The organism is Nocardia pneumoniae NBRC 100136 (assembly GCF_000308755.1).
Taxonomy (GTDB): Bacteria; Actinomycetota; Actinomycetes; order Mycobacteriales; family Mycobacteriaceae; genus Nocardia; species Nocardia pneumoniae.
Genome location: NZ_BAGF01000032.1, coordinates 1 through 57,671, shown reverse-complemented (window position 1 = coordinate 57,671; position 57,671 = coordinate 1). Strand labels below are relative to the sequence as shown.

51 protein-coding genes (1 of these 51 running past the window's edge) are annotated in these 57,671 nt (G+C 69.3%); 21 read left to right on the top strand and 30 right to left on the bottom strand.

Going from position 1 to position 57,671, the window contains the following annotated elements; translation table 11 throughout:
- The 6 genes from hisD to ON34_RS09655 form a co-directional block, all read right to left on the bottom strand.
- Positions 1-206, bottom strand: partial view of a histidinol dehydrogenase gene (hisD, locus tag ON34_RS09680; RefSeq protein WP_040777157.1) — the start only. It extends 1,132 nt beyond the left edge of the window; the window shows 206 of its 1,338 coding nt (coding positions 1-206); the start codon lies at positions 204-206; the stop codon falls past the left edge of the window.
- A 158-nt stretch (positions 207-364) separates the two neighbouring features.
- Positions 365-1,969 carry a serine/threonine-protein kinase gene (locus tag ON34_RS09675; protein WP_051022324.1) on the bottom strand — a complete coding sequence of 535 codons (1,605 nt, stop codon included), beginning with the start codon at positions 1,967-1,969 and terminating at the stop codon, positions 365-367.
- A gap of 100 nt (positions 1,970-2,069) precedes the next feature.
- Positions 2,070-3,821 carry a penicillin-binding transpeptidase domain-containing protein gene (locus tag ON34_RS09670; protein WP_040777270.1) on the bottom strand — a complete coding sequence of 584 codons (1,752 nt, stop codon included), beginning with the start codon at positions 3,819-3,821 and terminating at the stop codon, positions 2,070-2,072.
- 80 nt (positions 3,822-3,901) lie between these two features.
- Complete coding sequence (locus tag ON34_RS09665; protein WP_040777151.1) at positions 3,902-4,768, bottom strand: arylamine N-acetyltransferase family protein; 867 nt, start codon at positions 4,766-4,768, stop codon at positions 3,902-3,904.
- A gap of 70 nt (positions 4,769-4,838) precedes the next feature.
- Positions 4,839-5,714, bottom strand: a complete 876-nt coding sequence (locus ON34_RS09660) for an alpha/beta hydrolase family protein (protein WP_245547960.1) — start codon at positions 5,712-5,714, stop codon at positions 4,839-4,841.
- Positions 5,715-5,960: 246 nt separating this feature from the next.
- A complete protein-coding gene (locus ON34_RS09655) occupies positions 5,961-6,911 on the bottom strand; it encodes a ubiquinone/menaquinone biosynthesis methyltransferase (RefSeq protein ID WP_218003865.1) in 951 nt (316 codons plus the stop codon).
- 204 nt (positions 6,912-7,115) lie between these two features.
- Here ON34_RS09655 and ON34_RS09650 point away from each other — a divergent pair, with 204 nt between their 5' ends.
- Entirely contained in the window at positions 7,116-8,294 is a 1,179-nt protein-coding gene (locus ON34_RS09650) for a winged helix DNA-binding domain-containing protein (RefSeq protein WP_040777267.1), read from the top strand.
- A gap of 4 nt (positions 8,295-8,298) precedes the next feature.
- On the opposite strand, the gene nadC is transcribed toward ON34_RS09650, so the two are convergent.
- The 3 genes from nadC to nadA all read right to left on the bottom strand — a co-directional run bounded on the left by nadC (position 8,299) and on the right by nadA (position 11,901).
- A complete protein-coding gene (nadC, locus tag ON34_RS09645; RefSeq protein ID WP_040777142.1) occupies positions 8,299-9,159 on the bottom strand; it encodes a carboxylating nicotinate-nucleotide diphosphorylase in 861 nt (286 codons plus the stop codon).
- 65 nt (positions 9,160-9,224) lie between these two features.
- A complete protein-coding gene (locus tag ON34_RS09640) occupies positions 9,225-10,796 on the bottom strand; it encodes an L-aspartate oxidase (RefSeq protein WP_040777138.1) in 1,572 nt (523 codons plus the stop codon).
- 61 nt (positions 10,797-10,857) lie between these two features.
- Positions 10,858-11,901 (bottom strand): quinolinate synthase NadA, encoded by a 1,044-nt coding sequence (nadA, locus tag ON34_RS09635; RefSeq protein ID WP_040777136.1) that lies wholly within the window; start codon positions 11,899-11,901, stop codon positions 10,858-10,860.
- A gap of 77 nt (positions 11,902-11,978) precedes the next feature.
- Between nadA and ON34_RS09630 the strand changes: the two genes are divergently transcribed.
- Positions 11,979-12,737: an NUDIX hydrolase gene (locus ON34_RS09630; RefSeq protein WP_040777133.1), complete on the top strand. Its 759-nt coding sequence runs from the start codon at positions 11,979-11,981 to the stop codon at positions 12,735-12,737.
- A 193-nt stretch (positions 12,738-12,930) separates the two neighbouring features.
- Positions 12,931-13,584 (top strand): Uma2 family endonuclease, encoded by a 654-nt coding sequence (locus tag ON34_RS09625; RefSeq protein WP_040777263.1) that lies wholly within the window; start codon positions 12,931-12,933, stop codon positions 13,582-13,584.
- Positions 13,585-13,696: 112 nt separating this feature from the next.
- Here ON34_RS09625 and ON34_RS09620 read toward each other — a convergent pair whose 3' ends face one another.
- The 3 genes from ON34_RS09620 to bioB are packed head-to-tail and all read right to left on the bottom strand — an operon-like array spanning position 13,697 to position 15,634.
- Complete coding sequence (locus ON34_RS09620) at positions 13,697-14,356, bottom strand: DUF2567 domain-containing protein (RefSeq protein WP_245547959.1); 660 nt, start codon at positions 14,354-14,356, stop codon at positions 13,697-13,699.
- A 2-nt stretch (positions 14,357-14,358) separates the two neighbouring features.
- Positions 14,359-14,586, bottom strand: coding sequence for a biotin synthase auxiliary protein BsaP (gene bsaP / locus ON34_RS09615; protein ID WP_040777130.1), 228 nt, complete (start codon positions 14,584-14,586; stop codon positions 14,359-14,361).
- Between the two features lie 34 nt (positions 14,587-14,620).
- Positions 14,621-15,634, bottom strand: a complete 1,014-nt coding sequence (gene bioB, locus ON34_RS09610; protein ID WP_040777127.1) for a biotin synthase BioB — start codon at positions 15,632-15,634, stop codon at positions 14,621-14,623.
- A gap of 104 nt (positions 15,635-15,738) precedes the next feature.
- On the opposite strand from bioB, the gene ON34_RS09605 reads away from it, so the two are divergent.
- Complete coding sequence (locus ON34_RS09605) at positions 15,739-16,323, top strand: TetR/AcrR family transcriptional regulator C-terminal domain-containing protein (RefSeq protein ID WP_040777125.1); 585 nt, start codon at positions 15,739-15,741, stop codon at positions 16,321-16,323.
- Between the two features lie 32 nt (positions 16,324-16,355).
- Entirely contained in the window at positions 16,356-16,502 is a 147-nt protein-coding gene (locus ON34_RS36745) for a hypothetical protein (RefSeq protein WP_169333857.1), read from the top strand.
- A gap of 133 nt (positions 16,503-16,635) precedes the next feature.
- On the opposite strand, the gene ON34_RS09600 is transcribed toward ON34_RS36745, so the two are convergent.
- The 9 genes from ON34_RS09600 to ON34_RS09560 form a co-directional block, all read right to left on the bottom strand.
- Positions 16,636-17,835, bottom strand: coding sequence for an MFS transporter (locus ON34_RS09600; RefSeq protein WP_063821655.1), 1,200 nt, complete (start codon positions 17,833-17,835; stop codon positions 16,636-16,638).
- A 400-nt stretch (positions 17,836-18,235) separates the two neighbouring features.
- The gene (locus ON34_RS09595; RefSeq protein WP_040777122.1) at positions 18,236-19,585 is read right to left on the bottom strand and encodes an LLM class flavin-dependent oxidoreductase; all 1,350 of its coding nucleotides are present in this window, start codon (positions 19,583-19,585) and stop codon (positions 18,236-18,238) included.
- Positions 19,582-20,337, bottom strand: a complete 756-nt coding sequence (locus ON34_RS09590; protein ID WP_083889262.1) for an ABC transporter ATP-binding protein — start codon at positions 20,335-20,337, stop codon at positions 19,582-19,584. The genes ON34_RS09595 and ON34_RS09590 overlap by 4 nt, the downstream gene beginning before the upstream one ends.
- A complete protein-coding gene (locus ON34_RS09585) occupies positions 20,313-21,176 on the bottom strand; it encodes an ABC transporter permease (protein WP_040777119.1) in 864 nt (287 codons plus the stop codon). The genes ON34_RS09590 and ON34_RS09585 overlap by 25 nt, the downstream gene beginning before the upstream one ends.
- A complete protein-coding gene (locus ON34_RS09580) occupies positions 21,176-22,267 on the bottom strand; it encodes an ABC transporter substrate-binding protein (RefSeq protein WP_083889260.1) in 1,092 nt (363 codons plus the stop codon). Before ON34_RS09580 ends, ON34_RS09585 begins: the two co-directional genes overlap by 1 nt.
- 65 nt (positions 22,268-22,332) lie before the next feature.
- Positions 22,333-23,496 carry an alpha/beta fold hydrolase gene (locus ON34_RS09575; protein WP_040777116.1) on the bottom strand — a complete coding sequence of 388 codons (1,164 nt, stop codon included), beginning with the start codon at positions 23,494-23,496 and terminating at the stop codon, positions 22,333-22,335.
- 262 nt (positions 23,497-23,758) lie between these two features.
- Positions 23,759-25,933, bottom strand: a complete 2,175-nt coding sequence (locus tag ON34_RS09570; protein WP_157172242.1) for a hypothetical protein — start codon at positions 25,931-25,933, stop codon at positions 23,759-23,761.
- 479 nt (positions 25,934-26,412) lie between these two features.
- Positions 26,413-27,087 carry a dethiobiotin synthase gene (gene bioD, locus ON34_RS09565; RefSeq protein WP_040777110.1) on the bottom strand — a complete coding sequence of 225 codons (675 nt, stop codon included), beginning with the start codon at positions 27,085-27,087 and terminating at the stop codon, positions 26,413-26,415.
- Positions 27,084-28,232, bottom strand: a complete 1,149-nt coding sequence (locus ON34_RS09560; RefSeq protein WP_040777107.1) for an 8-amino-7-oxononanoate synthase — start codon at positions 28,230-28,232, stop codon at positions 27,084-27,086. The genes bioD and ON34_RS09560 overlap by 4 nt, the downstream gene beginning before the upstream one ends.
- 126 nt (positions 28,233-28,358) lie before the next feature.
- Here ON34_RS09560 and ON34_RS09555 point away from each other — a divergent pair, with 126 nt between their 5' ends.
- Positions 28,359-28,673: a hypothetical protein gene (locus ON34_RS09555; RefSeq protein WP_051022323.1), complete on the top strand. Its 315-nt coding sequence runs from the start codon at positions 28,359-28,361 to the stop codon at positions 28,671-28,673.
- Positions 28,674-28,799: 126 nt separating this feature from the next.
- On the opposite strand, the gene ON34_RS09550 is transcribed toward ON34_RS09555, so the two are convergent.
- Positions 28,800-30,080, bottom strand: a complete 1,281-nt coding sequence (locus tag ON34_RS09550; protein ID WP_040777248.1) for an adenosylmethionine--8-amino-7-oxononanoate transaminase — start codon at positions 30,078-30,080, stop codon at positions 28,800-28,802.
- A gap of 216 nt (positions 30,081-30,296) precedes the next feature.
- Positions 30,297-30,626 (bottom strand): MarR family winged helix-turn-helix transcriptional regulator, encoded by a 330-nt coding sequence (locus tag ON34_RS09545; protein ID WP_245547958.1) that lies wholly within the window; start codon positions 30,624-30,626, stop codon positions 30,297-30,299.
- On the opposite strand from ON34_RS09545, the gene ON34_RS09540 reads away from it, so the two are divergent.
- From ON34_RS09540 to treY, 3 genes are read left to right on the top strand one after another with little or no spacing between them, the layout of a single operon-like run.
- Positions 30,614-31,162 carry a cupin domain-containing protein gene (locus ON34_RS09540; RefSeq protein WP_040777105.1) on the top strand — a complete coding sequence of 183 codons (549 nt, stop codon included), beginning with the start codon at positions 30,614-30,616 and terminating at the stop codon, positions 31,160-31,162. The genes ON34_RS09545 and ON34_RS09540 overlap by 13 nt on opposite strands.
- A gap of 59 nt (positions 31,163-31,221) precedes the next feature.
- Positions 31,222-33,342, top strand: a complete 2,121-nt coding sequence (gene glgX, locus ON34_RS09535; RefSeq protein ID WP_040777103.1) for a glycogen debranching protein GlgX — start codon at positions 31,222-31,224, stop codon at positions 33,340-33,342.
- Between the two features lie 35 nt (positions 33,343-33,377).
- Positions 33,378-35,786 carry a malto-oligosyltrehalose synthase gene (gene treY / locus ON34_RS09530; protein WP_051022330.1) on the top strand — a complete coding sequence of 803 codons (2,409 nt, stop codon included), beginning with the start codon at positions 33,378-33,380 and terminating at the stop codon, positions 35,784-35,786.
- On the opposite strand, the gene ON34_RS09525 is transcribed toward treY, so the two are convergent.
- From ON34_RS09525 to ON34_RS09515, 3 genes are all read right to left on the bottom strand, one after another.
- Positions 35,772-36,944 (bottom strand): T6SS phospholipase effector Tle1-like catalytic domain-containing protein, encoded by a 1,173-nt coding sequence (locus tag ON34_RS09525; protein ID WP_040777101.1) that lies wholly within the window; start codon positions 36,942-36,944, stop codon positions 35,772-35,774. The genes treY and ON34_RS09525 overlap by 15 nt on opposite strands.
- Before the next feature lie 106 nt (positions 36,945-37,050).
- Complete coding sequence (locus ON34_RS09520; RefSeq protein WP_245547957.1) at positions 37,051-37,656, bottom strand: MspA family porin; 606 nt, start codon at positions 37,654-37,656, stop codon at positions 37,051-37,053.
- A gap of 78 nt (positions 37,657-37,734) precedes the next feature.
- The gene (locus tag ON34_RS09515) at positions 37,735-37,968 is read right to left on the bottom strand and encodes a hypothetical protein (protein ID WP_040777099.1); all 234 of its coding nucleotides are present in this window, start codon (positions 37,966-37,968) and stop codon (positions 37,735-37,737) included.
- A gap of 86 nt (positions 37,969-38,054) precedes the next feature.
- Here ON34_RS09515 and ON34_RS09510 point away from each other — a divergent pair, with 86 nt between their 5' ends.
- Both ON34_RS09510 and ilvA read left to right on the top strand, forming a co-directional pair.
- On the top strand, positions 38,055-38,489 hold the full coding sequence (locus ON34_RS09510) for a nitroreductase family deazaflavin-dependent oxidoreductase (protein ID WP_040777237.1): 435 nt from the start codon (positions 38,055-38,057) through the stop codon (positions 38,487-38,489).
- A gap of 76 nt (positions 38,490-38,565) precedes the next feature.
- On the top strand, positions 38,566-39,921 hold the full coding sequence (gene ilvA, locus ON34_RS09505) for a threonine ammonia-lyase IlvA (RefSeq protein ID WP_040777098.1): 1,356 nt from the start codon (positions 38,566-38,568) through the stop codon (positions 39,919-39,921).
- Between the two features lie 67 nt (positions 39,922-39,988).
- Here ilvA and ON34_RS09500 read toward each other — a convergent pair whose 3' ends face one another.
- Positions 39,989-41,236 carry a serine hydrolase domain-containing protein gene (locus tag ON34_RS09500; RefSeq protein ID WP_040777095.1) on the bottom strand — a complete coding sequence of 416 codons (1,248 nt, stop codon included), beginning with the start codon at positions 41,234-41,236 and terminating at the stop codon, positions 39,989-39,991.
- Between the two features lie 113 nt (positions 41,237-41,349).
- The gene (gene treZ / locus ON34_RS09495) at positions 41,350-43,089 is read right to left on the bottom strand and encodes a malto-oligosyltrehalose trehalohydrolase (protein WP_040777093.1); all 1,740 of its coding nucleotides are present in this window, start codon (positions 43,087-43,089) and stop codon (positions 41,350-41,352) included.
- A gap of 251 nt (positions 43,090-43,340) precedes the next feature.
- On the opposite strand from treZ, the gene ON34_RS09490 reads away from it, so the two are divergent.
- Complete coding sequence (locus ON34_RS09490; RefSeq protein WP_040777090.1) at positions 43,341-43,958, top strand: class I SAM-dependent methyltransferase; 618 nt, start codon at positions 43,341-43,343, stop codon at positions 43,956-43,958.
- A 5-nt stretch (positions 43,959-43,963) separates the two neighbouring features.
- On the opposite strand, the gene ON34_RS09485 is transcribed toward ON34_RS09490, so the two are convergent.
- Positions 43,964-44,362, bottom strand: a complete 399-nt coding sequence (locus ON34_RS09485; RefSeq protein WP_051022321.1) for a hypothetical protein — start codon at positions 44,360-44,362, stop codon at positions 43,964-43,966.
- A gap of 152 nt (positions 44,363-44,514) precedes the next feature.
- On the opposite strand from ON34_RS09485, the gene ON34_RS09480 reads away from it, so the two are divergent.
- Both ON34_RS09480 and ON34_RS09475 read left to right on the top strand, forming a co-directional pair.
- Positions 44,515-45,087, top strand: coding sequence for a TetR/AcrR family transcriptional regulator (locus ON34_RS09480; RefSeq protein WP_040777087.1), 573 nt, complete (start codon positions 44,515-44,517; stop codon positions 45,085-45,087).
- A 94-nt stretch (positions 45,088-45,181) separates the two neighbouring features.
- Positions 45,182-46,375, top strand: a complete 1,194-nt coding sequence (locus tag ON34_RS09475; RefSeq protein ID WP_040777086.1) for a Cmx/CmrA family chloramphenicol efflux MFS transporter — start codon at positions 45,182-45,184, stop codon at positions 46,373-46,375.
- Positions 46,376-46,384: 9 nt separating this feature from the next.
- On the opposite strand, the gene dnaE is transcribed toward ON34_RS09475, so the two are convergent.
- A complete protein-coding gene (gene dnaE, locus ON34_RS09470; RefSeq protein WP_040777083.1) occupies positions 46,385-49,933 on the bottom strand; it encodes a DNA polymerase III subunit alpha in 3,549 nt (1,182 codons plus the stop codon).
- A 321-nt stretch (positions 49,934-50,254) separates the two neighbouring features.
- Between dnaE and ON34_RS09465 the strand changes: the two genes are divergently transcribed.
- From ON34_RS09465 to ON34_RS09435, 7 genes are all read left to right on the top strand, one after another.
- Entirely contained in the window at positions 50,255-50,695 is a 441-nt protein-coding gene (locus ON34_RS09465) for a hypothetical protein (protein ID WP_040777231.1), read from the top strand.
- Positions 50,696-50,880: 185 nt separating this feature from the next.
- Positions 50,881-52,077: a sensor histidine kinase gene (locus tag ON34_RS09460; RefSeq protein ID WP_040777080.1), complete on the top strand. Its 1,197-nt coding sequence runs from the start codon at positions 50,881-50,883 to the stop codon at positions 52,075-52,077.
- A 252-nt stretch (positions 52,078-52,329) separates the two neighbouring features.
- Entirely contained in the window at positions 52,330-53,118 is a 789-nt protein-coding gene (locus ON34_RS09455) for a LytR/AlgR family response regulator transcription factor (RefSeq protein WP_040777078.1), read from the top strand.
- The gene (locus tag ON34_RS09450; protein WP_040777075.1) at positions 53,115-53,480 is read left to right on the top strand and encodes a hypothetical protein; all 366 of its coding nucleotides are present in this window, start codon (positions 53,115-53,117) and stop codon (positions 53,478-53,480) included. The genes ON34_RS09455 and ON34_RS09450 overlap by 4 nt, the downstream gene beginning before the upstream one ends.
- Before the next feature lie 97 nt (positions 53,481-53,577).
- Positions 53,578-55,326 carry a sodium/solute symporter gene (locus ON34_RS09445; RefSeq protein WP_040777073.1) on the top strand — a complete coding sequence of 583 codons (1,749 nt, stop codon included), beginning with the start codon at positions 53,578-53,580 and terminating at the stop codon, positions 55,324-55,326.
- 185 nt (positions 55,327-55,511) lie between these two features.
- Positions 55,512-55,868: a DUF485 domain-containing protein gene (locus ON34_RS09440; protein ID WP_040777069.1), complete on the top strand. Its 357-nt coding sequence runs from the start codon at positions 55,512-55,514 to the stop codon at positions 55,866-55,868.
- Positions 55,865-57,502 (top strand): monocarboxylic acid transporter, encoded by a 1,638-nt coding sequence (locus ON34_RS09435; protein ID WP_174372018.1) that lies wholly within the window; start codon positions 55,865-55,867, stop codon positions 57,500-57,502. The genes ON34_RS09440 and ON34_RS09435 overlap by 4 nt, the downstream gene beginning before the upstream one ends.
- Positions 57,503-57,671 lie beyond the last annotated feature (169 nt).

Here is a 57,671-nt window from a genome sequence, read left to right as displayed (position 1 = left end):
GTCGCCGGGATCACACCGTCGAACCGCTCGCTGAACTCCAAGGCCGCCGACACACCGTGATCGCGGATCGCCTCGACCACCGGACGCACCTGATGCAGCACCGAGTCGACGTCGACTCCCCCGCGGGGCAGCGCGGCGCGCAGCTCGGCAACGGAGGGAGTACGACCGCGCAGATCGACGCGGGCGAGCTCGATGCGGGTTGTCATGAGGTGTCGGTTCCTTGTCTCCAGCTGATTCCGCAACAGGAAAGTTGCAGCTCCAGCCTAATCGACGCGACCGGACCCCCGATCCGGCCACAGGCGGCGCCGGGCCGAGCGCGGACGCGAGTGCCAGGAAGGCACCGCGCCGGTTACTTCACCGATGCCTAACGGGTATCGCTATCGATGAGCAGACGCCCACCGGAGCTGACCACGCGCAGCGTCAGGCCCTTGGTCTGGCCCTCGATAGTGAGGCTGGCCAGTCGCATGTCGACCGACCCGTCGTCGTTGTTCGTGCGCCGCGCGGCCTCGATGGTGGCGAAGGTGTCGATGGTGCGCGCCCCCCAGTACTGACGGAAGCTCTGCTCGTTGCCGTAAACCTTCTGCGCGGCGGGCGTGAGCAGGCTCCAGGAGGCACCCGGATCGCTGTAGAACTGCTCGATCAGGCCGCCTGCCGCTCCGATGTCGACCCGCTCACCCGAGCTCGGGGTGCGACCGAGCTCGGCGGCGACGGTCGAGGTCGAGCCGGGCTTGGTCGTCGCGGTCGCCGACGGCGGATTCGCCTGCGGACTCGGCGAGTCACCGCCGGACTGGCTGAACGCGCTGATCAGCAGCGCCGAGATGGCGGCGACCGCGCCCACCAGCGCGCCGATCAGCACGGCGCGCCGCTTGCCGCCCGACCGCCGCTCGGCCTGTGGGCGCGGCTGCGCCATGGTCGGGGGATGTGCCGCGGTGTCGTGCTGCACGGCGGGGCGCGACGGCGCCGGACGCGGACGCCGTTCGGTCGGCGTGTAGGGCGCCGAGGACATCGCCGACGTGCGCAGCGCGCGGGTGGCCGATTCCGGCTCGCCCGCTCTGGGCCGGGTGAAAGCCTCACTGGCCGGGACGAATCCGGCGGCCACCGGCGCGGGACCGGCGTCGGCGAACATGGCGAGCTGCTGGCGCGCCACCCGCATGCTCGGGCGTTCGGCCGGTTCGGGGCTGAGCAGGTCGAGCAGGAAATCCGTTGCGGGACCGGCGTTGCGCGGCTCGCTCACCTGACCGTTGGCGGCGGCGTAGAGCACCGCGAGCGGGTTGGAGCCGCCGCCATAGGGCGGTTCGCCCTCCAGCGCGTGAAACAGCGTGGCACCCAGCGCGAACACGTCGGACGCCGGCGTCGGATCGGCGCCGCGGGCCATCTCCGGCGCCAGATAGGCGGCGGTGCCGCAGATCAGCCCGGTCTCGGTGAGCGTGACGTCGCCGGTCGCGCGGGAAATGCCGAAGTCGGTGATCTTCACCGTGCCGTGGTCGTCGAGCAGGATGTTGCCCGGCTTCACGTCGCGGTGCACGATGCCCGCCTGGTGCGCGGCGATCAGCGCCGAGGCGACCTGCTCGCCGATCCGCGCGACCTGGGTCAGCGGGAGCGTGCCCTGCGCGGCGATCACCGCGGCGAGGCTCTTGGACTTCAGGTACTCCATCACCAGGCAGGGGTCGCCCTCGTGCTCGGTGATGTCGAACACGACGATCGCGTTCGGATGCTGGAAGCGGGCGGCGTTGCGGGCTTCCCGGATGGCGCGCTGACGCACCACGTCCCGTTCGGCCTCGGGCAGGCTCGGCTGGATGTGGATCTGCTTGACGGCCACGGAGCGCTGGAGGCGTTCGTCGACGGCACGCCAGACCACGCCCGTGCCGCCGCTACCAATCCGCTCGACCAGGCGGTAATGCTCCGCGATCAACTGACCGGTATCGATGGCGCCTACTCCGAACCTTCTCGAAATCGTGACATCCCGCATATTGATAACTTCACGCGGTCCGGGGATGAGTGTAGCGGGCGCTGGAATGCTCGCACGCGTCAGCCGGGCCATGTTCCGGGCCCAAAACGCCCGAAACGGACTATCGCGTCGCCCGCAGCATCCGGCCTGCGGCCTCCACCGCGGGAGCCGAACTGCCCGCATCACTGACAAAGGCCGCGAATGCCAGGTCACCGTCGATGCCGACGAACCAACCGTGCGCGTGGGTGTCGTCGATGTATTCCGCGGTGCCGGTCTTGCCGAGCAGTCCAGGAATATCGCGCAACTGCGTCGCCGTGCCGCCGGTGATCGTCTCGCGCATCATGGATTTCAGCTGGTCGGCGACGGCGGGCGGCAGCGCGTCCTGCGCCCGGTCCGGCGTACCGGGCCGCCCCGCGACCAGGGTGGGCGCGGGCACCGCGCCGCGCGCGATCGAGGCGGCGAGCAGTGCCATGCCGAACGGAGAGGCTGTCACTTGCCCTTGACCGATCGCCGACTCCACCCGCAGTGCGGACGTGTCGGCCGGTGGCACTTTTCCGGTGACAGTTGTCAGGCCCGGTGTGACGTAATCGATGCCCAGCCCGAGCTGTGCCGCCGCTTTCGTCATGGCGTCGGCGGGCAGTTTCACCCCGAGCGCGCCCATCGTCGTGTTGCAGGACCGCGCGAAAGCGGTGTGCAGCGGCACCGTGCCCAAATCGAAATTGTTGTCGTTGGGGATGCGGCGGCCCTCGATGTTCGCGGTGCCCGGGCAGGCCACCCGGGTATCGGGTGTGACCGTGCCCGCCTGCAGCGCGGCGGAGACGGTGACCGTCTTGAACGTCGAGCCGGGCGGGTACAGGCCGGTCAGCGCGATCGGGCCCTGCGCGTCGGCCGCGGCGTTCTGCGCGACCGCGACCACGTCGCCGGTCGAAGGCCGCAGGGCGACGATCGCGGCGGGCTGCGCGATCGGCGCGAGCGCCGCCTCCGCCGCGCGTTGGAGACCGACGTCGAGGGTGGTCGCGATGTCGGCGGTGGGCGTCGGGTCCTTCCCGGCGACGCGCTGGGTGCCCTCCGGCGTCTGGGCGCGCACCGCCCAGCCCGCGTTCGCGTCGGCGGATTCCTGCCACAATTCGGCGAGCCCGGACAGGGTCGGTGCGGCCAGCGCTTTATCGGTCGTCAGCAACCGGGTCTGCGGCGCGAGAGTGACGCCCGGCAGCGCGGCGAGCCGATCTTCGATCGGGGCGATATCCGTTTCGCGCAGGGTGATCGCGGTGACCGGCTTTCCTTGCGCCTGGACCAGTTCGGCGTGCAGCGACTGCGTGGTGAGGCCGGAGGCGAGCGGACCGAGCAGGTCGGCCACCGCCGCGAGGTCGGCGCCCGGGGCGATGTTCACCAGCGTGACGACCTGCTCGGTCATCAACTCGCCACCGGTGGAATCGAGAACGCGGGCCGGTTTCGGATAGACCCGGCCGTAGCTCAACGGCCCCGAAGCCAGGCCGGGGGCGAGGGTGGCGGGATCCCACTTCACCTTCCACCCCGCACCGCTGTCGCTCGCGGTGCCGTTGGTCGTGTAGGTCCACTCGGTTTTGCCGTCCTCGCCCAGCTTCCAGGTCGCGGCCAGCGCGAAGCGGTTGTCGTCGACCGAGCCGACCTCGAAACGCACCTCCTTGCCGAGCCCGTCGTAGAGCTTGCCGAGCGTGTCGGACGCCGCGGCCGGGTTGTCGGTGAGCGCGGCGGCCGCGGCGATGTCGTCGCGATTGAGCGCCTCGGCGAACTGCCCCGCTACGGTGTCGGGCTGCTCCGGTCCGGACGAGCAGGCGGCGAGCACGAGCACCGGTGCGGCGAACAGGACGAGAGGGTTCCGGTTGGTACGCACGCCGTCGACACTATCGGCCCGCACCGCGCCGACGGCGTAGGCTGCCGCCTCCCCTCCACTCGGCCCATCAGGCCGCGGTGTCAGTCGCGGGACCAGGGGGCCTCGGCCAACGCGGCGGCGTCCGCCTCGGTGAGGTCGATGTCGAACACCTCGGCGAGGATCTTGGGCAGCTCGGCCGGTTCCAACTCCCGTGTGTCGCTCGTGCCGTCGGGATACTCGGTGACGAGGGTGGTGCCGTCCAGCACGTGGTGCGCGTCCGGGTGGAAGCGCTGCACGAACGGCCGCGTGGTGAACGGGGAACGCGGCGAAGTCGAGACGAAATGATTGCCGACGACGTAGTCGATGCGGTACTGCGGGTTCAGGGTGAAACTGTGCCGGTCGACCCAACCTTCCCGGCCGAACTGGTGCAGCACCCACAAGTCGGAATCCAACTCGCCGAGCCTGCGTTCCAGACGGAACTTCCACTCCCCCGCGGTGAATTCGCCCGTCTCCATGGACAACTCGATGGGCGCGAGCGGACCGGCGCCGAAGCCGACATCGCACAGCCAGATTCGGTCGTCATCGGCGGTCGTCACACGCAGCAGGGCGTGGGTGGCGGGCCGCAACCCCGTGCCCGCGCCCATGCTCACCCGGCCGCTGAGGCCGGTGACGCCGAACCCGAGCCGCTCCAGCGCCGCGGCGAACAGTCCGACGTTCTCGTAGCAGTAGCCGCCGCGGCGGCGCCGGACGAGCTTGTCCTGCAAGGTCGCCAGATCAAGCTCGATCGAGCGGCCGAGGATGATCTCCAGGTTCTCGAACGGGATCGCGGTGGTGTGCGCCCGCACCAGCTGATGCAGCGTCGCCACCGTGGGGGCGCGCTCGCCGTCGAAGCCGATCCGGGCCAGATAGGCGTCCAGGTCGAGATCGGCGCCGTTCCAGTGGTAGGCCGGGTCGGTCGGCTTCGTCATCGCGTCCTCACTTCGTTGTCGGTCTCTCGTGATCAACCGCTCCGCGCCGCGATCCTGTTCCCCGCTTGCCTTACGCCGCGCACTTGGCGCCCGGCGGGGCGGACGGAGCGGTGACGACGCCGTGTGCGACATCGACGACATAGTCGCGGTCGGGGCCGTCGACCGGCTCCGTGCCGAGCAGCAGGCGTTCCACGACGCAGCCGCCCTCGAAGAAGGCCGGGCCGACGCTGTGGTCGCCGGGAACCACCTGCCCGGTCAGATCGCGGCCGGTGACGACGGTGTACATCGAGGTGGGTTTGCCCGCGGCGAGGAGCCCGGCGCGCATCTCCACGCTCGTGGCGTAGGGCACCACGTCGTCGGCGGTGCCGTGGACGAGCAACGCGCGCCGCACGTCCATCCGGTTCGCCAGCAGCGCGGGCGAACGCTCGGCGTAGGCCAGCGGGCAGGTGGCCGGAGGACAACCGCCCGCATCGCGCTCGATCTGTCCCGGCAGAGCGGAATCCACCGAACCCGCACCCAGCCACATGGTGAAATCGTCGGCCGGGCCGTAGTTGTCGACCCAGTAGTCGAACATGCCGCGCGGACCGTGCGCCACCGCGAGACCGCTGGTGATGCCGCCCTGGCTCCAGCCCCACAGCACGGTGCGGGTGATGGATCGATGGGCGTCCTGATACCAGGCGGTCGCGGCGACGATGTCGCGCCACCCCGCCCATAGATTCCATTCCCCCGGGCGCCACACGCTTTCCGCCGAGCGCAGATCCATCGACAGGATCGGGGTCGCGGTGCGCCGCGCGATCGAGGCGAGGTAGTCGGCGAAATCGGCCGAGGACCCGTCGTGCCCGTGCACGGCTACCACGAGCGCCTGCGCCGTCACGTCGCCTTCGGCGCAGCGGTATGGCTCGTAGACCCGGCCGGTCGCGTTCTCCCCGTCGACGCTCAGCGTCACGGGTCGGACCACTACGCCCGCCACGCAGGCCGGATTCGCCGAAACACGCTGTGCAGCAAGGCTCCCCACGAACAAGCTCACGAGAACACAACACACCACGAACACCGGATACCAGCGCCTCATGCTCGAATCATGGCACGCGCCGCGGCTCCCACCGACCCGGTTTTCGTGGGGGCACACCAGGAACGGCCGCACGTCGGCCCTGCCGGTGGCTTCACCCGGCAGCGGCTCGGCACGTGAATCTCGTCATCGCGACTTGGTGGCCCACAGAATGACGTTGGTGCCGAAGAATTTCTTGCTCCACCCGATGTCCTGGAACCCGAGTCCGCTCAGCACATCGGCGACCTGCTGTGGTGAATCGAAGGTTAGCGTGCTGGATTCGAGATAGGTGTAGGACGACCGGTCGCGAGCCACTACCTGCCCCAGCAGCGGAACGATGGTGCGCATTCCCCACTCCACGACCGGCTTCACCGGGCCGCTCGGAGGGCAGGTTTCGAGTATGACGATCCGGCCGCCCGGCTTGAGGACTCGGTACTGTTCACGAAGAACTCCGACCAGGTCTTCGACATTGCGGAGGAGATAGCCTTCCGTGATCCCGTCGAAAGACTCGTCCTCGAATGGCAAACTGGCCGCATCCGCATGGCGCCATCGAACCGTGTCCGCCCCCGGCTTGGTCATTGCGCGCGTCAACATCTCTTCCGAGAAGTCGACACCTGTCACGGTGACGGTGGGGTACCTCCGCGCCGCCTCCAGGGCGATCACACCTGTCCCCGTGGCGATGTCCAAGAGCTGACCACCTGTGGGCGGTGCGACACGCTCGGCTACTTCACGGCACCATCGTGCATGACGGCCGAGCGTCATGACGAAGTTCATCCGGTCGTAGTATCCGGCGATCTTCTCGAAGATCCCGTGCACGTCGGAGCCTTTGCCGTGAGCTAGTCGGTCACTTGTCATCTCTCGGACCTCTCTGGTCGGTACATTGCCCACTCGTACGGTCGGACCAGGCACGGGATCGCGGATGCGCTTCCGTGACCCGGCATGGCAACTGCTGCTCTCGTACGACGGTACGGTGAGCGCCACGCCGATCAGAGCCGGGTCAGGAGGTGCCAGGGAGGACAGCGCGCCGAAATTGTGGAAGCAGCTACGGAGCGAGCGGAATGCTTTGCGCGGCAATGCTTTTGCGGACGGGGTGGGCATACCGTTGCGCTGGTCACTGTAGCCGCGTCATCGACATGCCGCGCGGCGGTCGCCGAACCGATCACCGAGGATCCGGTGCTGCACGGCCGAGGATCCGCGCGCACCATTCGAGGCAACGGTGCTCGGCCGCGCACAGGTCTGCGGCAGATCGCCGAGGTCCCAGGCGATCCACCGACACGACCGGCGGAACGCTACGATTCGCCTATGCGTTCGATTGATACCGCCGAGCGGCGCGCCCGGTTGGCGGTGCGGCACCGGCTCGCGACTTCGGAACGGTCCGCCGAGATCGCCGAGATCGCCAAGTCGGTCGTGGCGCTGCACGCGACCGATCCGGCCACCGTCTTCCTTTCGGTCGCGGCGCGCGGCGACGGCCTCGCCCCGGCGGATGTCGAGCGGGCACTCTACGAGGACCGGTCCCTGCTGCGCATGCTGGCGATGCGCCGCACCATGTTCGTCGTGCCGGTCGACCTGGTCCCGATCCTGCAGGCGTCGTGCGCGGATGCGCTGGCGCACAAGCAGCGTCGCACCTACGGCAAGTACCTCGCGCAGGCGGGCGTCGGCGACGGCGACGTGCAGGGCTGGCTCGCCGAGGTGGAAGCCGAGACGCACAAGGCGCTGCTGGAGCGGGGATCGGCGACCGGCGCGCAGCTGAGCAAGGACGTCCCCCGGCTGCGCACGCAGGTGAATATCGCGCCGGACAAGGCGTATTCGAAGCCGACGAACATCACCACCTGGGTGCTGGTGACGCTGGGCTGCGAGGGCCGCATCGTGCGCGGCAGGCCGAACGGCGGCTGGACCAGCAGCCAGTACACTTGGGCGCCGATCGAATCGTGGTTGCCGGACGGTGTCGCGGCGATGTCCGCCGCGGAGGCCCGTGTCGAGCTGGTCCGGCGCTGGTTGCGTGCCTTCGGCCCGGCGCCGGTGTCCGACATCAAGTGGTGGACCGGCTGGACGCTGGGCGAGGTCCGCGCGGCGCTCGGCGCGCTCGACCTGGTCGAAGTCGACCTGGACGGCGTCACCGGTGTGCTGCTCGCCGACGATCTCGAGCCCGTCGCGGCCCCGGAACCATGGGCGGCGCTGCTGCCCGCGCTCGACCCCACCCCGATGGGCTGGCAGGCACGGGACTGGTTTCTCGGCCCGCACGGACCGAGCCTGTTCGACCGCAACGGCAATATCGGCCCGACGGTCTGGTGGAACGGGCGCATCGTCGGCGGCTGGGCGCAGCGCAAAGACGGCAAGATCGTCTACCGCCTGCTCGAGGACATCGGCACAGACGCCGAATCGCTGATCGCCGCGCAAGCCAAGCGAACCACCCACTGGTTCGGCGAGGTACGCGCCATTCCGCGATTCCGGACACCGCTGGAACGCGAACTCACCGCCTGATCGCCTACATGTCCAGCCCGAGGTCGAGGACGTGGACCGAGTGGGTGAGCGCGCCGACGGCGAGGTAGTCGACGCCGGTGCGGGCGTAGTCGGCGGCGACGTCGAGGGTCAGGCCGCCGGAGGATTCCAGTTTTGTTGCCGGCGCCGTGGCGTTGCGGCGTTGCACCGCGGCCTGGGTCTGCCAGAGCGGGAAGTTGTCCAGCAGGACGAGTTCCACGTTTTCCGCGAGCACGGCGTCGAGCTGGTCGAGGCTGTCGACTTCGACTTCGCAGGGGAGGCCGGGGGCAGTGGCGCGGACCGCGCGCAGCGCCTCGACGACCGAGCCCGCCGCGACCACATGGTTGTCCTTGATCAGGGCGGCGTCGCCGAGACCCATGCGGTGATTGACGCCGCCGCCGACGCGGACGGCGTACTTCTGCAGCGCGCGCAGCCCGGGCAACGTCTTGCGGCTGTCGCGGATGCGGCACCGGGTGCCCGCGACCGCGTCGACCCAGGCGGCCGTCGCGGTGGCGATGCCGGAGAGATGGCACACCAGGTTGAGCATGGTGCGCTCGGCGGTGAGCAGGCCGCGGGTCGGCGCGAGCACGGTCAACACGGACTGGTTCGGCGTCACCCGGGTTCCGTCGGCCACGCGCTCGGTGACCTCGTACTCGCCCGCGCCGATCACCTCATCGAGCACGAGCAGCCCGGCGTCGAGCCCCGCGACGGTACCCGGCTGCCGCGACACCACCGACGCCTTCACGACCGCGTCGGCGGGCACGGTGGCCACCGTGGTGACATCCGGGCCGTAGCGCAGATCCTCGTCCAGCGCGGCGCGGATGATCCGCAGTACCTCGTCACGATCCAGACCGGCGTCCAGCGCCATCGGAGCGCTCCTCTCTCGCCGAGCCGGACACGATGGATTCCGAAGGTCCTGCTCGACGGCTGTGTTCAGGGAATGGGTGCTAGGAATTCGGGGGCGCCCTCGTCGTTCAACCGGATCGGGAGGCCGCGGCGGAGTCCGGCCACGAGATCCGGGTGGTCCGAGCGGGTGTGACAGCCGCGGCTTTCGGTGCGGGCGAGGGCGGCCAGCAGAAGCGTGCGCGCCGCCAGGGTGAGGGCGGCGTCCTCGATCCCGGCGACCGGGTGTGCGGAGCCGGTGAGCGTGTCGCGCCGGGTGACCACGTCGTCGAGCCGTTTGAGCGCTTCGGCGAGACCAGCACCGTCGCGGACCACCGAGGCGTGCGTGGTCATCAAGCGCTGCACGATGTCGCGATCGGCATGCTCGGCGACGCGCGCCGGGATCTCGGCGACGCCCGCCCGCCCGCCGAGCCGCTCGGCCGCGGCGGCTCCAGCGCGCTCGCCGACCACCAAACCCTCGAGCAAGCTGTTGGAGGCCAACCGGTTCGCCCCGTGCAGGCCGGTGCGCGCCACCTCACCCGCCGCGTACAGGCCGGGCACTCCGGTGCGGCCGTGGGTATCGGTGACGACCCCGCCGCACTGATAGTGCGCGGCGGGTGCGACCGGGATCAGGTCCGCGCGCGGATCGATGCCCGCGGCGAGGCAGGAGGCGGTGATCGTCGGAAACCGTTGCGGGAAGTGGTCGATCGAGCGCGCGTCGAGATAGACGTGCTCGGTGCCGAGTGCCCGCATGCGCGCGGCGATGGCGCGCGAGACCACATCGCGCGGCGCGAGATCGCCACGCGGATGCAACCCCTCGGTCACCGAATTGCCTTCGGTATCGACGAGTCTCGCGCCTTCACCGCGAACCGCCTCGCTGATCAGCGGCCTGCGTCCCACCCCGCCGGGGGTGTAGAGCACGGTCGGATGGAACTGCACGAACTCGAGATCGGCGACCGCGGCACCGGCCCACAGCGCGAGCGCGATGCCGTCGCCGGTGGCGCCGGGCGGATTGGTGCTCAGCGCGTACAACTGGCCGAGCCCGCCGGTGGCCAGCAGCACCGCAGGCGCGTGGACGACGCCGAACCCGTTGTCCGACACCGCGACCACACCCTGGACGCCGCCGCGCCCGGTGACGATCTGCCCCACCGCGGCCCCGAACAGCACCGGCAGACCGGCCTCGTTCAGCGCCCGCTGCACCTCGGCGCCGGTCGCGTCGCCGCCGGCGTGGATGATCCGGCGGGTGCTGTGGCCGCCTTCCCTGGTCCGGGAGATCTGGCCGTCCCGGCCGAGGTCGAACACCGCGCCGAGATCGGTCAGCGCGGCCACCGCGGCTCGGCCGCCCTCGACGATCGAGCGCACGGCGTCCACGTCGCACAGCCCCGCGCCCGCTTCCACGGTGTCGTGCACGTGCGATTCGACCGAATCGCCATGCGGCGCCACCACCGCGATACCGCCCTGGGCGTACTGGGTGGACGTGTCGGTCGGACCGCCTTTGCTGAGCGTGAGCACCCGCAGGCCACGCAGTGACGCGGTGCGCGCCGCGGTCAGCCCCGCGACGCCGCCGCCGATCACGACCAGGTCCGCCTCGGCCTCCCAGTCGATCGAAAGCCGGGATGTCATCGGCCCGTGCCTCTCTGTCCGCCGACCCGCGAATCAGCCGGACCGGCCACCCCGATGAAACTCATTCACCGCCGCCGGGATTGCCGATCGCGATCATCCGCTGCACCGAATTACGGCCCAGCGCGGCGGTTTCCGGATCGACGTGAACCTCGTCGCGTCCCTCGACCAGGCAGCGCAGCAGCGCCGCCGGGGTGATCATCTTCATGTATTTGCACGAGGCGCGGTCGTTCACGGCCTGGAAGTCGATACCGGGCGCGGCCTTGCGCAACTGGTGCAGCATGCCGACCTCGGTGGCCACCAGCACCTGGTTCGACTTCGCCGCCTTGGCCGCGTCGATCATGCCGCCGGTGGACAGGATGTGCACCCGCTCGGCCGGGAACGCGCCCTCGCCCGCCAGGTACAGCGCCGAGGTGGCGCAACCGCATTCGGGGTGCACGAACAGCTCCGCGTCCGGGTGGGTGCGCGCCTGCTCGGTCAGCTCGTCGCCGTTGATGCCCGCGTGCACGTGGCACTCGCCGGCCCAGATGTGCATGTTCGCCCGTCCGGTGACCCGCTTGACGTGCGCGCCGAGGAATTGGTCCGGCAGGAACAGCACCTCCCGGTCCGGATCGATCGAGGCCACCACGTCCACCGCGTTGGAGGAGGTGCAGCAGATGTCGGTGAGCGCCTTCACCTCGGCGGTGGTGTTCACGTACGAGACGACCACCGCGTTCGGGTGCTCGGCTTTCCAGGCGCGCAGTTCGTCGGCGGTGATGGAGTCCGCGAGCGAGCATCCGGCGCGCTGATCCGGGATGAGGACGGTCTTGGCCGGGCTGAGGATCTTGGCCGTCTCGGCCATGAAGTGCACCCCGCAGAACACGATCGTGTCCTCCGGCGCCTCCGCCGCGATCCGCGACAGCGCCAGCGAGTCGCCGACGTGGTCGGCCACGTCCTGGATCTCCGGTAGCTGATAGTTGTGCGCGAGAATGGTCGCGTTGCGCTCCCTGGCCAGTCGCTTGACCTCCTGCGCCCATTCCGGCGTCGCCTCGACTCCGGCGAACCCCGCGGGTCCGTCGAACACCTGCCCCATCAGCGGGGGCGCCAGCTTCGCACCCGTCGTCGCCATGGATGGCTCCCTTCCTCGTGCGGTCGGCTACCGCGCCGATTCGCACCAAACCAGGTTTTCGACTTATAATCGAAAACGTGCCCCATAGTAGCACCATCCACGAATCACTCACCGCGGTGTTCCAGGTTCGCCGCTTCCCTGCCGACATCACCGCAGCTAGAAGCTCCGCGGACCGCACGGAAGACGTGCTGCGACGTTGCCCACCCGACCAGCGAACCGAACTGGCGGTGTTGCTGTGGGAACGCGCACTGGACCCACAGAAGGGCACCTGGTCGCTGCCCGGCGGCCGGCTCGGTGACGACGAGGACCTCGACACCTCCGCACGCCGCCAGCTCGCCGAGAAGGTCGACGTGCGCGAGCTGGCCCATCTCGAACAGCTCTCCGTGTTCAGCGCCCCCGACCGGGTGCCGAGCCCGCGGCGCATCGCCTCGGCCTACCTCGGCCTGGTGCCGCTCACCGCCGACCCGCGGCTACCGCCGGACACCGCCTGGCATCCGGTCTCCGCGCTGCCGGACATGTCCTTCGACCACCGCACCGTGGTCGACCACGCCCGCACCCGCTTGGCCGCGAAGCTGTCCTACACCAACATCGCCTTCGCGCTGGCCCCCGAGCGGTTCACGATGTCAACCTTGCGCGAAATCTATTGCGCTGCATTGGGTTACGACGTGGACACCACGAACCTCCAGCGGGTCCTTTCCCGCCGCAAGGTGATCACCCCCACCGGCGCCACCGCCGCCCCCGGCCGCGCGGGCGGCCGCCCCGCCGCCGTCTACCGCTTCACCGACTCCGGTCTGCGCGTCACGGACGAATTCGCGGCACTGCGGCCACCATCCTGAGCGCGGCCGCCGCGCCGGGTCTGCCGCCGCACCGACCCGGCGCAGGTTCGGCTCGTCGCCCGGACCTGCACGAAACGTGGTGCCGTATCGACCATCCCTCCTTGATCTCGTCCGGGCACGCTGGGGCGGCAGACCGCGCGGGCGAGGGTCGGAGCGACGTTCTTCGGCGCCTTATCCGACTACCATGAGCGGCATGTCCACGCCGCGAGTAGATCGGCCGGAGCTTCCCGAGTACATGACCTGGGAGGAACTCGAGCGCCTGCCGGAGGAGATCGCCTCCCAGATCGAGCTCTGGGACGGCCGCGTCGTCTGGGTCCGGCGCGGTCCCGCCGAGCACCAGGACTACACGAACCTGCTCTGGAGCACCCTCCGACAACAGGCGCGCGAAGCAATGTCCCAGCACCGCGAGCGGTGTTTCCGAGTCTCCACGGAAACGAATGTCTTCCTGGGATCCAACGGTAAATCCGACTTCGTGACTCCCGATTTCCTCGTCTACCGCTGCCTCGAAGCCGAATACCAGGACATCAGAGCGCGCGATGTTCTACTCGCGGGCGAAGTCCTGTCGCCATCGAACACACCGAAGGATGTCGAAGCCGAGAAGGCCCGATACGCCGACGCCGGTATTCCGTGGTACTGGGAGGTCAGGCTGGCACGCGATCCGCGCGGAATCGAGATCGTCCGCGCCTACGCGCTGGAGACAGGCCACGGCCAACTTCCGGCTGGGGTCCGGCCGCTGCACCCAACGAACTATCTCCTGGCCGACGAGTGGACCCCAGCGACCACCGACGGCATCCACATCGACTTCCCGTTCCCCATCCGCATCCCCTGGTCCGACCTCGACTACTGATACCTTCCGACGCCGACCAGACCATGATCAACGGCACATGGCTGCGGCGTTTCGCGAGAAGAGCCCTCGCTCATGTGCCGTTGATCATGAAGTCGTGTCGCGGCAACGCGCGTCAGTGCCGTGGGTGGGACGCGGGCAGTGAATGTTCGTCGGCGGCGGGCTCGTAGCCGCGATAGGGTAGCTCTCCCCTATGCGCAGCGTCGGTATAAGGCGTGAAAGTGCCTGTGGTATCGAAGGATTCGCTCTTGCGTCGGCCGCGGCCGGTACCGAGATCTTCCGACGTGTTCAGCGCGGCGAGGAACAGCAGGACGAACGACGCGATCAGCGGCTGCACGATCAGCGCGAGCGCGCTGCCCACCTCGATGGGCAGCGCGATGATCTGGCCGACCGGCGGGTCGTGCGGGCGCGGATGCAGCCATTCGGCGACCTGTTCGCCGACTCGCGCCATCACCGCGGCGCCAACACCGGAGCCGATCAGCAAACCGATCTGCAGCAGCGGTCCGCGCGCGGAACGCCACCGCCACGCGGCGATGGCCGACAACAGGCCGAGCACCGCACCCGCGAGCACGAACATCGCCAGCGCGTCGAACTGGTGCGCGCTTTCGCCGGTCAGCGCGACTCCGCGACCCGGCTCGACCACGAGCAGCCGCTCGGTGGGCGCCAGCAGCCCCCATCCGATACCGCCGATCGCGCTCGCCGCCACCACCGCCACGGCGACCGCCGCCGCGGCACGCACCTCGCTCCGCAGCCCGCCCGGGGACAGCGCCGACACCACTAGCGGCGTTCCAGATCGGCGGAGTTCAGCACGCCGTGCCGGGAGCATTTCGCCCACCAGCCGTCCGGGCTGACCTGCACGATCATGCGGCGACCGCACTGCTCGCAGAAGCGCGGCGGCTCCAGGCCCAGCGCGGCGGCCGCCGGAATCGTGTCGTCGAGCCCCGGCACGATCCGCTTGCCGGTGAACGGGTTGTAGCGCTCGTCCATGTCCATGACAGTACCCATGGTCGTGGTCTCTTTCCTCGCAACCGAGCCGGGGTCAGAGCGTTTCGTTGAGCGCCTTGATCGGCATCTTCAGCTCGCCGAGCAGGTCCAGGTCCTGCTCGGCGGGACGGCCGAGGGTGGTCAGGTAGTTGCCGACGATGACGGCGTTGATGCCGCCGAGAATGCCCTTCTTGGCGCCGAGATCGCCGAGGGTGATCTCCCGGCCGCCGGCGAAACGCAGCATGGTGCGCGGCAGCGCGAGCCGGAACGCGGCCACGGCGCGCAGCGCGTCGGCGGCGGGCAACACCTCGAGGTCGCCGAACGGGGTGCCCGGCCGCGGGTTGAGGAAGTTCAGCGGCACCTCGTCGGGCTCGAGTTCGGCCAGGTTCGCGGCGAATTCGGCACGCTGCTCCAGGGTTTCGCCCATGCCGAGGATGCCGCCGCAGCACACCTCCATGCCCGCTTCGCGCACCATGCGCAGGGTGTCCCAGCGCTCTTCCCAGGTGTGCGTGGTGACCACGTTCGGGAAGTAGGAGCGGGAGGTCTCCAGGTTGTGGTTGTAGCGGTGCACGCCCATCGCGGCCAGCTGGTCGACCTGCTCCTGGGTGAGCATGCCCAGCGAGCAGGCGACCTGGATGTCGACCTCGTTGCGGATCGCCTCCACGCCCGCGGCGACCTGGGCCATCAGGCGCTCGTCCGGGCCGCGCACAGCGGCGACGATGCAGAACTCGGTGGCACCGGTCTTCGCGGTCTGCTTGGCGGCCTCGACCAGGCTGGGGATATCCAGCCACGCCGCACGCACCGGCGACTGGAACAGGCCCGACTGCGAGCAGAAGTGGCAGTCCTCGGGGCAGCCGCCGGTCTTCAGGCTGATGATGCCCTCGACCTCGACCTCGGGACCGCACCACTTCATCCGCACCTCATGGGCCAGGGCGAGCAGCTCCTCCAGTTGGTCGTCACCCAGGCGCAGGACCTCCAGGGTCTGTTCCTGGTTCAGCCCCTCGCCGCGCTCTAGCACCTGCTCGCGGGCGATCGACAGGATGGTGGTGTCTACCGGTGCCTGGGTCACTGCACGAATCCCTTCGTCCGGCCGAGGTGGCCGTGCAACTTGAACGGTGTTCAGGCTAGGGTAGCGGTAGGAGTGAGTCAAAGCACGACGGGGAAGGACTTCGAGTGCAGCTGCACCGGGCGGACGTGGTCGACGGCGCCATCGCGATTCTGGATCGATACGGTCTCGCCGACCTCACCATGCGCAGGCTGGCCGGGTCCCTTCAGGTGCAACCCGGCGCGCTGTACTGGCATTTCCCCAATAAGCAGGCGTTGCTCGGCGCGGTCGCGGACAAGATCCTCGCTCCCATGGAGGACCCGATCGAGGCCGAGGACTGGTCCGGCCAGATCACCGAATTGGCCCACCGCCTGCGCGACTGCCTGCTGGCCTACCGCGACGGCGCCGAATTGGTCTCGGCCACATACGCTTCCCGCCTCACCACGAGCAAGGGCCGGGAACGCTTGGTGAGCGCGGCGATTCGCGCGGGCATGCCGCGACACGAGGCCGAGCTCGCGGCATTCACCCTGCTCTACTACGTTCTGGGCCAGACCGTGGACGAGCAGTCGAGAATGCAGATGGACTCGATGGGCGCCCTCCCCGACGACACGTCGCCGCTGGAGGAAACCCCCGACCCGACAGCCCGTTTCGACTTCGGTCTGCAACTGTTCGTCGCGGGCGTGCGCCACCTGCTCGGCACCGGCGCCCGCTGACCAGCACAGGCATCACCGCATTGTCCGTCCGGTTGTCCGGACTCACCTCCGCTGACCTGCTCGGTCGTCGCCGATCGTTCCGCGCCTTCAACCGGGGAGCCAGCGTCCCTTACCTGCTCGGCCGTCGGCTGAGCGCTCCGGACCCGCCAACCCTGCTGCCCAGCAGCGGCATCCGCTGACCTGCTCGAGCGCGCGCATCGTTCCCGTCCGCATGGTCCGGCGCTCTGCATCGGCGACCGGTGGCCCACCCCAGCGTCGCCTCGCGGCGAACCGACCGGAGTGCCTACCCGGCGTCCTCCTGACCTGGCCGCCTCATGGGGAATGCCGCATCACGCCGGGAAACCAGCGGTGCATGGTGTAGGCGCCGGTCGCCGCGGCGAGCGCGAGGGCGATGGCGGCGGCGCCGAGCGCGGTGAGGGCGCTGATCGCGCCGACCGCCACCGGGCCCGCGAACATGCCGATGTCGTGGGTGAGGCGCCAGGCGCCCAGGAACTCGGCGCGCCGCACGTCGGGCGCGACGTCGGCGCCCACCGTCATGATCAGCCCGTTGCTCACGCCATTGGCGAGACCGAGCAGTACGGCCGCCGCGCTCAGGCCGAACACCGAGGAGGTGAACGGCAGCGCGCCGAAACCGGCGGCGAACAGGATCATCGACGGAACACCGGTGGCACGCCTGCCATATCGATCCAGCCACACCCCCGCCGGATAGGACATCAGCACATCCACGGCTCCCGCGACACCGAACACGAGGCTGGTGGTCGACGCGCTCACGCCGATATGCGCCGCCCACAAGGGCAACAGCGCCAGCCGCGCCGCCCGGGCCGCGCCGGTCAGCAGCGCGGCCACCCCGAGTGTGCCGAGGGTCCTGCGATGCTCGATCATCACCGCGCCCAGTGAGTGCCGCACGGTGGCGCCACTGTCCACGTCGGTCGACCGGATAGCCGCCATCGCCGCACCGGCGAGCACGGTGGTCGCCAACTGCAACCACAGCGCACCGTTCGGTCCGACGCCGTGTACCACCGCGGCGCCCAGGAACGGCCCGCAGAAGAAGCCGAGCCGCATCGAACCGGCCAAAGTCGACATCGCCCGCCCGAGATCGCCTCCGGGCACCACAGTCACGAGATAGGCCTGGCGGGCCAGCCCCCACACCGCGCCCGCCGCACCGTTGAGCACCATTCCCAGCGCGAGCACACCGACATTCGGCGCGAGGATCGCCGCGAGCACACCGACCGCGCCGAGCACCGACCCCACCGCCATCGCACCGCGTTCGCCGATCACGGCCACGATCCGGCCCGCGGGTAGATCGGTCAGCACCATGCCGAGCCCGGACAGTGCGACGACCACCCCGGCCAGCCCCGCGGAGGCGCCCAGATCCAGCGCCCGCAACGCGTACATCGGCGCCGCCGCGCCCGACCCGATGCCGTACACCACCACGGGCACGAACACCGTCCAGGTCAGCGACCGAAGACGCACGGGAGTCGCCGTTGCACCGCCCGCGACGGACGCGCTCACGCTCGCATCACCGATCGGCCGGAGCGCCGCATGACACCGCGGCTCACCGAAAACTCGACGACCCATGCAGCCTTCGCGAATCGATTCGGGCCCAATGCCATTCGGCCCAGGGCCAGACCGACACGATGCGCTGAACAGGCGGCAGGACAGTCGACCCCAACCGTCCCGATCGAGGTCGCCACAATGACATTCGCTCCCTGATCGGTGCATGCGCGCATCGCGCTCGCGCGGCCCGATCCGGCTTGCACGGCGTGGTTGCCCCGATACCGGCGGTGCCTTCGTCGCACGGCATCGGCCTCGTCGGTCCCTATCCGAGTCGGAGGCAACGCGATCCGTGCCTGCTCTCGATGTACTGCCGGATGGTTCGGCGCGGTGGAACAGCCGGTTTCGCGCGGGCCCCTCACCGGGTGAGTGCTGGCCGACGGGCGAAGCGGCTTTCGGGGCGGGGCAGGCCGAAGTGGTCGCGCAGGGTGGTGCCGGTGTACTCGGTGCGGAACAGTCCGCGTTCCTGCAGGATCGGCACGACCGTTTCGGCGAAGATCTCCAGTCCACCCGGGTAGTACGGCGGCATTACGTTGAAACCGTCCGCCGCGCCATTGCGGAACCACTCCTCGATGGTATCGGCGACCTGCTCGGGAGTACCGGCGAAGACTCGGTGGCCGCGCGCACCGGCGAGGCGGTGCAGCAGACCGCGCACGGTCGGCCGTTCCCGCTGCACGATGCCCGCGACGACCTGCAATCGGCTCTGTCCGTTGTCGGTGACATCGCCTGCCGCGTCGAACAATTCGACCGGGATCGGCTCGTCCAGAGGCAGGTGCCGCAGGCTGATCCCGACGATGCCCTCCAGCTGGGCCAGCCCGTAGTCGGGCACGGTGAGCTCGTTGAACTCGCGCTCCAGCCGCTTGGCCGCCGCCTCGGTGTCGGCGATGAACGGGCTGATGCCGGGCAGGATCTTGACGTGCTCGGGATCGCGGCCGAAACCGCGGGCGCGCGCTTTGATGTCGGCGTAGAACGCCTGCGCGTCGCTCAACCGCTGATGCGCGGTGAAGATCGCCTCGGCGTATCGGCCCGCGAACGCCCGGCCGTCGTTCGAGGCGCCCGCCTGCACCAGCACCGGGTGACCCTGCGGGGTTCGCGGCGCGGTGAACGGCCCGCGAACCGACAGATGTTCGCCCGCGAAGTCGATCCGGTGGATCTTGCCGGGGTCCGCGTACACCCCGGAAGCCCGGTCCAGGACGATGGCGTCGTCCTCCCAGCTGTCCCACAGCGCGACCACGGCGTCGACGAATTCCCCTGCCCGCGCGTACCGTTCGGCGTGGTCGGGGTGCTTGTCCAGGCCGAAGTTCGCCGCCGCGAGATCGGTGCCGGTGGTGACGATGTTCCAGCCCGCGCGCCCGCCGGAGATGTGGTCCAGCGTGGAGAACAACCTGGCCAGGTTGTAGGGCTCGTAGTACGTGGTCGACGCGGTGGCGATGAGACCGAGGTGCGTTGTGGCCGTGGCGATCGCGGTGAGCAGGGTGATCGGCTCCAAGCCGGAGGCCGCGTTGTGCTCGACGTTGGTGCGCAGGGCCGGGCCGTCGGCGAAGAACACCGCGTCCAGCTTCGCCGCCTCGGCGGTGCGGCCGATCTCCTGGTAGTAGGCGACGTCGTAGATCCGCTCGGGGCTGCTCCACGGGTGCCGCCAGGCGGCTTCGTGGTGGCCGGAGGGGTAGATGAACGCGTTGAGGCTGAGTTGACGTGGCGTGGTCATGAGGCTTTCTTCTCTTCGTCGTCGGCGGGCGTATGCGCGTCGACGCCCAGGCTGGCCAGGAGCAGGGAGCGGTGCCGCACAAAGGCCGGGTCACCGTGGCGGCGTGGGCGTTCCAGGTCGATGCGCTGGTCCACCGCGATGTGCCCGTCCTCGAGCACCAGCACGCGGTCGGCCAGCAGCACCGCCTCGTCCACGTCGTGGGTGACCAGCAGCACGGCGGGCCGGTGCTCGGCACACAGCTCCTGCAGGAGGGCGTGCATCTTGATCCGGGTCAGCGCGTCGAGCGCGCCGAACGGTTCGTCGGCCAGCAGCAGCTCGGGCTCGCGCACCAGCGACCGCGCCAGCGCGACGCGCTGCTGTTCGCCACCGGAAAGCTCTTTGGGCCAGGCTTTCTCCCGCCCCGCGAGGCCGACCTCGGCCAACGCGGAACGTCCCCGCTCGGCCGCGTCGGAGCCGCCGAGCCCGAGCGTCACGTTGTCCAGCACCCGCGCCCAGGGCAGCAACCGGGAGTCCTGGAAGACCACCGAACGTTCGGTGGGCACACTCAGCTCACCGGATCCCGGCACGTCGTAGTCCAGTTCGGCCAGCGCCCGCAGCAATGTGCTCTTGCCGGAACCGCTGCGGCCGAGCAGTGCGACGAACTCGCCGCGGGCGATGTCGATGTCCAGGTCGCGCAGCACGACCCGGTCGCCGAAGCCGCGTCGCAGCTGCCTGGCGCGGACGACGTTCAGTCCGCGAGTGTCTGTCGCCATGACAGCGCCTTCCTTTCCGCGGCGCGCACCAGGATGTCGCCGAACAGTCCGAGCAGGCCGTAGATCACCAGGCCGACCACGATGACGTCGATCTGGCCGTAGGTGCGTGCCTGGGTCATGAGATAGCCGATGCCGCTGGTCGCGTTGACCTGTTCCACGACGACGAGCGCCAGCCACGAAATGGTGACCGCGAGCCGAAGGCCGGTGAAGAACCCGGGCAGCGATCCCGGCAACGCGATCCGGCGGATGAATCCCCAGCGCGACAACTTCACCGTCTGGGCGAGCTCCACGTATCGGGCGTCGACACTGCGCAGGTGCGCGTGCGTGTTCAGGTAGATCGGGATCGCCACGCTGGTGGTGATGACCAGCAGCTTCATCTCCTCGCCGATGCCGAACCACACGATGAACAGCGGGATCAGCGCCAGGGTCGGGATGGCGCGTTTGATCTGGATCGGCCCGTCCACCAGCGCTTCACCGATCCGGCTCAGCCCGGCCAGCAGCGCGAGCACCAAGCCGATGGCGACGCCGAGGCCGAGCCCGGTCACGGCGCGCTGCACGGAGGTGAGCAGGTTGCTGTGCAGTCTGCCGTCGGCGAGCAGGTCGCCGGCGGTCCGGGCGACCGTCCACGGCGCGGGCAGGGTCTCCGGATCCACGGCGCCGGAAGCCGATCCGGCCACCCACGCGGCGACCAGCAACGTCGGTCCCACCGCGATGCCGAACGGGATCGGGCGGCCCGGCCCGAGCCGGGGGCGGGCGATCTTGCGTTCGGCGAGCACCGGCTCCGGCCCGGAGCGGGCCAGGCCGATGCGGTGCAGTACTCCGGCGTCCAGGGTTGCCATCAGCGTGCCTTCGGTTCGAACGCGGCACCGCTCTCGGTGACCGCCTGGGTGATCGCGGCGTCGAAACGCAGATCGAAACCGTTGGCAGCCTGCACCTTCTTGGGCAGCTCCCCCGCTTTGGCGATGGCGTCGATGGTGGCCTGCTGACGGTCGACCAGCTTCTGGTCCAGGTGCGGGAAGACGTACGTGCCCAGCGAGTCCACGATGCGCTTCGCATCGTCCGCACTCACCTTTTGGTTCTCCACGTAGTAGCGGCGCGCCCACTCGTCCGGATGCGTGTTGGCCCACTGGTAGGCGCGCACGAACGCGCCGACCAGGGCACGGGTGGCGGCCGCCTTGGCCGGGTCCCGCACGATGGCGCGGCGGGCGTAGAGGTAGGCGAGGCCGCCGTAGATGCCCGCGGTCTCGGAGTCGGGGATCAGAGACGCGCCCGGCGTGCGCAGGAACCGGGTGACGTTCGGTTCGATCAGCGGGGCGACGTCGACCTGGCCGGTGCGCACCGCGTCCGGGAACTCGGCCAGCTGCAGCCGCACCAGCTGCACGTCGGAGGTCTTCAGTCCGGCCTTGTCGAGCGCGCGCAGCACCGCGGCCTGCTGGGCGGTGCCTTCGGCGTAGGCGATCTTCTTGCCCTTCAGGTCCGCCAGCGTCGACACCGGCTTGCCCGGCGCCACCGCGAGTTTCAAGGCGGTGGTGCTGGTCTGGTAGGACGCGATGATCGGAACGTCCTGCCCGGCCACCAGGGCGTGAATCGGGGGAACGTCGCCCACCTGCGCCACATCGGCGGCGCCGGCGCGGAACGCCTCGAGAATGGCGGGTCCGCCGACGAAGTTTGCGAACTGCACCTTGAACGGGAGTTTGTCGAGTTCACCGGAGATCCGCAGGACGGATTGCAGGCGCTCGGACTGGTCGGCGACCACCAGGGTGGTTCCCGCCGGAACCTCGGTGGGCAGTGGTCCGTCGGCGGTGGGACCGACCGGCTCGTCGTCGTTCGCACAGCCGGTGAGTCCCAGGGTCGCAACGGTTGCCACGGCGAGCAATGCGGCGGTCGTGCGGCCGCGGAGGCCGGACCGGAACGTACTGGGTCGGAACATAGGCGAATTGAAACAAGACGAATCCGGCGGGGAAACGGTTTGTCTCAGCCTGGTTCGAACCCCGGTCAGCGCGGCGGCGCCGCGACCATCGTCCCACGGACCTGCTGCTGATAACGCTGGATGAACGGCAATACCTGCTGCTCGATCACCGTGTTGTACTCGCGGGGACGCTGCATCGGATTGGCGTGTCCGGTGTTTCGCGCCAGCACCACCAGCAGGGTGCCGTCCACGCCGCCGGAACGCTCGATCAGCACTTCGTGGGAGTACTCGACATCGACCACGCGGTCTCGCCCCGGATCGCGCGGACGAATGAAAACAATGGCGGGCCGCGGCTTCTCCGCCGCGGGTTCGGCCAGGGCGCGCAGATTGTCGGTGGCACCACCCGCCACGATGGCGGTGAACTGCGACTCGATCAGCCCGTTGCTCGCCGCGTCGCGCGAGACGATCTTCTCCCGCAGCACCTCCGTCAGCACCTCGCCGAGTTCGCCGAACCGGATGCCGGGCAGTCCGTCGCCGCGGTCGAGGAATCGATCGCGGCGGGCGTAGGTCTCCACGGCCAGGCGCAACATGCGGCTCTCCCTGGCGCCGGGCAGCCATCCCATCCAGCGCAGCATGTCCTCGCCGCGCCCGCGGCTTTCCGGGCGGACCGCGTTCAAGTCCACCGGCGTGCAGTCCAGGACCACCCCGACGAGCCTGCGGTCGCTGCCGCGATGGATGTGCTCGGCGACCTCCAGCGCGATCACCCCGCCCATGCTGTGCCCGACGAGCACCACGTTCTTCAAGCCGGACAGTTCCGCGGCACGGATGATCAGGTCGGCGATCACCTTGGTGTCGATGCCCTGGTTGTCGTAGCGGATCGCCCACACCATGCCCATCCCGCGCAGCGCGGGCAGCGCGGCGGCGGTGTCGCTGGCGTCCAGACCGCCCAACCCGACCAGGTCCACCACCACGGTGTCCCAGTTCTTCGGGTCCATCGGCGGGGCGACAGGCAGGATTGCCGGGTCGGTGCGCGCCAGCCGCGCCTGTTCCGGCACGACGTCGTACGTCCAGTACTGCGCGAACACCACGAGCCCGGTCAGCAGCAGTGCGGCCACCCGCAGCAGCGTCACCCTGGTGCGGCGCAACGTCTTCCACCCGTGCCCCAGGCGCGTGTCCCGCAGCCGAGCTCGGCGTCGCGCGTCGTCCCAGTCGGAGACGGTGGACGGGTGCCTCTCGTCCAACGGCGACATCCACCCCACTGTAGGCACGAGCGCGGATGGCTGCCATCCAGCGCGCCGGAATCCGGCCCTTCGGCTGGGCCCGAGACGCGATCGACTGAGGGTTGGCGGGTTGATCCGGGCTGGTGACCGGTGATGCTGCCGGTGGAGGTGATGCCGGTGGCGCGCAAGCCGGATGTGTTCGTCAGAGCGGTGACCCAGGTATGTGCGGTCTTCGCCGTCGGCTCCAAGCTCCGGCGCTCGGATCACCTACCGAAGGTTGCTCGACGCGGCACTAGTTGGTCCACGGGCCTATATTGGTACCGGAAAGCGCCAGATCTATATATGTGGCCTTGTTCTTGAGATCCATCGCCTCGGCGAGAAGGGTATCGTTCGGGGTTCTTTCATATTGTTGCGCCTTGCTCGCCAGCCTCTCGGCGAGCGTGTATCCGATGTATCGCCGCTTATCCTCACTCTGCGCCGCCCATTCCCGCGCCGCGCTCTCTTTTGTCCCACCGAATGCGTTGAGGAAATCTTGGTACGTGTTGTAATCAGCCATAGCTTTCGAGGCGAATGGATCCCTTTCAAAACCGCGAGTGCTGCCCAGGGGGCGGGGGGTGAGACGGTGGAACATAACCGCGGACTCCGCGAATTGCGCATTGTGGGCGGCTTGTTCGACGGCGCCGCCCCAGCCTCGAGTGCTTTCGGCGAGATCCAACGCGGCAGCTGCTTGTGCCAACGGCCCGTACTGCACCGGATTCTCGTCGGCAGACTTCATCGTACGGGCATGAGCCTCGGCCGCCCATCGGCGCATTGCAGGGGGGAAGCGGGCGACAGCGAGTGCGCCCATTGCGTCGGCGCGGTCCCCACCGAGTGTGAGAATGGTCGTCATGGCTGCCGCGGCAGCTCGAGCATTGACACCATCGAAGTCAGTTACGGCAGCCCGGGCGGCTGCATCGTGCGCATTCTTCCCCAACGTGAGTCGAGCCATCCAGCTCCCGGCGGTCCGCGGCGGTACGTTTCCGCGCAGCAGCTCGTAATTCAGGTAATTCATTTCCTGCATTCGTCGCGAGTAGTACGTCAACGGGTTCGGGCGACCGAACATCCAGGACGCAACGGGGTTTCCATTGAAATCGGCGGCAAAACGTACTGCGGTCCCGATGGCATGGCCCGGAGATAACGACTGACGAATGGTTGCTTCGCCCATTCCGGTGGATGCGCCACCCGCCGGAGCCGGTCTGCCCTCGAGCACTGCACGGATCTTCTCAGCGATCCGGCTCTGGCCACCGATCAGGTTGAGATCGAGACGGTGCAACAGCACGAAACCTGCGACCAGCACGATGCCACCGACGAAGATCACCGCTAGGCCACTCCCGGGTGCCGCACGGAACACACTGCCCAGCACAAGGACGTAGCCACCTTCGAATACGAAGAGGACGACCATCGACCCGGCATCACCGACCATGCCCACGAGGTTGCGGACCAGAAATGCCTGAGAAGGACCGTAAATGAATCCGCCTGCGGCGAAACCGACAATAGCCGCGGTTCCGTGGAAGATCGCCGAGACTGCGGCGAGGAAAATCTTGATCGAGAGATAGACCAGAAAGAGCAGCAGGATCGTCCCGCATATCAACAGCACCAGGCCGGTGCCGATCTGTCCGATACTCGGATTCTGGATTCTGTCGTGGGCCAAGGTGTCACCGCACTGGCGCATACCTTCCGCGAGCTGCGATTCCTTGGCCGCCAGAACTGCCGACGACCATGCCGCACGGCACCTCGGCGAATCGTCCACGACATGACCGAGATTCCAGACCTGCACCGGACGTCGTGCGAAGTTGTCGGCCAGCGTGCCGTTGAACTCGGCGACTATCGATTGTGGATCCGGAGTAGAGTTGCCGTTCAGTCCCGCGGCGACCGCTATCCCGACATCACGCCCCTGGCTCAGCAGACCGTCCGACGAGAACACGGCGGCCAGCGGATGCGCAAGGTATGCGGCGCCGACGACGGCAACGACCAGCATCGCTACGACTTGAACTACAGCTTTCGCGGGGTGTCCCCGCACAACGAACCACGCCACAAAGAACGCACCGATCGTCACCGACAAGGTCAGCACGAGCGGGGTGGCTATCGCACCGGTGAGGCCGTCGGCGACCGCGGTAAAGGGTTTTTCGAGCCAGGCGAGCCAGCCGAAACTCGCCACGAACCCGGTCAGCCAGATGCCACTGATCACGATAACCATGAAGATCGCGAAGAGCAAACCCAGCACAATCGCCACCGCCGCCTCTTTGGGGTCGAGGACGCCGGTTTCGGTGGCGAAGATGTAGTTCGACAACGGAACTCCGTACGAGTCCTTGATACCGGTCCAGGCGAGCCCGTCGATCGTGGACGTGCTTCTGGCATAGGCGACCGTGTCGGTCTGCCCGGCGGCCGCACCGCCGCTGAGGGTCCAAGCTGCCAGCAGAACCAGCAAGGTGGTCAGGATCCGGACGGTGGTATGTCGGCGACGGCTGACGCGGGCCCAGGCGCGACCACGCCCCAGCAATGCCCGCAGTGACCAATCCGTGTCCCACATGGTGGACCGACGTGGACAGGAATTCCGACCAAGCCTCATGAGCAGTCGCATACGTCTCACCTCGCAGACCTGGATCGCAGGTTGCATGTAGGTTACGTGCTTGTTGGTACACCATTAAACGTGCCGTTATCCGTTGGCTCACCCGTTCGATGTAACGGATATATTACGATTGGCTCCGATCACATCGGCGGCATGGCGGGTTCCACCCGGCGGCGCAAACTCCGCCGAATTCGGCAGGCGCACAATGGATTCCCGCGGCGCCGCGGCCTCCGCGGCAAACTTGCCGAGCGACATCCGCCAGCCGATTCGTTGTCCTCGGGCGCGATCCCTCTAGGAGCCCACCGCTTTCGCTGGAGGGAAGGTCTCGGGTCCGCAACTCACCCGACGACCGACCAGACGGGATCGAACCAGCCTGGAGCGGCAGCGGTGAACTGCTCGCGGTCCCATCGGCCCGCACCCTCGGGTATCGCGCCGACCAGGTCGACGCCGGTTATCCTGGGCAGGTCGGTTCTGTTGCACTGAGCGGCCAAGTCGGGGTCGGCGGGCCAGGAACCGATGACCAGGCCGGTGCACCGCACGCCCGCCGACTGCAGTGTGCGGGTGGTCAGTTCGGTGTGGTTGAGCGTGCCGAGACCGGCGGCGGTGACCAGCAGGACGGGTGCGCCGAGTTTCTGGGCCAGGTCCAGCAGCGTGAAATCACCCAGGCGCACCAGCAATCCGCCCGCGCCTTCGACGAGGACCAGGTCGGCGCCGGTGAGGGAGTCTATGGCGGCGGCGGTTTCGGCGAGGGTCAGCTCCGGCAGACCGGCCCGGCGGGCGGCGGTGTCGGGCGCCAGCGGATCCGGGTAGCGGGCCAGTTCCAGCGTCCGGGAGACGCCGGTCAGGCGCTGGATCTCCGCGAGATCGCCGGGTGCGCCGACCGCGACACCGGTTTGGCCCGGTTTGCACACCGCGACCGAGCGGCCGTCCGCCGCGGCGACAGCGGCGACGGCGGCCGTGACCACCGTTTTGCCGACGTCGGTGGAGGTTCCGGTGATCAGCAGGATGGTCATGCTGGCACCGCTCCTCGCGCCTCGGCCAGCACCTCGCCGAGGACCGTTGCGATGGTGCCGAGTTCGGCGGGGGTGAGGTCGGCCCGTGCGGTCAGCCGCAAACGCGAGGTGCCCTCCGGAACCGACGGCGGACGGAAGCAGCCCACGTCCAGACCGCGCGCCCGGCACGCCTGAGCCGCGTCGAAGGCCACCTGCGCGGGGCCGAGCACGACCGAGACCACCGCGGAATCCGGGGCGGGCACACCGGCGATCCTGGCGATGTCCGCGGCGCGTTCCAGCACCCGCCCGGCCAGTTCCGGCTCGGAGCGCAACAGGCGCAACGCGGCCCGCGCGGCGCCGACGGCAGCGGGCGCGAGTCCGGTGTCGAAGATGAACGTGCGCGCGGCATCGATCAGGTGGGCGCGCACCCGCGCACTGGCCAGCACCACACCGCCTTGCGCGGCAAGGGATTTCGACAGCGTCGCGGTGATCACCAGGTCCGGCGCGCCGGAAAGCCCGAGTTCGTGCACCAGCCCGCGCCCGCCCGCGCCGCGCACGCCGAGGCCGTGCGCCTCGTCCACGACGAGCACCGCGCCATTGGCCCTGGTCACCCGATGCAACTCGGCCAGCGGCGCGAGGTCGCCGTCGGCGCTGAACACCGAATCGGTGAGCACCAGCGCGCGTTCCTCGGCGCGCTGCGCCAGCAGCCGGTCCACCGCGCTCACATCGCGGTGCGGCGCGATCTCCACCCGGGCCCGCGACAGGCGGCAGGCGTCCACCAGCGAGGCGTGGCTGCCCGCGTCGGAGACCACCAGCGAGCCGCGCCCGGAGAGCGCGGTGACCGCGCCCAGATTGGCGGCGTACCCGGAGGCGAACACGAGTCCGGCTTCGGCGCCGACGAATTCGGCCAGCTCGGTCTCCAGCAGCTCGTGCTCGGCGGTGGTGCCGGTGACGAGCCGGGACCCGGTCGAGCCCGCGCCCCAGCGGCGCACCGCCTCGATCGCGCCGTCGATCACCTCCGGGTGGCGGACCAGCCCGAGGTAGTCGTTGGAGGCGAGGTCGATGGAGGGCGTCCGCGGTGCGCGCGGCCGCAGCTCACGGCGCAGCCCCGCGGCCACGCGCGCGGCTGCGCGCTCGTCCAGCCAGCTCAACGGATCGGTAGTCACAGCTCCGCAGCATACTTGAACACCGTTCAGGACGGCCAGTCACGGGCGCGGCTGGTACCGTTGTTCCATCGTTGGTGGCGTCACCGGCCTGCGGTGACGAAGCTTCACTCCGGAGGAAGAAGCCGGATGCCGCGGTGGGCGATAGTCGTCGAGGAAACAACGGGCTCGGGCGATCACAAGCGCTGGTCACCCCGCATACTCGCGGAAGTGGTCGGCACGCGGGCGCAGGCACTGGCCAAGCTGGCTTGCGTGCTGCCGACCTACACCCCCGAGCATCCCAAACTGCGTGGCCGCCGGGTCGTCCTGCGTGACGGCGACACCTACTTGCTGATGGTGCGCGGCTGGTCCGACGACTACCACTGCATCTTCCGGGTCTGGGAAGTGTTGTCCGACAGCGATCGTCCGGAGATCGCCGATGCCCGTCGTCGCGCACGCGACTGACTCAGGGAGCGCCGAACCGGTTCGAGAGAGGGCTTCACCGCCATCTCCCCGCCGCGGCGGGCGCGCGGGCCGGGACGCCCGGACAGCGACGGCACAATCCTCCCGCCCTGGACCGCTTGACGGAGCTCACCGCTCGGACTGCGCGGCGACCGCTGCCCGCATCCCGGCGGTGATCGTCGCGACATCGTCCGGCGTGCTGATGAACGGCGGCATGGTGTACACCAGATTGCGGAACGGACGCAGCCACACCCCGGCCGCGACCGCCGCGTCGGTCGCGGAGCGCATGTCGACCGGACGGTCCAGCTCGATCACGCCGATCGCGCCGAGCACCCGCGCCTCCACCACACCCGGCAGGCCACGCACCGGGGCCAGCCCGGCCTCCAGCTCGGCCTCGATCCGCGCCACCTCGCCGCGCCAGTCGCGCGAGCGAAGCAACTCGATCGAGGCGACCGCGACCGCGCAGGCCAGCGGGTTGCCCATGAAGGTCGGCCCGTGCATGAGGCCGCCGTGTGCCGCGCTGATCGTCTCGGCGATCCGCGCGGTGCACAGCGCGGCGGCCAGGGTGAGGTAGCCGCCGGTCAGCGCCTTCCCGACGCACATCACGTCCGGGCTCACACCCGCTCGATCCGCGGCGAAAAGCGTTCCGGTGCGACCGAATCCGGTCGCGATCTCGTCGAAGATCAGCAGCACGCCGTGTTCGTCGCACAGCCTGCGCAGGTCGGCCAGGTAGCCGGGGTGATGCCAGCGCATCCCGCCCGCGCCCTGCACGATCGGCTCCACGATGACCGCCGCGAGCTCGTCGGCGTGCGCGACGAGCATGCGCTCCAGCTCCGTGACGTATTCGGGCCGGTACTCGCGCGGCGGCGCGGGCGCGAAGAGCTGATCCGCCAGGATGTCGGTCCACAGCGCGTGCATGCCGCCTTCCGGGTCACACACGCTCATCGGGGTGAACGTGTCGCCGTGATAGCCGCCGCGCCAGGTGAGCAGCCGCCGCTTGCGCGGCTTGTCCAGCGAACGCCAGTACTGCAGACACATCTTGACCGCGACCTCCACCGACACCGAGCCGGAGTCGCACAGGAACACCTTGTCCAGCCCGGCGGGCGCCGACTCGACCAGCAGCTCGGCCAACCGGGCCGCCGGCTCGTGGGTGAGCCCGCCGAACATCACGTGACTCATCCGCCGCGACTGCGCGAGCAGTGCCGCGTCCAGCACCGGATGCCGGTAGCCGTGGATGGCGGCCCACCAGGAACTCATGCCGTCGACCAGCTCGCGCCCGTCGGCCAGGGTCAGCCGAGTGCCCGCGGCGCTCGCCACCACCAGCGGCTCGGTGCTGGCGGGGAAGCCGCCGTAGGGATGCCAGACATGCTCGGCGTCGAGGGCGGTGATCTCGTCAGGGGTCAGTGCCACAGGAATCCTCGCGTCGCGGCCCCGGCCCACCCGGGGCTTGAACGCTGTTCAAGTTAGCATTCGAACCGGGCGCGTACGCGTCGAGTCCGGCGCAGCCGAATGCGGACCGCCGAGTGCGGCTGGATCATGTTGGGAGACAACGACGTGCTCACCGCGGCGTAGCGGATCTCCCAGCGCACGGGCTTCGAGCTCGTCGAGCAGACCCCGCACCGCCCGTCATCCGGCATCCGCTCGATCCGCCGCCAGCGTCGTGTCCACCTGAACCAGCGCCGTTCGTAACTCCGCGAGACGGCTCTGACCCAATGTCCGCGCGAGCCTGCGCTCGATGTCGCGAATCCGCTCGGCCGCCAGCTCCAGCGCGGCCTGCCCCTCCTCGGTGACCCGCACCACCCGCGCCCGGCGATCGGCCGGGTCGACCTGGCGCACCACCAGTCCGCATCGTTCCAGGTGGGTCACCAGCTCGCCCATCGACTGCTGGGTCATCCCGGCGGCTTCCGCCAGTGCGGTGACCCTCGACCCGGCCGGGTCGAGGTATGCGAGATGCACGGACACTCACCTTCCGCAGCGGGCACCGCGTCACCTTGGTCGCCGACAGCGCCGACGAGCAAGGCCCCTACCTGCGGCTCGAGCACGTGCTGCCGCGAGCGGAACGCCAGGCGGGCCCGCACTGGCATCCGGTGCTCAGCGAGCGGTGGACCGTCCGGCAGGGTCGACTCCGATTCACCGTCGACGGCACCGAGATCGTCGCCCACCCCGGCGACACGGTCACGGCACCGGCTGGTGTCGTACACGAGTTCGTCAGCGAGGCCCCCGACACGGTGATCGATCACGAGATCCGGCCACCGCTGCGGCACTGGGAGATGTTCCAGCTCTGGCACAATCTGGACCGCGCGGGCAAGACCACCCGGGGCAGGGTGCCACGCGATCCGCTCGCGCTCGCCTTGCTGTGGGAGTACCAGGACGGCTACCTCGGGGGCATCCCGGCCCGGCTGCAACGGATCGTGCTGGGTGGCCTGGCGAGCATCGCCGTGCGTCTCGGCTACCGGCGCCGCTGGCTGGAAAACGGCTCCGACCTCGCCTGACTTCCCCAGCCAGAACCACCCGCACAGGCAAGCGCCCGGCTGCCGCTACTGTCGTTGCCATGGCTCAGCCCGACGCAGCGCCCAGCGACGCGACACCACTGGGTGTCTGGCCCGGCACCGCCTATCCGCTCGGAGCCACCTACGACGGAGCCGGTACCAATTTCTCGGTGTTCTCCGAGGTTGCCGACGCGGTCGAACTCTGCCTCGTCGCCGGGGACGGCACCGAAACCCGGATCGCGCTGGACGAGGTCGACGGGTATGTCTGGCATGCGTACCTCCCCGCGATCGAGCCCGGCCAACGCTACGGATACCGGGTGCACGGCCCCTACGACCCCGATCGCGGATTACGCTGCGACCCGAGCAAACTGCTACTCGATCCGTACGGCAAAGCGTTCGACGGAAACTTCGACAATCACCCGTCGCTCTACACCTATGGGCTGGACTCGCTCGGCCACACCATGACCGGCGTGGTGATCAATCCGTACTTCGACTGGGGCACCGACCGGGCGCCGAACCGGCCCTACCACGAGACGGTGATCTACGAGGCGCACGTCAAAGGCATGACGATGACGCACCCCGAAGTGCCCGAGGAACTGCGCGGCACCTACGCCGGTATCGCACACCCCGCGGTCATCGACCATTTGAAGGGGTTGGGCGTCACCGCGATCGAGTTGATGCCGGTGCACCAGTTCCTGCACGACCGGGTGCTGCTGGACCAGGGTCTGCGGAATTACTGGGGGTACAACAGCTTCGGTTACCTCGCGCCGCACAACGAGTACGCGGCGATGGACCGCGCCGGTTCGGCGGTCACCGAGTTCAAGGCGATGGTGCGGGCGCTGCACGTCGAGGGCATCGAGGTGATCCTCGACGTGGTCTACAACCACACCGCCGAGGGCGACCACCGCGGCCCGACGATCGGTTTCCGCGGCATCGACAACGCCGCGTACTACCGCCTGGTCGATGACGACCCGTCGCACTACATGGATTACACGGGCACCGGAAACAGCCTCAACGTCCGCCACCCGCACACCTTGCAGCTGATCATGGATTCGCTGCGCTACTGGATCCTGGACATGCACGTCGACGGATTCCGTTTCGACCTGGCCGCGACGCTGGCGCGGGAACTGCACGACGTGGACCGGCTGTCGACGTTCTTCGATCTGGTGCAGCAGGATCCGGTGGTGAGCCAGGTCAAGCTCATCGCGGAGCCGTGGGACGTGGGCGAGGGCGGCTATCAGGTCGGCAACTTTCCCGGCCTCTGGACGGAGTGGAACGGCAAATACCGCGACACCGTGCGCGACTACTGGCGCGGGCAACCCGCGACGCTTGGCGAGTTCGCCTCTCGGCTCACCGGCTCCTCCGACCTGTACGAGGCCACCGGGCGCAGGCCCAGCGCGAGCATCAACTTCGTCACCGCGCACGACGGGTTCACCCTGCGGGATCTGGTGTCCTACAACGAGAAACACAACGAGGCCAACGGCGAGGGCAACCGGGACGGCGAGAGCTGGAACCGGTCGTGGAACTGCGGTGTCGAAGGACCGACCGACGATCCGGAGATCCTCGCGCTGCGCGACCGGCAGAGCCGCAACCTGCTGGCGACGCTGGTGCTCAGCCAGGGGGTGCCCATGCTCGCGCACGGCGACGAGATGGGCCGCACCCAGTACGGCAACAACAACGTGTACTGCCAGGACTCGCCGCTGGCGTGGATGGACTGGTCGCTGCGGGAGACGAACGCCGACCTGCTCGCGTTCACCCGTACGGTGATCGCGTTGCGCACCGAGCATCCCGTCTTCCGGCGCAGGCGGTTCCTCGCCGGGGGGCCGCTCGGGTCGAGCGGCAACGCCCGCGACATCGCCTGGCTCACCCCGTCCGGCGAGGAGATGACCGACGCGGACTGGGACAGCGGCTTCGGCAAGTCGCTGGCGGTCTATCTCAACGGAGCGGGCATTCCCGAGCCGGGCCCGCGCGGCGAGCGGATCACCGACGACTCGTTCCTGCTCTGCTTCAACGCCCACGACGAGGCCATCGACTTCGCGCTACCCGCCACCGGCGACGGCGCGGCATGGTCGGTGGCACTGGACTGCTCGACGCCGACCGGCTCGGCCGACGCCGAGTACGCCGGGGGCGCCACCGTCACCGTCGAAGCTCGCTGTCTCCTCGTCCTCCGCCAGGCCGCCTGACCCGAATGCCGATGACCGCACCCGATTCCACCGAGATGCACGTGACCGATCCGGTATCCCTGCGCCGCAAGCCCGCCCGCCAGACGACGATCCGCAGCGCCTACCGGCTACAGCTGCGACCGGACGCGCTGACCTTCGCCGAAGCCCGCGCTATCGCCGAATACCTTCAGCAGCTGGGCATTTCGCACCTCTACCTGTCGCCGATCCTGACCGCGACGCACGGTTCCACGCACGGCTACGACGTCACCGACCCGACCACGGTCTCCGCCGCACTCGGCGGCCCGACCGGCCTCAAGGCGCTCGCCGACGAAGTGCGCAGCCGCGGCATGGGCCTGATCGTGGATCTGGTGCCCAACCACGTCGGCGTCGCCGACCCACGGCAGAACGCCTGGTGGTGGGATGTGCTGCGGAACGGCCAGGAGTCCAGGTTCGCGCACTATTTCGACATCGACTGGAGCCCGGGCAACGGCGCGGGCGGACGGCTGGCGCTGCCGGTGTTGCAGAGCGAGAACGACCCCGCCGCGCTCACCGTGGACCGTTCCGGCGCCGAACCCATGCTGGCGCTGCACGATCTGCGTTTCCCGATCGCGCCCGGCACCGACGGCGACAACGCGCTGCGCATCCACGACAAGCAGCACTACCGGCTGGTGAGCTGGAAGGCCGGGTTGTGCACCTATCGGAGATTCTTCGCGGTCAGCAGCCTGGCCGCGCTGCGCCAGGAGAACCCCGAGGTCTTCGACGTCACCCACCGTGAACTGGCCGCCTGGTGCGAGCACGATCTGATCGACGGCGTGCGGGTCGACCATCCGGACGGGTTGTCCGACCCCGTCGGCTACCTCATCCGGCTGCGCAGGCTCATCGGCCCGCACCGGCTGCTGCTGGTGGAGAAGATCCTGGCCAACCGGGAGCCGCTGGACGAGACGCTGCCGGTGGACGGCACCACCGGCTACGAGGCGCTGGCCGACTTCGGCGGCGTGCTGATCGACCCGCGCGGCGAACCGGCGCTCACCGAGCTGTCGCGGCGGGTCGCCGGGCACGGCAGCGATCGCGCGTGGATCGGCGAGACCGAGCACCGGATCAAGCGGGCGGTCGCGGAAAGCATTCTGGCGCCGGAGATCCGGCGGCTGGTCGCCGCGATCAAGCAGGACGCCCATGCCGAGAGCTTCGACACCATGGCACTGACCAACGCCACCATCGAGGTGCTGGCGTTCATGCCGGTGTACCGGGCCGACTACGCGCCGCTGGCCGGGATGGTCGGCGCGGTGATCGCCGAAGTGGAGAAACGCAACAACGAGCTCACCGCCCCGCTGGCGGTGCTGGTCGCTGCGCTGGCCGCCGACTCGGACGCGGCGGTGCGCTTCAGCCAGGTGTGCGGGGCGGTGACCGCCAAGGCGGTCGAGGACACCATGTTCTATCAGGCCGGGCGGCTGGTCTCGTTGCAGGAGGTGGGCGGCAACCCGGCCCGCTTCGGCCACTCGCTCAACGAGTTCCACCTGTCCAACAGTCAACGCGCGCAGCGCTGGCCCGCGACCATGACGACGTTGTCCACGCACGACACCAAACGCGGGGAGGACGTGCGCGCCCGCATCGGCGTGCTGTCCCAGGCCGCGCAGACCTGGGCGCGCAATGTCGAATCCTGGCTGGAGACCACGCCGGCCCCGGACGGCGCGACCGCGCTGTTCCTGTTGCAGAACATGTTCGGCGTGTGGCCAGCGGACGGCCGCCCCGCCGGGTCGGTGCCGGGCCTGCGGGAACGCCTGCACGTGTTCGCCGAGAAGGCGATCCGGGAGGCGAACGTCAAGACCTCCTGGGAGGAGCCGGACGCCGAATTCGAGGCCGCCGTGCACGCCTGGGTGGACGCGGTGATCGACGGTCCGGTCGGCTCGGAACTCGGCGACCTGGTGCACGAGCTGGCGCCGCACGCCTGGTCGGACTCGTTGGCGCAGAAGCTGCTGCAGCTGTGCGGCCCCGGCATCCCGGACGTCTACCAGGGCTGCGAGCTGTGGGAGGACTCCCTCGTCGACCCGGACAACCGCCGTCCGGTGGACTTCGCCGCCCGCGCGGGCATGCTGCAATCACTCACCGGCACACCGGCATTGGACACCACCGGCGCGGCGAAGATGTGGATCGTCGCGTATGCGCTGTGGCTGCGCCGTGAACGTCCCGACTGCTTCGTCGGCGGCAGCTATCGGCCGCTGTTCGCCACCGGAGACCACGCGAGCAAGGTGGTGTCCTACGCGCGCGGCCGCGCGGGCGAAGCCCCGGAGGTGATCGTCGCCGCCACCCGGCACAGCGTGGGCCTGGCCGAAACCGGATGGGGCGACACGTTTCTCGACCTGCCCGCGGGCAACTGGACCGACCGGCTGACCGGTCACACGTTCCAGGGCCGGGCCCGGCTGGAGAAGGTGTTCGCCCGGCTGCCGGTCGCGCTACTGGTCCGCTGAGCACGCCGACGCGTCGGTCACCGCGTCGACCTTCTCGAACAGCTCCTCCGGGAACAGGCCGCCGAGTTCCTCGCGCCACCGCCGCAGGTTCGCCGGATGGTAGTCCAGCGCGTCCTGGGTGCTGGAGGCCAGCCGGATGCCCTGGTCGGTCGGCGTGGCCATCCGGCGCCAGGAATCCCAGTGGAAGCGGCGGCTGCGCGGGCGGCGCAGCGTGCGGACCACATTCAGGAGCCGGTAGCCCATGCCGAGCGAGTCGTGCAGCCGCATGTGGTCCCCGCCCGCGGTGCCGCAGCGTTTCGACAGCTCCGCCAGCCGGTCCCGGTCGAACGCGAGCCCGACCGACTCCGCCTCGCGGACCATCCACTGCAGCGTGACGTCGGACAGGCCGCATTCGGCGTAGCCGCCGCCGATGTCGCTGTGCACGCCGGGGAACCACACCTGCTTGACCCGCTCGAATCCGCGACGGTACTTCACCGTCGGTTCGACCGGCACCTCCCACATTGACGGTTCGAAGTTGCGCCGCCGCTCGTCGATGGCCAGGGCTTGCCGGGCGCAGTGCACGTCGCGGGAGAGCTTGACGTCGTGGAACCGGTGCCGAAGCGACGTGAGCCCTGGCACGCCCAACGCGCCGACGGTGTCGAACACGCCGAGGAAGTCGATCTTGGCCTTCCTGGCGTACTTCCGGCGGAACTCCTTCCAGTGGGCGGGCTCCGGCGGATCCGGGTTGTCCGGGGTCTTCGCGGGCGGGCGCTGCCGATAGATCCGCAACGCCTCCGGGTACTTGCCGTTGATCATCGCTTCCGGGGTCATGATGCCGACGCGGCTGATCAGCCCGGCCAGGCTGCGGGCGGTGAAGGCGCCGCGGCTGAAGCCGAAAATGTAGATCTCATCGCCCTTTTCCCAGTTCAGGGCCAGATGCCAGTATGCGGAGGAGAGGTTCGCCTCGAGTCCGAGCCCGAAGGCGCCGCCCATCAGGCGGTCGGAGAGGAAGCCCCGGGCGCCGGGGCCGGACACGTAGGTGACCCATTGCTGGATCGTCTCCCCCGCGGGCCCCGGCGCGTCGAACCGTATCGTCTGCGCGATCTTGATGATGTTCGATACCGTGCTGCTCGACTCGGCCTTCCACGTGCCGTCGCAACACACAACGAGGCGTTTCATGGCCTCATCCTCCCGCCGCTGTCCCGCCGTGACCCGCGTAATCGACTACTCGAATTCATCGCGGGATGGGCGGGACAACGTTAATGGGCGAGGCCGGGTACGCGCGTCAAAGCCAGCTGGGATCCCCGAATACCGCGCCGGAGTCGTCCAATTCGGGTGTCGCGAGATCGACATAGGCGTACTGGCGCAGCGTCACCGGGCCGCTGCACGCGTTGACCCGGAGCGGGAAGTCGCGCATGACGATCTGGACGAGCTTGCCGGGGATCAGCTCCTTCTCGCGGATCGGCACCTCGACGACCTCGCCGGGGCCGAGGTCGAGGACGGCGACCGGGCCGATGTTGAGGAATGCCTGCGGGGCGATGACGATGTCGGGCTGGAAACCTATGGTGCCGGTGCCGATGTTCACGGCGCAGCCGACGTGATATCCGATCCGGAGCTTGCCCGCGGCGTCTCCTTCGAGCCGGGCGTAGGCGGTGCCGCTGACGAAGGCCTCCCTGGTCGTACCCATCATGTTCAGCGGTGGAATGCGATTGATCGTCTCGTCCCGGCTTCCGACCATGAAGGCCATCCCGTTGGGCGAGGTGAATTGCTTCTCGTGCGCAGGCATGCTGATGATCTCCGCGTCCCCCGCCGGGGCGAGCGCGATCGAAGGAACACAGGCCACGACAGTTCCCGCTGCTACGAGCAGCGCTTTCATGACATTCGACGGCATAGGGGAGGACTGTAGTAGCAGATAGCTATTACAGTGGCGCGCGACACGACGAGGGAGTGATCCAGTCGTTATGTCCGGTTACGACCCTCTCCGGGCCGAGGAACCCCGGCGGACAGCCGCCAGCCCACCGACCCACCACGCCGTGCCCAGCGCGGCCGCGGCCAGCACCGCCACTTGCGGCGATCCGGTGATCAGCGTCAGCAACAGGCAGGTCACCAACCCGACGACCACCGCGTCGAGCTTGTACACCGGCCACGCGCTACCGGCGATGTCGATCGTCGCGCCGCGTGCGGGAGGGTGGACCACTGCCATGCCCTCAGGGTAGTCGGAAACGAATGTTCGGGCGAGCGAACTTCGGTCCCGGGAACAGTCCGGATCACCACCGCGTTCCCGCAGACATGCCATTGACAGGTGAATACGAACCGAGTACCTCCGACTGGGCCCGCCAGCAAGCCGAGAGCTACGAGAACTCCGGCGGCACCGAGGCCACGACGTTGCAGGGCAAGCCCGTCGTCCTGCTGACCAGCAAGGGCGCCAAGACCGGCAAGCTGCGCAAGACCCCGCTGATGCGAGTAGAGCACGATGGCGAATACGCCGTGGTCGCCTCGCTGGGCGGCGCGCCGAAGCATCCGGTCTGGTACTACAACATCAAAGCCGACCCGCACGTCGAGCTGCGCGACGGAACGGTCACCAAGGACTACACCGCGCGCGAGGTCTTCGGCGAGGAGAAAGCGCTGTGGTGGGAGCGCGCGGTCGCGGTGTGGCCGGACTACGCGAACTATCAGACCAAGACCGATCGCCAGATCCCGGTCTTCGTCCTCACCCCCAGGTAGTCCGGACGCGAGGTAGCCACCGTGTCACTGCCACCCGCCGCAGCTTCCCGCCGCGGCAGGTGGCAGCATATTTCGAGTGTCCAATCCGCTCGAGGTCCTCGACGCACTGTCCGCTACTCGTCCCGCGCTCACCGCGGACGAGATCGATGCTGCCGCCAAGCGAATTGCCCACGTCATCGACCCGACCCCGGTGCAGCGCAGCGACCGGCTCTCGAAGCTGACCGGGGCGAACGTCTATCTCAAGCGGGAAGATCTCGGCCCGGTCCGCTCCTACAAGCTGCGTGGCGCCTACAACCTCGTCATCCAGCTGACCGAGGAGGAGCGCGCCGCCGGCGTGGTCGCGGCCAGCGCGGGCAACCACGCGCAGGGCGTCGCGTTCGCGTGCCAGACGATGGGGATCACCGGCCGCATCTACGTGCCGACCACGACGCCGAAGCAGAAGCGCGATCGCATCCGCGCGCACGGCGGCGAGTTCGTCGAACTGATCGCCATCGGCGAGACCTACGACGCGGCCGCCGCGGCCGCCGCCGACGACGTGGCGCGCACCGGCGCGACCATGGTGCCGCCCTTCGACGACGCGCGCACGGCGGCCGGTCAGGGCACCATCGCCGCGGAGATCCTGGATCAGCTCGGCTCCTCCCCCGACCTGGTGATCGTGCCGGTCGGCGGCGGCGGCTGCCTCGCCGGTATCGGCACCTACCTGCGCGAACGGTCCCCGCGCACCGGCATCCTCGGCGTGGAGCCCGCGGGCGCGGCCTCGATGACGGCCGCGCTGGTGGCGGGCGGCCCGGTGACGCTGCCGGAGATCGATCCGTTCGTGGACGGCGCCGCGGTGCGGCGGGTCGGCTCGGTGCCGTTCGCCGCGGTGTCCGGCTTCGGCGGGCGGGTGGTCTCGCACGCCTCGCTGCCGTTGCTGACCACCGCCGAATACCCCAAGGGCGCGGGCGCTTTCCAGATGATGCAGGTGGACGAGGGCGCGATCTGCACGACCATGCTCGACCTGTACCAGAACGAGGGCATCATCGCCGAACCCGCGGGCGCGCTCACCGTGACGGCACTGGCCGAGATCACCGTCGAGCCGGGGTCGACGGTGGTGTGCCTGGTGTCCGGCGGCAACAACGACGTGTCCCGCTACGGCGAGATCATCGAGCGCTCGCTGGTGCATCGCGGCCTCAAGCACTACTTCCTGGTGGACTTCCCGCAGGAGCCCGGCGCGCTGCGCCGGTTCCTGGACGAGGTACTCGGCCCCGACGACGACATCACGCTGTTCGAGTACGTCAAGCGCAACAACCGCGAGACGGGCGCGGCGCTGGTCGGCATCGAACTGGGCGCACCGGACGGGCTCGGGCCACTGCTGGAACGGATGCGGCAGTCCCCGATCCAGTGCGAGCGCCTCGAGCCCGATACGCCCGCCTACCGCTACCTGACCTGAACCGGCCCGGGGCGATTCTCGCCACAACGGTCTCGAACTCCGGCCACGTCGATCCGGCCGCCGGGGCTCACGCCGCCTTCGGCGCCTCCGTGACCTGCACCCGGCGGCGCGCCGCGCGCAGGCAGTTCAGCATGAGCGGCAGCAGCCAGAACGCCGCCGACTGGTCGTAATGCAGCTGGGCGACGGAGAGCCGGTTGTGCACGAACCCGACCGACAGACCCAGCCGCGGTTCGGCCCAGCCGAACGAGCCGCCGAGGCCGATGTGCCCGAACCCGGCGTGCGCGCCCGGCATCGGCAGCGAGTGGTAGCCGAGTCGCCACAGCATCGGCGCGTAGAACAGGGCGCGGTCGGGCTGGTAGGTCTCGATGCGGCGCAGCGCCTTCATGGTGTGCCCGCCGAGGTACCTGCGACCGGCCAGCACACCGTCGTTGGCCAGCGCGCCGTACATCGTGGCCAGCGCGGGGGCGGTGCACACGCCGTTGCCCGCGCCCAGCTCGGTGTCCAGGATCGGCGGATTCACACCCTCCAGAATGGCTTCCAGGCCGGGCAGGAACAGGCACCGCGTCGCGGCGCCGAGCGCGCCGGGAATCCGATGGCTGCGGCCCAGAATCGCTGCGCCGAGCGGCTTTCCGAGCGTGCTCAGCTGGGTGCCCGCCAGCGGCGCGTAGCTGATCGGCGCGTCCGCGGGCGGCCTGCCCAGGTGCAGGCCGCCGATGCCGAGCGGCTCGGCGACCTCGGTGCGGAACAGCTCGCCCAGGCTGGTACCGGTGATCGCGCGGGTCAGACCGGCGACCAGCCAGCCGAAGGTGAGTGCGTGGTAGGTGGGAACGCCGAGCAGACGGTCCGGTTCGGCCGCGGCCAAGCGCTGCTCCATGAGCCGGTGATCGAGCACGTCGGCCAGGCCGGTGGCGATCGGAGCCAGTGCGGACAGACCCGCTCTATGGGTCAGCAATTGGCGAACGGTGATCTTGTGTTTGCCGTTGGCCCGGAACTCCGGCCAGTACTCGGCGACGGGGGCGGAGTAGTCGAGCAATCCGCGGTCGGCGAGACGGTGCACGACCGTGGCGGAGATGCCCTTGGTGGCGGAGAAGATGAGGGTGCCGGTGTCTCTGGTCCACGGAGCGTCGCCAGCGGAGCCGACCCAGACGTCTACCAGCGGCTGGCCGTACCGATGCAGCGAGAACGCCGCTCCGGCACCTCGGCGGTTGCCGAACGCCCGCGCGAAAGCACGCACGAACGGTGCGAATTCGGCGGCAGCGCTGCCACCCATACCCGGGGGAAGAGCCGCGAGGTCCCCGGAAGCGACGTTGCTCATCCCTCCACGGTAATGGCGTGGATCACATCCGGCAAAGTTCTGTCTCGGACAGTTGTGAGTACGTTATTTAACAAACGCCCAGATAGGGGCCGGTTCTTACCTTTCCACCGCGGTCATCGGGGGCCCGGCGGCGCCGTGTCCAGCAGCGTGAACGAATGGCCGGGAACGGTTGTCGAAGAAGGGCCTACGATCGGAGCGTCCCAGGACAGCAGCGGCAGACCGGCAACCGGCACGGCCACCTGGTCCTCGCCCAGATTGCACACCAGGGCCAGCGTGCCGCGATGCACCACGATCCAGCGCGCGACCTCGTCGTAATCCACCGAAACATGGGTCAGCCATGGGTCGCTGAGCTCCGCCCGGTCCCTGCGCACGGCGAGCAGAGCGCGGTAGCAGGACAGCAGCCGGGCACCGGCCGGTTTTTCCAGTTCGTCCCAGTCCAGCTTCGAGCGCTGGAAGGTCCGCGGATCCTGCGGGTCGGGCACCTCATCGGTGGACCAGCCGTGCTCGGCGAACTCGTCCTTGCGTCCGGTCGCGGTCGCGGCGGCGATCACCGGATCGGTGTGCGAGGTGAAGAACTGGAACGGCGTGCGGGCGCCCCACTCCTCTCCCATGAACAGCATCGGCGTGAACGGCGAGCACAGCACCAGTGCGGCTTTGATCGCCAACTGGCCGTCGGTCAGGTAGGCGCTGGGCCGGTCGCCGACGGCTCGGTTGCCGATCTGGTCGTGCGTGCAGGTGTAGGCCAGCAGCGCGCTGCCCGGGACGAGGCCGGTGTCGATCGGGCGGCCGTGCGTGCGGCCGCGGAAGCTCGAATACGTTCCGGCATGGAAGAATCCGTGCGTGAGCGTCCGCGCCACACAGCGCAGCGAGCCGAAGTCGGCATAGTAGCCCTGCCGTTCGCCGGACACGGCGCTGTGGACGGCGTGGTGCAGGTCGTCGTTCCACTGTGCGGCCAGGCCGTAGCCACCGGCCGCCCGGGGAGTGATCAGTCTCGGGTCGTTCAGATCGCTCTCCGCGATCAGCGTCAGCGGCCTGCGCAGGTGGGCGGCGAGGCGTTCGGCGGCCACGGCGAGTTCGGCGAGCAGATGCGTGGCGGTCCGGTCGACCAGGGCGTGCACCGCGTCCAGGCGCAGGGCGTCGATGTGGAAATCGCGTAGCCAGCGCAGCGCGTTGTCGATGATGTGCGCGCGCACGTGATCGGACTGCGGGCCGTCCAGGTTGAGGCTCTGCCCCCAGGTGTTGCGGCCCTCGGTGAGGTAGGGCGCGAAGCGCGGCAGGTAGTTGCCGGACGGTCCGAGGTGGTTGTAGACGACGTCGAGGCAGACCGCCAGCCCGCGGGCATGACAGGCGTTGACGAACCGCTGCAGGCCGTCGGGGCCGCCGTAGCTCTCCTGCACCGCGTACCACAGCACACCGTCGTAGCCCCAGTTGTGCGTGCCGTCGAAGGCGTTCACCGGCATCACCTCGACCACGGTGACACCCAGCTCGACCAGGTGGTCGAGCCGCTCGATCGCGGCGTCGAAGGTGCCCGCCGCGGTGAAGGTCCCGATGTGCAGCTCGTAGAAGACCGCTCCGGCCAGCGGCCGCCCGGTCCAGCCCGCGTCGGTCCACACCGCAGGATCGAGGGCGTGCCGGGCCGAACGGGCGTGCACCCCGTCGGGCTGACGCGGCGATCGCGGGTCGGGCAGCACGGCCGGGTCGTCGTCGAGCAGGAATCCATACCTGGCTCCGCTCGCGGCGGGGACGTCGGCACGCCACCAGCCGTCCGGCGACCGCGTCATCGGGTGCACCACGCCGTCCAGGTCGAGCCGCACCGACTCCGGCCGCGGCGCCCACACCTCGAACACAGTCACCGCGCCAGCATCCCATGAGCGTGCGCGGTTCGCCGGGTACGAACACCCGGTTGGCAGCGGAACACGTCGCGAGCTGTCCGTCCGGCAAAGCGACAGCCTCGGCATGAACCCACCCACGCTGTCGGCCGGGGAATCCACCGATCCCTCGCTGGATACCTATCGCGCATCGACACGGACACAGCACCGCCGCCAGTGCCCACGAGCGCTGCGCGCCTCTGGTCTGCATGCGCGATCCCTGCGAGAGTGGGGGTGTGGGTATCTATGGCGAGCAGGTCGTCCCCCGGATCGTGAATGTCGCCTGCGGGATGCGGGTCAACGAACCGCTGCGTGAGCGCGTGTGCGCCGGGCTGCACGGACGGGTCGTGGAGATCGGGTTCGGGTCGGGACACAACGTGCCGTTCTACCCGGAGACGGTCGCGTCGGTCAGCGCGGTCGAGCCCGCCGACCTCGGGTGGCGACTGGCGAGCAAGCGCGTCACCGCGTCTACCGTGCCCATCGAGCGGGCAGGGCTGGACGGGCAGTCACTGCCCTTCCCGGACAACACCTTCGACTGCGCGCTGTCGACCTGGACCATGTGCACCATTCCCGACATCGCGACCGCGCTGGCCGAAGTGCGCCGGGTGCTTGTGCCCGGTGGAACCTTGCATTTCGTCGAGCACGGGCTGGCACCGGACCACACGGTGCAGGTTTGGCAGAACCGGCTGAACCCCGTCCAGAAGAGGTTGTTCGGCGGCTGTCACCTGAACCGCGACATCCGCGCTCTGCTGACGGCCGCCGGTTTCGAGATCCGCGAGGCCGAGTCGTTCTACGGCGAGGGCGCCCCCCGCTTCGAGGCCGCCCAGACCCTCGGCGTCGCTGTCTCGCCCTGAGGAGTTCAGACGATCCGCACCGACAGGGTGTAGGTCGCGTTGCCGCGACTCGGCGCCACGGTGATCGCGTAGTAGCCATTGTGCGGCAATGTGATCCGGCTCGAGGTCTCCTCGACGCAGAGGACGCGTCCGTCCGGGGCGGTGGTGCTGAAACGCGCATTGCCTTCGACCGAGGTGAGCTCGGTGCTCAGCGTCTGCCCCGCCCGCGCCTCGAGCAGATAGGTGTCGGCCTCGCCGCGAATCACCGCTCCGCTCACCGAGGCGCGATCCGACCCGGGTGCGAACTCGATCTCGTACACCGCGCTCGCGCTCGCTGCGCCCGCGCCGACGGTCGCGACGGCGAACGCCGCGAGCATGGTCACGCCGAGTACGAGCAGACGCAGGCTGCGGAGTATGGCTTGCATGATGATCCTCGTTTTCCGTAGGTGAACGGCCTTGCCCCGGTACTGTCCGCGAAACCGCCTGCCGAATGCTTAACAGCCGCTTGCAAACCGCTGGAAACCAGCAGCGGACAGATATTGGAATGATCTGTTCAAAACTGTGCTAGCGTGGCCCCATGGCACGACCCAGGTTGTTCGACGAGGATCGCGCGGTGGACGCGGCGATGCGGGCGTTCTGGCGCACCGGATACGAGGCGACCTCCACCGAGGACCTCTGCGCCGCGACCGGACTGGGCCGCAGCAGCATCTACAACACCTTCACCAGCAAGCGCGACCTGTTCCAGCGCGCCCTGCGCCGCTACATGGCGACCAAGAACGCCGAGACGTTCGAGCTGCTCGACAGCGACGGCGACGTACGGGCGAAGATCCGCGCACTCCTGTGGAAGATCGTCGAGGCGCCGGAAGACGACCCGCTGGGCTGCTTGGTGCTCAACTCGACCGTCGAACTGGCCCCGCGCGACCCCGAGATGGCCGCGATCCTGCGCGCCGACCACGAACAGCGGCTCGCCGCACTCTCGGCGGCATTCGACAACGCCAGGCGCGCAGGCGAGATCGCGGCGGACAAAGACCCGCGCGCACTCGCTCATTTCGTGATCGCCACGATCAGCGGCATGCGGCTGGCCGCCCGAGGCGGCGCCGACCGGGAGACGCTCACCGCCATCGCGACCACCGCGCTCGGCGCACTCTGAGCACCGCCGCGTAGCCACCAACCCTTTGCGCACCCAGCGGCAGCGTCGCCGCGGGTCCATTTTGGATAGATCAGTACAAAACAAGGAGGTACCGATGCCCCTGGCGATCTACGTCCTGGGTCTCTCGATCTTCGCCCAGGGCACCTCGGAGCTGATGCTCGCGGGCCTGCTCACCGAGATGGCCGGTGACCTGGGCGTCTCCGTGCCGCGCGCGGGCCTGCTCATCTCGGCGTTCGCCCTGGGCATGCTGGTGGGCGCACCCGTGCTCGCGGTGGCGACGCTGCGCTGGTCGCGGCGGACCGCGCTGCTGGCCTTTCTCGCGGTGTTCGTCGGCGCCCACGTCGTCGGGGCGCTGACCTCCGACTATTGGGTGCTGTTCGCGACCAGGGCGGTGGGCGCGTTCGTCTACGCCGGGTTCTGGGCCGTGGCCGCGACCACGGCGATCAGCCTGGTCCCTGCCACAGCGCGCGGCAAGGCCATGAGCATCGTCGCGGGCGGGTTGACCGTGGCCACCATCCTCGGACTTGCCGCGGGCACCGTCATCGGGCAGCACTGGGGCTGGCGCGCCGCGTTCTGGGCGGTCGCGCTGCTGTGCGCGGCGGCGATGCTCGGTGTGCTGGCGAAGATCCCCGATGGACGTCCGGCCACGGCGCCGCGGGTGCGCGCCGAACTGCGCACCATGGTGCGTCCGTCGCTGTGGCTGTCCTACGGCGTCACCGCCCTCGCCACCGGTGCGCTGCTGGTGAGCTTCGCCTACCTCGGCGCGTTGCTGTCGGACACCACGAAACTGGCCGACGGCTGGATTCCCGTGGTACTGGCCATCTATGGACTCGGCGCGTTCCTCGGCATCGCGGTCGGCGGCCGCACCGCCGACACTCATCCGCTCCGCAGCCTGTACGTCGGCATCGCCGGGGTGGTGCTCACCTCGGTGCTCTTGGCCCTGACCGCCGAATACGCCATTCCCGTCGTTCTGCTGTCGTTCTTGCTGGGCGCCTTCGGATTCGGCATCAACCCGACCCTGAACAGCCGCGTCTTCACGCTCGCGGGCGACGCTCCCACCCTGGCCGCCGCCGCCAATATCTCCTCGTTCAATGTCGGCATCACCGCCGGACCCTGGCTCGGCGGCCTCGCGATCGGCGCCGGCTTCGGCTACGCCGCGGTGGCCTGGATCGGCGCTGCCCTCGGCATCGCCGCACTCGGCGCCGTCGCGTGGAGCCATGCCCTCGACCGCGAACAGCCGGTGCGGGCTTCGGCGCCCGACACCGCACTGGCCGACGTGGGCCGCTAGCCCCCGGATTCAGGAAGTGAGGCAGCCTGGGCCGAGCAGCGCCTTCAGGTCGCCCATCAGGGCGGACGACGGCGAGACCCGCAGCCGTTCGTCCAGCTTCCACAGCGTGGTCTTGTCTCGGGCACCGACATGGCGGATATGGACATCCGACGTGCCGGGGTGCCTGGACAAGACCCGCTTGAGTTCGCCGATCTTGTCCGGCGTGCACATGCGGGTGGTGATGGTGACCGAAAGCGGTTTGGCCACGCCGACCGCGGACAGGTCGGGCACCGCGAGATCGTTGGCGATCAACGAGATACGGTCGTCGCGGACCGAGACGCGAGCCTTCACCAGCACCACGGCGTCCTCGACGACGTCCATGCCGTAGACCGAGTACGCCTGCGGGAAGAACAGCACCTCGATGCCACCGGTGAGGTCCTCCAGCTGCGCCGACGCCCAGGCCAGACCGTTCTTGTTGATGCGCCGGTTCACCGAGGCCAGGATGCCGCCGACGGTCACCTGCGTGCCGTCCTTGACATCCCCTTCCAGGATGGCCGGGATCTGCGTATCGGCTTGTGCAGCGAGGACATGCTCGACGCCGTTGAGCGGATGCCCGGACACGTACAACCCCAGCATCTCCCGCTCCAGCGCGAGCCGGTGTTTGGCCTCCCACTCCTCGTCGGGCACCTTCACGTTGAACACCGAGGTCACCGACTCGTCCGCGTCCAAGCCGCCGAACAGGTCGAATTGACCCATCGCCTCGGCCTTCTTGGTGGCCATCACGGCGTCGATGGCGTCGGAGTGGATCAGCATCAAGCCCTTGCGGGGGTGCCCGAGGGAGTCGAACCCGCCCGCCTTGATCAGCGATTCGGTGACCTTCTTGCTCGCCGCGATCGCGTCGATCTTGTTCAGGTAGTCGGAGAAGTCGGTGAACTTCGATTTCTCCTTGCGCGCCTGGATGATCGAGGCCACCACGTTCGCGCCGACGTTGCGCACCGCGCCGAGACCGAAGCGGATGTCCTTGCCGACGGAGGCGAAGTTCTGCTCGGACTCGTTGACGTCCGGCGGCAGCACGGTGATGCCGAGGCGGCGGCAGTCCGCGAGGTAGACCGCGGCCTTGTCCTTGTCGTCGCCGACGGAGGTGAGCAGGCCCGCCATGTACTCGGCCGGATAGTTGGCCTTGAGGTAGGCGGTCCAGAACGAGACCAGGCCGTAGCCCGCGGCGTGCGACTTGTTGAACGCGTACCCGGCGAACGGAAGGATGGTGTCCCACAGCGCCTTCACCGCGCCCTCGGAGAACCCGTTCGCGGTCATGCCCTCGCGGAAGCCCTTGTACTCGGCTTCGAGGACTTCGAGCTTCTTCTTGCCCATCGCCTTGCGCAGCGCGTCGGCCTTGCCCATCGAGTAGGAGGCGACCTTCTGCGCGATGAACATGATCTGCTCTTGGTAGACGATCAGGCCGTAGGTCTCCGCGAGGATGTCCTTGAGCGGCTCTTCCAGCTCGGGATGGATCGGCGTGATCGGCTGCCGCCCGTTCTTGCGGTCGGCGTAGTCGTTGTGCGCGTTCATGCCCATCGGGCCGGGACGGTAGAGCGCGAGCACGGCGACGATGTCGTTGAAGCCGGTGGGCTGCATGCGGCGCAGCAGGTCGCGCATGGGGCCGCCGTCGAGCTGGAAGACGCCCAGAGTGTCGCCGCGCGAGAGCAATTCGTAGGTCGCCGGATCGTCCAGCGGCAGGTTGTCCATGTCCAGGTCGATGCCGCGGTTGGCCTTGATGTTGTCCAGCGCGTCACCGATGACGGTGAGGTTGCGCAGACCGAGGAAGTCCATCTTCAGCAGGCCGATGGCCTCGCAGGACGGGTAGTCCCAGCCGGTGATGATCGCCCCGTCCTGGGGCCGCTTCCACACCGGGATGGCGTCCATCAGCGGCTCGGAGGACATGATCACCGCGCAGGCGTGCACGCCCGCGTTGCGGATCAGGCCCTCGAGTCCGCGCGCGGTCTCGTAGATCTTGGCGACGTCGGGATTGCTGCCGATGAGCTCGCGGACCTCGGCGGCCTCCTTGTACCGCTCGTGCTCGGGGTCCATGATGCCCGACAGCGGAATGTCCTTGGCCATGATCGGCGGCGGCAGCGCCTTGGAGATCTGGTCGGCGATGGCGAAGCCGGGCTGGCCGAACTGGACGCGCGCGGAGTCCTTGATCGCGGCCTTGGTCTTGATGGTGCCGAAGGTGATCACCTGGGCGACCCGGTCGCTGCCCCACTTCTCGGTGGCGTAGCGGACCATCTCACCGCGGCGGCGATCGTCGAAGTCGATATCGATATCCGGCGCGGACGGGCGCTCGGGGTTGAGGAAGCGCTCGAACAGCAGGCCGTGCGGCAGCGGATCGATGTTGGTGATGCCCAGCGCGTAGGCCACCAGCGAACCGGCCGCCGAACCACGGCCCGGCCCGACGCGGATGCCGACTTCCCGCGCGTGCGACACGAGGTCGCCGACGACGAGGAAGTAGGCCGGGAAGCCCTTCTGCTTGATGACGTCGAGTTCGTAGTAGGCGCGGGTGAAGTACTCCTCGGGCACCCCGCCGGGGAAGCGGCGGCGCAGGCCGCGCTCGACCTCTTTGCGCAGCCAGGAATCCTGGTCCTCGCCCTCGGGCACCGGGAAGACCGGCATGCGGTCCTTGAAGGCCCACACGTCGTCGTAGGACTGGACCCGCTCGCCGATCAGCACCGTGTTGTCGCACGCGCCGGGCACCTCGGCATCCCACAGCGCGCGCATCTCCTCGGCCGACTTCAGGTAGTAGCCGTCACCGTCGAACTTGAAACGGGTGGGATCGGACAGCGTCTTGCCGGTTTGCACACACAGCAGCGCCTCGTGGTTGGCCGACTGATCCTTGGTGACGTAGTGGCAGTCGTTCGTGGCCAGCGCCGGAATGCCCAGCTGCTTGCCGATGTTCAGCAATCCCTCGCGGACCCGCCGCTCGATGGACAACCCGTGGTCCATCACCTCGAGGAAGAAATTGTCCTTCCCGAAGATCTCCTGCCACTTGGCCGCCGCCTCCAGCGCCTCGCGGTCGTGCCCGAGGCGCAACCGGGTCTGCACCTCACCGGACGGGCAGCCGGTGGTCGCGATGATGCCTTCGGCGTACTGGGCGATGATCTCCGCGTCCATGCGCGCCCACTTGCCGAGCTGGCCCTCGATGGAGGCCAGCGAGGACAGCTTGAACAGGTTGCGCAGACCGGTCGCGTTCTCCGCGACCATGGTCATGTGGGTGTAGGCACCCGAGCCGGAGACGTCGTCGCCCTTCTGGCTCGGATCGCCCCACTGCACGCGCTTGGTGTCGAAGCGGGAGCCGGGCGCGATGTAGGCCTCGATGCCGATGATCGGCTTGATGTCGTGCTTCTTGGCGGAGTTGTAGAACTCCGATGCACCGTACATGTTGCCGTGGTCGGTCATTCCGACCGCGTTCATCCCCAGCCGTTTCGCCTCGCTGAACAGGGGCGAGATCTTGGCCGCGCCATCGAGCATGGAGTACTCGGTGTGGTTGTGCAGATGGACGAACGATCCGGACGAGGCGGCCAAGACGGTCCTTCCTCCCAAAGTCTCGACGGGGGTTGGCTGGACCGATTCTAGGGGTGCCCACCGACGGGTTTTCCACGGCGCGCGGGCGTCCGGTCCGCGCCCGGCGTGTCGGTGAGAAAGGTCACCGGCGCGTCCTGGCGACTCGCCGTGCGAGCGTCCGATTTCCGCGAGTGTCGGGTCGCGCCGAATGCCGGAACTCCCCCACCGCGGTCGCCGCACAGCGGTAGTCTCGGCCTTCCTCCCCACGACCGCGCCGGTCGGATCGGGGACGGACGCGCGGCATGACGGACACGGATGTTCTGGAAACCTGTGGAGGTGTCGATGAATTCGACGACAGCGCTGTTGGCCGTTCCCGCCGTGGCGGTGGCAACCCTGGTCGCGACGGCCGCACCCGCCGCGGCCTCTCCGGCCGTCGAGTTCGCCACGGTGTACACCCTCGCGCAGGGACCGTGCGCGGGCCAGGTGCAGATGTCGGTCAACGGCGACGCCTACCCCAACCAAGCGGCGTTCACGGTGAGTTCCACCCTGCTCGGCGCCGGGCCGTGCACTCTGCCGGTCACGCTGAACTGGCGGAATGTGGCCACCGGCCAGACAGGTGCGTTCCAGGTGATCGCCCACGGGCCCGGCTACTGGGCGAACAGCGGGCACTCCACCCTGTTCGCACCCGGTATCGGCCAGTTCACCGCGACGGTCGCCATCGGCGCCCTCCACTTTCCGGAGCCGGGCACCGTCGAGTTCACGGTGCCGCAGTACCAGGGCTAGAGCCGGTACGAAGGCCACGCCGCCAAGGGCGGCCCGAGCCGGTAGGTGGCGAGCACTCGGTCGACCATCGCCCATGGAGGTGGACCGAGCCGGTCGCATGAGCGGCCGCGCGGTCTGTTTCTCGGCGTCCGGGCCGACGGCACGGATCCTCGACGCGATAATCGGCTCATGAACCGCTCGCTCCGATGCCCGCCGTGACCACCGCGCTCGCCATCGTGGCCGCGGCGGCACTGCTCGCGGGCGCGCTGCTGATCTGGTCGCGCACCCGCAGGGTGGTGACCACTCCCGCCGAGCGGGCGGTGCACTCGGCGCTGCACACCGCGTCGCTGGCGGCGGTCCCGCTGCGCCGCGGGCTCACCGAGCGATCCGCGCGTGAGGCCGCGCCGCACCTGCGCGTGCTCACCGGCGCCGAGGCGCTCGCGCTGGCCGACCCCGACGGGACGCTGCTCGCCTGGGATGGTCCACACAGCGAGCTGGCGGCATGCTTCACCGAAGCCGCCGAGCGCGCCGTCGCGGGCGAGCGACCGGTGCTCGTCGCCGGACCGGGGCGCGGCGAGCACGCCGGGCGCACGCTGATCGCGCAACCGCTGCTGATCGACTCCTCCGGCGTGGCAGGGGTACTGGGCGTCGTGAGCACCGGACAGCCCGGGCCGGGGCGGCTCGGCGCGGTCGCCGAAGTGGCCCGATATGCCTGCGGCCAGCTCGAACTGGCCGAGCTGGACGCGTCGCGGGCACGGTTGGACCGCGCCGAGGTGCGCGCGCTGCGTGCGCAGATCAGCCCGCATTTCATCTACAACGCGCTGAACACCATCGCCTCGTTCGTCCGCACCGACCCGGCGCGCGCCCGCGAGCTCATCCTCGAGTTCGCCGACTTCACCAGGTACTCCTTCCGCGCCGCCGGCGAGTTCACGGTGCTGGCCGACGAACTGCGCAACATCGAGCGGTACCTCGCGCTCGAGCGGGCGCGTTTCGGCGACGCGTTGCAGGTCCGGCTGCGCATCGCGCCCGAGGTGCTCGGCGTGGTGCTGCCCTTCCTCGCGTTGCAGCCGCTGGTGGAGAACGCGGTGCGGCACGGGCTGGCGGGCACCGCGCACGGCGGCACCGTCAGCATCGTCGCCACCGACGCGGGCACCGACTGCGTGATCAGCGTGGAGGACGACGGCGTCGGCATGGACCCGGACCTGTTGCGCTCCGGCGCGCTCGATGCCGTCGACACCGGGACGGGCTCCGGCGAGTCGGCCCATATCGGACTGGCCAACGTCGACGACCGGCTGCGCGCCGCCTTCGGCGACGACTACGGCTTGGTCGTGGAGACCGCGCCCGGCGCGGGCACGAAGGTCAGCTTGCGCGTCCCCAAGTTCCGCGCGGGCATCCGGGCCTGAGGCGGGGAGCGCGACCGCACCCGCGTGGTGCCTCGTGACCGCCGGACGTCCGCCCCCACGCGCAGTACTTTCCTGACCGCCGCAGCTCCGCCCCACATGCAAAGGGGCCCGTTCAGCCCGCAGCGTCACTCAGCGCCGGACCCTCCGCCGCACACGCAAGCCGGGCCGATCCGCTCGACGTGTGCAGCCGGGGCAGCGCCATCGCCGGTATCCGGACGCGCCCTGACCAGGCCCCCTTACGATGGAGCGGTTGTGACCCGCGTTACCAGCAAGTCGGCGCTGCGCGTGCTCGCCGTGGACGATGAGAAACCCGCTCTGGACGAGCTGGTGTATCTGCTGCGCGCGCGAAGTGAGATCGGCGAGATCCACGCGGCGGGCGACGCCACCGACGCGCTGCGGATGCTGCGGGCGCATCCGGTCGACGCGGTGTTCCTCGACATCAACATGCCGGGCCTGGACGGGATGGAGCTGGCCGGAATCCTCTCGGAGTTCGCCAACCCGCCCGCGGTGGTCTTCGTCACGGCGCACGACGACCAAGCGATCGCGGCATTCGACCTGGGGGCGGTGGACTATCTGCTCAAACCGCTGCGCGAAGCGCGGCTGGCCGAGGCGGTGCGGCGGATCGCCGCGGCACGCAGCGCGCCACACCAGCCCGCGGCCGATGCGCGCACCGACCCGAGCGAGGTCATCCCCGTGGAGCTGGGCGGGGTGACCACGCTGGTGCCGCGATCGAGCGTCAGCTGGGTGGAGGCCGACGGGGACTATGCCAGGCTGCACACCAGCGGCGGCTCACATCTGGTGCGAATTCCGTTGTCGGCGTTGGAATCCCGCTGGCAGGACGCGGGCTTCCTCCGGGTGCACCGGTCGTATCTGGTCGCGCTGCGGCTGGTCACCGGGCTGCGGACGGTGGGCACCGGAACCGTGGTGTGCCTGCGCGCCGAGGGCGAGGCGCAGGCTGTCGAACTACCGGTCAGCCGCAGGCAGGTACGCGAGCTGAAACAGCGGTTGGTGCACCGCCACCGGCATCGGGGCACCCCGTGACCGGGCCGCAGCGTCCGGTGCGTCAGCGCGTCGTGCTCGCACAGCGGCGCGGAGCGCGGCGGGTGCGCACGCGGGTAGAGGTCGCCGAGCAGACCGAGTTCGGCGAGGCGCTCATCGGTGGGCTGATCCGCGCGCAACTCGGGCTCGCGCTGCGATTGGGTCTGGTGGCGATCGCTGTCCTGTGCGCGCTGCCCGTGCTGCTGCGGATCGGGACGATCGGTTCGCTGGAAGTGCTGGGGATCCGGTTGCCGTGGTTGCTGCTCGGCGGCGCGGTGTACCCGCTGCTGTTGCTGATCGGCCGGATCTATGTGCGGCTGGCCGAACGCAACGAGCAGGATTTCCTCGAGCTGGCCGAGGATTGACGATGCGCTCGACCCGAACCACCCGCGCGGAGCGGGCCACCGGCTACCGCGGCGGTGCGGCTGAGGCGCAGACTCCCGGCTCGCATCCGGGTGCGCCGTGATCGCGGGCTCGGCGCTGACCGTGGCCGCGCTGGTCCTCGCCGCGCTGGCCACGGTCGCGATCGGCGCGTACGGCGTGCGCCTCGCCCGCACCACCTCCGACTTCCTGGTCGCCTCGCGCAGCGTCGGACCACGCTGGAACGCCGCCGCCATCTCCGGCGAATACCTTTCGGCCGCTTCGTTTCTCGGCGTCGCCGGACTGATCGCCAAGTACGGGGCGGACGCGCTGTGGTATCCGGTGGGCTTCACCGCGGGGTATCTCGCGCTGCTGTTGTTCGTCGCCGCCCCGCTGCGGCGGTCCGGTGCGTACACGGTGCCCGACTTCGCCGAATTCCGGCTGGGCTCGCCGCGTTTGCGCAGGCTGGCGGCCACCGTCGTGGTACTCATCTGCGCGGTGTATCTGATCCCGCAGTTCCAGGGAGCGGGATTGACGTTGCACCTGCTGCTCGGCGTGCCCGACTGGGTGGGCGCGGTGGCGGTGGGCGCGATCGTGATCGCCAATGTGGTCGGCGGCGGGATGCGCTCGATCACCCTGGTGCAGGCGTTCCAGTACTGGTTGAAGCTGACCGCCGTGGCGATCCCGGCGCTGGTTCTGCTCGGGCACTTCCTCGCCGACGAGCGCGAACTGGGCGCGCCCGCGCCGCCGGTGGTGTCCGAACGCACCACGGTCGACGTGAGCACCGACGTGCTGGTGCGAGTCGCCGCCCAGCAGCGGGTTTCGATCACCGGCACCCTCGACGACCACGTGGTCGACGGCTCGGTGCCGCTGACACCGGGCACCCACGAACTGGCCGCGGGCACCCGGCTGGTGCTGGAGGCGGGTGACGCGGTGCCGGTCGTCGCGGGCGCGCCCGCGGACGGGACGGGCTGGCTGGCGCCGGGTGGTGGGCTGGGCGGGCCGCATCCGACCTATCAGGTCTACTCGCTGATCCTCGCGACCTTTCTCGGCACCATGGGTCTGCCGCATGTGCTGGTGCGCTTCTACACCAACCCGGACGGGCGGGCGGCCAGGGCGACCGCGCTGGCGGTGATCGGCCTGGTCGGGCTGTTCTACGTGTTCCCGGTGCTGCTGGGCGTTTTCGCGCGCCTCTACGTGCCGCAACTGCTGATCACGGGCACCTCCGACGCCGCGGTCGTGCTGCTGCCCGCGGCGGTGGTCGCCGGACTGCCGGGTCAGCTGCTCGCGGCGCTGGCCGCCGCGGGCGCGATCGCCGCGTTCCTGTCCACCTCGTCGGGCCTGCTGGTGAGCATCGCGGGCGTGCTCAGCACCGACATGCTGCGCGGCCGGATCCGCGATTTCCGCACCGCGGCGCTGGCCGCGGGCACGGTACCGCTGGCGCTGTCGCTGACCGTCGCGTCGCTGGATCTGTCCCGCACGGTGGGGTTGGCGTTCGCGGTGGCCGCCTCCACCCTGTGTCCGCTGCTGGTGCTGGGGATCTGGTGGCGCGGGCTGACCGCGGCGGGCGCGGCGGCGGGCCTGGTGGTGGGCGGTCTCGCGGCGGGCGGCGCGACGGTCGTCTCGGTCACCGGCGGGTTCTCCGGCGAGGTGGCCGATGGCTGGCCCGCGGCACTGCTCGGCTATCCCGCGGCGATCAGCGTGCCGCTGGCGTTCGCCACGATGGTGCTGGTGAGCGCGTTCACCCGCGGGCTCGGCGGCAGAGCGGTCGGCCGGATCTTCGTCCGGATGCACGCTCCGGAACGCTTGGGGATGGGCGCGGATCGCGAACGCAGCCTGCGCTCGGACTGATCCCGCCCGGCCACACGATCCCGCCAGCGCGGTGGGAACGGCGTGACCGTTCGTCGCGCCGCAACGACCGCTCACCGCATATTCGGCCACCTTCACGGAGTGACCCACGCCACAGCCTACAGTCGGCCCGCGCGCCTGGTTTACCGTCCTCGAGAAGTAAGCCACGTCACTTGGTAGGACCATTCATGACCAGTCCCGATCTCGACAAGCTCGCGAAGAGGCGAGCGCCGAGCGCAGCGGAATTCGCCGAAGCCCAGGCGAGCCCCCAATTCCAGGAACTACGAAACCGCCTGCGGCGCTTCGTGTTTCCGATGACCGCGCTGTTCCTGCTCTGGTACCTCGGTTACGTGCTGCTCGGCGCCTACGCGCACGACTTCATGAGCCGCCCGGTATTCGGCAACATCAACGTCGGATTGCTGCTCGGCCTCGGCCAATTCGTCTCCACCTTCGCCATCACCGCCCTGTACGTCCGGTTCGCCAACCGGGAACTGGATCCGCGCGCGGCGGCCATCCGCGGCTACCTCGAGGGAGACCGAGCGTGAACACCGTGCACACCTACGCCGCCGCCGCGACGGTCGGCAACCCGGTCGCCAATATCGCCATCTTCGGCGTCTTCGTCGCGATCACGATGGTCGTGGTCATCCGGGCCAGCCGCAACAACGCCAGCGCCGCCGACTACTTCACCGGCGGGCGCGGTTTCTCCGGCCCGCAGAACGGCATCGCGATCGCGGGCGACTACCTCTCGGCCGCGAGCTTTCTCGGCATCGCGGGCGCCATCGCGGTCTACGGCTACGACGGCTTCCTCTACTCGATCGGATTCCTGGTCGCCTGGTTGGTCGCTCTGCTGCTCGTCGCCGAGATGCTGCGCAACACGGGCAAATTCACCATGGCCGACGTGCTGAGCTTCCGGCTGAAGGAAGGACCGGTGCGCACCGCGGCCGCGCTGTCCACGCTGACGGTGTCGCTGTTCTATCTGCTCGCGCAGATGGCGGGCGCCGGCGGGCTCGTCGCGCTGCTGCTGGACATCTCCGACAAGACCGGGCAGTCGGTCGTGATCGCCGTGGTCGGCGTGCTGATGATCGTGTACGTGCTGGTCGGCGGCATGAAGGGCACCACGTGGGTGCAGATCATCAAGGCGGTGCTGCTGATCGCGGGCGCGGCGCTGATGACCGTCATGGTGTTCGCCAAGTTCGGATTCGACTTCTCCGACATCCTCGGCGCCGCGCAGAACGCGGTCTCCGATTCGGCGAACAAGGCCGTCGCCGCGCGCGACGTGCTCGCGCCCGGAGCGCAGTACGGCGGCAGCGAGACCTCGAAGCTGAACTTCCTGTCCCTCGGTCTGGCCCTGGTGCTCGGGACGGCGGGTCTGCCGCATGTGCTGATGCGCTTCTACACCGTGCCCACCGCCAAAGAGGCGCGGCGCTCGGTGGTCTGGGCGATCGCCCTGATCGGCGCGTTCTACCTGTTCACGCTGGTGCTCGGCTATGGCGCGGCCGCGATCGTCGGGCCGGACCGCATCCTGGCCGCCGCGGGCGGGCAGAATTCGGCGGCGCCGCTGCTGGCCTTCGAACTCGGCGGCGTGGTGCTGCTCGGCATCATCTCCGCGGTCGCCTTCGCCACCATCCTCGCGGTGGTCGCCGGCCTGACCATCACCGCGTCGGCCTCCTTCGCGCACGACATCTACGCCAATGTCATCAAGCGCGGCAAAGCCGGTGAGCGCGAACAGGTCCGGGTCTCCCGGATCACGGCGGTGGTGATCGGCGTGCTCGCCATCGCGCTCGGCATCCTGGCCAACGGACAGAACGTGGCCTTCCTGGTGGCGCTGGCGTTCGCGGTCGCCGCGTCGGCGAACCTGCCGACGATCCTGTATTCGCTGTTCTGGCGACGGTTCAACACCACCGGCGCACTGTGGAGCATGTACGGCGGGCTGATTTCGACGATCGTGCTGATCGTGTTCTCCCCCGCGGTCTCGGGCACGAAGTCCGCCATGCTGCCTGGATCGGATTTCGACTGGTTCCCGCTGTCCAATCCGGGCATCGTCTCCATCCCGTTGGCCTTCGTGCTCGGCATTGTCGGCACCTTCCTCGGCGGCAAACCCGAGGACCCCGCCAAGGCCGCCGAGATGGAGGTCCGCTCGCTCACCGGCGTCGGCGCCGAAAAGGCGGTGGTGCACTGATCAGTGCCCGTCTTCCTTGTCCCCCTCGCTCTTTCGTTAGGAGATTTCGCGTGACCAGCGCTACCACCGACAACCGCGACGACACCGCCTACCCGCCCACCCCGGAGTTCGCCGCCCAGGCGAACGCGGATGCGGGACTCTACGACCGGGCGCGGGCTGATCGGCTGGA

Coding starts and splice junctions, on each gene's coding strand:
- treY (WP_051022330.1), top strand. CDS start 33,378: ATGCACGTGACCGATCCGGTATCCCTGCGCCGCAAGCCCGCCCGCCAG.
- ON34_RS09665 (WP_040777151.1), bottom strand. CDS start 4,768: ATGACGAAGCCGACCGACCCGGCCTACCACTGGAACGGCGCCGATCTC.
- ON34_RS09475 (WP_040777086.1), top strand. CDS start 45,182: ATGCCCCTGGCGATCTACGTCCTGGGTCTCTCGATCTTCGCCCAGGGC.
- ON34_RS09465 (WP_040777231.1), top strand. CDS start 50,255: ATGAATTCGACGACAGCGCTGTTGGCCGTTCCCGCCGTGGCGGTGGCA.
- ON34_RS09440 (WP_040777069.1), top strand. CDS start 55,512: ATGACCAGTCCCGATCTCGACAAGCTCGCGAAGAGGCGAGCGCCGAGC.
- ON34_RS09595 (WP_040777122.1), bottom strand. CDS start 19,585: ATGACCACGCCACGTCAACTCAGCCTCAACGCGTTCATCTACCCCTCC.
- ON34_RS09575 (WP_040777116.1), bottom strand. CDS start 23,496: ATGTCGCCGTTGGACGAGAGGCACCCGTCCACCGTCTCCGACTGGGAC.
- ON34_RS09520 (WP_245547957.1), bottom strand. CDS start 37,656: ATGCCGTCGAATGTCATGAAAGCGCTGCTCGTAGCAGCGGGAACTGTC.
- ON34_RS09500 (WP_040777095.1), bottom strand. CDS start 41,236: ATGAGCAACGTCGCTTCCGGGGACCTCGCGGCTCTTCCCCCGGGTATG.
- ON34_RS09590 (WP_083889262.1), bottom strand. CDS start 20,337: ATGGCGACAGACACTCGCGGACTGAACGTCGTCCGCGCCAGGCAGCTG.
- ON34_RS09655 (WP_218003865.1), bottom strand. CDS start 6,911: ATGCCCACCCCGTCCGCAAAAGCATTGCCGCGCAAAGCATTCCGCTCG.
- ON34_RS09485 (WP_051022321.1), bottom strand. CDS start 44,362: ATGCAAGCCATACTCCGCAGCCTGCGTCTGCTCGTACTCGGCGTGACC.
- nadC (WP_040777142.1), bottom strand. CDS start 9,159: ATGGCGCTGGACGCCGGTCTGGATCGTGACGAGGTACTGCGGATCATC.
- ON34_RS09555 (WP_051022323.1), top strand. CDS start 28,359: ATGCCGCGGTGGGCGATAGTCGTCGAGGAAACAACGGGCTCGGGCGAT.
- ON34_RS09460 (WP_040777080.1), top strand. CDS start 50,881: ATGCCCGCCGTGACCACCGCGCTCGCCATCGTGGCCGCGGCGGCACTG.
- bsaP (WP_040777130.1), bottom strand. CDS start 14,586: ATGGGTACTGTCATGGACATGGACGAGCGCTACAACCCGTTCACCGGC.
- glgX (WP_040777103.1), top strand. CDS start 31,222: ATGGCTCAGCCCGACGCAGCGCCCAGCGACGCGACACCACTGGGTGTC.
- ON34_RS09585 (WP_040777119.1), bottom strand. CDS start 21,176: ATGGCAACCCTGGACGCCGGAGTACTGCACCGCATCGGCCTGGCCCGC.
- ON34_RS09480 (WP_040777087.1), top strand. CDS start 44,515: ATGGCACGACCCAGGTTGTTCGACGAGGATCGCGCGGTGGACGCGGCG.
- ON34_RS09510 (WP_040777237.1), top strand. CDS start 38,055: ATGCCATTGACAGGTGAATACGAACCGAGTACCTCCGACTGGGCCCGC.
- ON34_RS09625 (WP_040777263.1), top strand. CDS start 12,931: ATGTCCACGCCGCGAGTAGATCGGCCGGAGCTTCCCGAGTACATGACC.
- ON34_RS09540 (WP_040777105.1), top strand. CDS start 30,614: ATGCGAGATGCACGGACACTCACCTTCCGCAGCGGGCACCGCGTCACC.
- ON34_RS09580 (WP_083889260.1), bottom strand. CDS start 22,267: ATGTTCCGACCCAGTACGTTCCGGTCCGGCCTCCGCGGCCGCACGACC.
- ON34_RS09525 (WP_040777101.1), bottom strand. CDS start 36,944: ATGAAACGCCTCGTTGTGTGTTGCGACGGCACGTGGAAGGCCGAGTCG.
- ON34_RS09640 (WP_040777138.1), bottom strand. CDS start 10,796: ATGACATCCCGGCTTTCGATCGACTGGGAGGCCGAGGCGGACCTGGTC.
- nadA (WP_040777136.1), bottom strand. CDS start 11,901: ATGGCGACGACGGGTGCGAAGCTGGCGCCCCCGCTGATGGGGCAGGTG.
- ON34_RS09675 (WP_051022324.1), bottom strand. CDS start 1,969: ATGCGGGATGTCACGATTTCGAGAAGGTTCGGAGTAGGCGCCATCGAT.
- ON34_RS09650 (WP_040777267.1), top strand. CDS start 7,116: ATGCGTTCGATTGATACCGCCGAGCGGCGCGCCCGGTTGGCGGTGCGG.
- ON34_RS09515 (WP_040777099.1), bottom strand. CDS start 37,968: ATGGCAGTGGTCCACCCTCCCGCACGCGGCGCGACGATCGACATCGCC.
- bioD (WP_040777110.1), bottom strand. CDS start 27,087: ATGACCATCCTGCTGATCACCGGAACCTCCACCGACGTCGGCAAAACG.